The organism is Neobacillus niacini, assembly GCF_000759675.1.
GTDB lineage: Bacteria > Bacillota > Bacilli > Bacillales > Cytobacillaceae > Neobacillus > Neobacillus niacini_A.
This window is the reverse complement of sequence record NZ_BAWM01000139.1, coordinates 115,343-173,013: the sequence shown is the minus strand read 5'-3', so window position 1 is coordinate 173,013 and position 57,671 is coordinate 115,343. Positions and strand designations below refer to the sequence as shown.

58 protein-coding genes and 2 pseudogenes (1 of these 60 cut by a window edge) are annotated in these 57,671 nt (G+C 36.8%); 21 read left to right on the top strand and 39 right to left on the bottom strand.

The genetic code is table 11. The features are described from left to right. Nucleotides 1-215 precede the first annotated feature (215 nt). Nucleotides 216-1,925 (top strand): PucR family transcriptional regulator, encoded by a 1,710-nt coding sequence (locus TR08_RS26005; protein WP_045523210.1) that lies wholly within the window; start codon nt 216-218, stop codon nt 1,923-1,925. A 45-nt stretch (nt 1,926-1,970) separates the two neighbouring features. Here the strand turns inward: TR08_RS26005 and TR08_RS26000 are convergent, their stop codons facing one another. The 3 genes from TR08_RS26000 to TR08_RS25990 form a co-directional block, all read right to left on the bottom strand. After that, nucleotides 1,971-3,191 carry an amidohydrolase family protein gene (locus tag TR08_RS26000; protein ID WP_045523209.1) on the bottom strand — a complete coding sequence of 407 codons (1,221 nt, stop codon included), beginning with the start codon at nt 3,189-3,191 and terminating at the stop codon, nt 1,971-1,973. 15 nt (nt 3,192-3,206) lie between these two features. Continuing rightward, nucleotides 3,207-4,445 (bottom strand): amidohydrolase family protein, encoded by a 1,239-nt coding sequence (locus TR08_RS25995; protein ID WP_045523208.1) that lies wholly within the window; start codon nt 4,443-4,445, stop codon nt 3,207-3,209. Nucleotides 4,446-4,515: 70 nt separating this feature from the next. Then, entirely contained in the window at nt 4,516-6,093 is a 1,578-nt protein-coding gene (locus TR08_RS25990; protein WP_045523207.1) for a glutathione ABC transporter substrate-binding protein, read from the bottom strand. A 339-nt stretch (nt 6,094-6,432) separates the two neighbouring features. Between TR08_RS25990 and TR08_RS25985 the strand changes: the two genes are divergently transcribed. The 8 genes from TR08_RS25985 (at nt 6,433) to TR08_RS32850 (ending at nt 13,309) form a co-directional block, all read left to right on the top strand. Next, complete coding sequence (locus TR08_RS25985; RefSeq protein WP_238579249.1) at nt 6,433-7,287, top strand: ABC transporter permease; 855 nt, start codon at nt 6,433-6,435, stop codon at nt 7,285-7,287. Nucleotides 7,288-7,303: 16 nt separating this feature from the next. Then, nucleotides 7,304-8,224, top strand: a complete 921-nt coding sequence (gene nikB / locus TR08_RS25980) for a nickel ABC transporter permease (protein WP_045523205.1) — start codon at nt 7,304-7,306, stop codon at nt 8,222-8,224. A gap of 16 nt (nt 8,225-8,240) precedes the next feature. Further along, on the top strand, nt 8,241-9,260 hold the full coding sequence (locus TR08_RS25975; RefSeq protein ID WP_045523204.1) for an ABC transporter ATP-binding protein: 1,020 nt from the start codon (nt 8,241-8,243) through the stop codon (nt 9,258-9,260). Continuing rightward, a complete protein-coding gene (locus tag TR08_RS25970; RefSeq protein ID WP_045523203.1) occupies nt 9,260-10,252 on the top strand; it encodes an ABC transporter ATP-binding protein in 993 nt (330 codons plus the stop codon). Before TR08_RS25975 ends, TR08_RS25970 begins: the two co-directional genes overlap by 1 nt. A 100-nt stretch (nt 10,253-10,352) precedes the next feature. Then, entirely contained in the window at nt 10,353-11,102 is a 750-nt protein-coding gene (locus tag TR08_RS25965) for a sensor histidine kinase (protein ID WP_045523202.1), read from the top strand. Nucleotides 11,103-11,120: 18 nt separating this feature from the next. Next, nucleotides 11,121-11,813, top strand: coding sequence for a response regulator transcription factor (locus TR08_RS25960; RefSeq protein ID WP_045523200.1), 693 nt, complete (start codon nt 11,121-11,123; stop codon nt 11,811-11,813). Continuing rightward, nucleotides 11,810-13,123 (top strand): sodium:solute symporter family transporter, encoded by a 1,314-nt coding sequence (locus TR08_RS25955; RefSeq protein ID WP_045523198.1) that lies wholly within the window; start codon nt 11,810-11,812, stop codon nt 13,121-13,123. Before TR08_RS25960 ends, TR08_RS25955 begins: the two co-directional genes overlap by 4 nt. A 12-nt stretch (nt 13,124-13,135) precedes the next feature. Further along, on the top strand, nt 13,136-13,309 hold the full coding sequence (locus TR08_RS32850) for a hypothetical protein (protein ID WP_193747850.1): 174 nt from the start codon (nt 13,136-13,138) through the stop codon (nt 13,307-13,309). 68 nt (nt 13,310-13,377) lie between these two features. On the opposite strand, the gene TR08_RS25950 is transcribed toward TR08_RS32850, so the two are convergent. From TR08_RS25950 to TR08_RS25940, 3 genes are all read right to left on the bottom strand, one after another. Next, nucleotides 13,378-14,949 (bottom strand): glutathione ABC transporter substrate-binding protein, encoded by a 1,572-nt coding sequence (locus TR08_RS25950; protein WP_045523196.1) that lies wholly within the window; start codon nt 14,947-14,949, stop codon nt 13,378-13,380. A 190-nt stretch (nt 14,950-15,139) separates the two neighbouring features. Continuing rightward, complete coding sequence (locus TR08_RS25945; protein ID WP_045523194.1) at nt 15,140-16,363, bottom strand: amidohydrolase; 1,224 nt, start codon at nt 16,361-16,363, stop codon at nt 15,140-15,142. Between the two features lie 4 nt (nt 16,364-16,367). Then, on the bottom strand, nt 16,368-17,843 hold the full coding sequence (locus TR08_RS25940) for an amidohydrolase family protein (protein WP_045523192.1): 1,476 nt from the start codon (nt 17,841-17,843) through the stop codon (nt 16,368-16,370). A gap of 197 nt (nt 17,844-18,040) precedes the next feature. Here TR08_RS25940 and TR08_RS25935 point away from each other — a divergent pair, with 197 nt between their 5' ends. Then, nucleotides 18,041-18,745 carry a response regulator transcription factor gene (locus TR08_RS25935; protein WP_045523190.1) on the top strand — a complete coding sequence of 235 codons (705 nt, stop codon included), beginning with the start codon at nt 18,041-18,043 and terminating at the stop codon, nt 18,743-18,745. Between the two features lie 62 nt (nt 18,746-18,807). On the opposite strand, the gene arcC is transcribed toward TR08_RS25935, so the two are convergent. The 3 genes from arcC to TR08_RS33445 all read right to left on the bottom strand — a co-directional run bounded on the left by arcC (nt 18,808) and on the right by TR08_RS33445 (nt 22,613). Next, entirely contained in the window at nt 18,808-19,785 is a 978-nt protein-coding gene (gene arcC, locus TR08_RS25930) for a carbamate kinase (protein WP_045523189.1), read from the bottom strand. Beyond that, nucleotides 19,785-20,963: a tetratricopeptide repeat protein gene (locus TR08_RS25925; RefSeq protein ID WP_052427638.1), complete on the bottom strand. Its 1,179-nt coding sequence runs from the start codon at nt 20,961-20,963 to the stop codon at nt 19,785-19,787. The genes arcC and TR08_RS25925 overlap by 1 nt, the downstream gene beginning before the upstream one ends. 102 nt (nt 20,964-21,065) lie before the next feature. After that, nucleotides 21,066-22,613, bottom strand: a complete 1,548-nt coding sequence (locus TR08_RS33445) for a hypothetical protein (protein ID WP_045523186.1) — start codon at nt 22,611-22,613, stop codon at nt 21,066-21,068. Nucleotides 22,614-23,017: 404 nt separating this feature from the next. Here TR08_RS33445 and TR08_RS25915 point away from each other — a divergent pair, with 404 nt between their 5' ends. Then, nucleotides 23,018-23,887 (top strand): alpha/beta hydrolase, encoded by an 870-nt coding sequence (locus tag TR08_RS25915; protein ID WP_045523184.1) that lies wholly within the window; start codon nt 23,018-23,020, stop codon nt 23,885-23,887. 102 nt (nt 23,888-23,989) lie between these two features. On the opposite strand, the gene TR08_RS25910 is transcribed toward TR08_RS25915, so the two are convergent. The 4 genes from TR08_RS25910 to TR08_RS25895 form a co-directional block, all read right to left on the bottom strand. Beyond that, entirely contained in the window at nt 23,990-25,417 is a 1,428-nt protein-coding gene (locus TR08_RS25910) for a DUF1116 domain-containing protein (protein ID WP_045523181.1), read from the bottom strand. Between the two features lie 2 nt (nt 25,418-25,419). Beyond that, nucleotides 25,420-26,967 (bottom strand): acyl-CoA synthetase FdrA, encoded by a 1,548-nt coding sequence (gene fdrA / locus TR08_RS25905; protein ID WP_045523179.1) that lies wholly within the window; start codon nt 26,965-26,967, stop codon nt 25,420-25,422. Then, a complete protein-coding gene (locus TR08_RS25900; protein ID WP_045523177.1) occupies nt 26,961-27,848 on the bottom strand; it encodes a DUF2877 domain-containing protein in 888 nt (295 codons plus the stop codon). The genes fdrA and TR08_RS25900 overlap by 7 nt, the downstream gene beginning before the upstream one ends. Nucleotides 27,849-28,364: 516 nt before the next feature. After that, nucleotides 28,365-29,585: an amidohydrolase gene (locus TR08_RS25895; protein ID WP_238579248.1), complete on the bottom strand. Its 1,221-nt coding sequence runs from the start codon at nt 29,583-29,585 to the stop codon at nt 28,365-28,367. 800 nt (nt 29,586-30,385) lie between these two features. On the opposite strand from TR08_RS25895, the gene TR08_RS25890 reads away from it, so the two are divergent. Then, entirely contained in the window at nt 30,386-31,462 is a 1,077-nt protein-coding gene (locus TR08_RS25890) for a putative glycoside hydrolase (protein WP_045523173.1), read from the top strand. Nucleotides 31,463-31,507: 45 nt separating this feature from the next. Here the strand turns inward: TR08_RS25890 and TR08_RS25885 are convergent. The 3 genes and pseudogenes from TR08_RS25885 to TR08_RS25880 form a co-directional block, all read right to left on the bottom strand. Continuing rightward, nucleotides 31,508-31,882, bottom strand: a pseudogene (locus TR08_RS25885) (SpoVR family protein); the annotation flags it as partial. A gap of 226 nt (nt 31,883-32,108) precedes the next feature. After that, complete coding sequence (locus TR08_RS32845; RefSeq protein ID WP_193747849.1) at nt 32,109-32,258, bottom strand: hypothetical protein; 150 nt, start codon at nt 32,256-32,258, stop codon at nt 32,109-32,111. Nucleotides 32,259-32,299: 41 nt separating this feature from the next. Beyond that, the gene (locus tag TR08_RS25880) at nt 32,300-32,530 is read right to left on the bottom strand and encodes a hypothetical protein (RefSeq protein ID WP_045523170.1); all 231 of its coding nucleotides are present in this window, start codon (nt 32,528-32,530) and stop codon (nt 32,300-32,302) included. 402 nt (nt 32,531-32,932) lie between these two features. Here TR08_RS25880 and TR08_RS33740 point away from each other — a divergent pair, with 402 nt between their 5' ends. Beyond that, nucleotides 32,933-33,067: a hypothetical protein gene (locus tag TR08_RS33740; protein ID WP_274521055.1), complete on the top strand. Its 135-nt coding sequence runs from the start codon at nt 32,933-32,935 to the stop codon at nt 33,065-33,067. Nucleotides 33,068-33,219: 152 nt separating this feature from the next. After that, a pseudogene (locus TR08_RS31510) lies at nt 33,220-33,816 on the top strand (cation diffusion facilitator family transporter); the annotation flags it as partial. 185 nt (nt 33,817-34,001) lie between these two features. Here TR08_RS31510 and TR08_RS32230 read toward each other — a convergent pair. From TR08_RS32230 to TR08_RS25850, 5 genes are all read right to left on the bottom strand, one after another. Further along, nucleotides 34,002-34,178, bottom strand: coding sequence for a histidine kinase (locus tag TR08_RS32230; RefSeq protein ID WP_152597527.1), 177 nt, complete (start codon nt 34,176-34,178; stop codon nt 34,002-34,004). 474 nt (nt 34,179-34,652) lie between these two features. Next, entirely contained in the window at nt 34,653-35,375 is a 723-nt protein-coding gene (gene prsW / locus TR08_RS25865; protein ID WP_045523167.1) for a glutamic-type intramembrane protease PrsW, read from the bottom strand. A 161-nt stretch (nt 35,376-35,536) separates the two neighbouring features. Next, nucleotides 35,537-35,740, bottom strand: a complete 204-nt coding sequence (locus tag TR08_RS25860) for a hypothetical protein (RefSeq protein ID WP_045523165.1) — start codon at nt 35,738-35,740, stop codon at nt 35,537-35,539. 18 nt (nt 35,741-35,758) lie between these two features. Then, nucleotides 35,759-37,168, bottom strand: coding sequence for a SpoVR family protein (locus TR08_RS25855; RefSeq protein ID WP_045523163.1), 1,410 nt, complete (start codon nt 37,166-37,168; stop codon nt 35,759-35,761). An 88-nt stretch (nt 37,169-37,256) separates the two neighbouring features. After that, entirely contained in the window at nt 37,257-38,243 is a 987-nt protein-coding gene (locus TR08_RS25850) for a M14 family zinc carboxypeptidase (protein WP_045523161.1), read from the bottom strand. Nucleotides 38,244-38,393: 150 nt separating this feature from the next. Between TR08_RS25850 and TR08_RS25845 the strand changes: the two genes are divergently transcribed. Beyond that, nucleotides 38,394-38,648: a YhdB family protein gene (locus TR08_RS25845; RefSeq protein ID WP_045523160.1), complete on the top strand. Its 255-nt coding sequence runs from the start codon at nt 38,394-38,396 to the stop codon at nt 38,646-38,648. Between the two features lie 109 nt (nt 38,649-38,757). Here TR08_RS25845 and TR08_RS25840 read toward each other — a convergent pair whose 3' ends face one another. From TR08_RS25840 to TR08_RS25830, 3 genes are all read right to left on the bottom strand, one after another. After that, complete coding sequence (locus TR08_RS25840) at nt 38,758-39,480, bottom strand: SDR family oxidoreductase (RefSeq protein ID WP_045523159.1); 723 nt, start codon at nt 39,478-39,480, stop codon at nt 38,758-38,760. Between the two features lie 45 nt (nt 39,481-39,525). Then, a complete protein-coding gene (locus TR08_RS25835; RefSeq protein WP_045523158.1) occupies nt 39,526-41,268 on the bottom strand; it encodes a phospho-sugar mutase in 1,743 nt (580 codons plus the stop codon). 148 nt (nt 41,269-41,416) lie between these two features. Continuing rightward, a complete protein-coding gene (locus tag TR08_RS25830) occupies nt 41,417-41,803 on the bottom strand; it encodes a YhcU family protein (RefSeq protein WP_045523154.1) in 387 nt (128 codons plus the stop codon). 132 nt (nt 41,804-41,935) lie between these two features. Here TR08_RS25830 and TR08_RS25825 point away from each other — a divergent pair, with 132 nt between their 5' ends. Then, the gene (locus TR08_RS25825) at nt 41,936-42,853 is read left to right on the top strand and encodes an RluA family pseudouridine synthase (protein ID WP_045523152.1); all 918 of its coding nucleotides are present in this window, start codon (nt 41,936-41,938) and stop codon (nt 42,851-42,853) included. A gap of 40 nt (nt 42,854-42,893) precedes the next feature. Here the strand turns inward: TR08_RS25825 and TR08_RS25820 are convergent, their stop codons facing one another. Beyond that, nucleotides 42,894-43,148, bottom strand: a complete 255-nt coding sequence (locus tag TR08_RS25820; RefSeq protein ID WP_045523150.1) for a GlsB/YeaQ/YmgE family stress response membrane protein — start codon at nt 43,146-43,148, stop codon at nt 42,894-42,896. A gap of 321 nt (nt 43,149-43,469) precedes the next feature. Here TR08_RS25820 and TR08_RS25815 point away from each other — a divergent pair, with 321 nt between their 5' ends. From TR08_RS25815 to TR08_RS25805, 3 genes are all read left to right on the top strand, one after another. Next, entirely contained in the window at nt 43,470-44,084 is a 615-nt protein-coding gene (locus tag TR08_RS25815; protein WP_045523148.1) for a DUF47 domain-containing protein, read from the top strand. Between the two features lie 11 nt (nt 44,085-44,095). Next, nucleotides 44,096-45,088: an inorganic phosphate transporter gene (locus TR08_RS25810; RefSeq protein WP_045523147.1), complete on the top strand. Its 993-nt coding sequence runs from the start codon at nt 44,096-44,098 to the stop codon at nt 45,086-45,088. Nucleotides 45,089-45,199: 111 nt separating this feature from the next. Then, the gene (locus TR08_RS25805; RefSeq protein ID WP_045523145.1) at nt 45,200-45,775 is read left to right on the top strand and encodes a YitT family protein; all 576 of its coding nucleotides are present in this window, start codon (nt 45,200-45,202) and stop codon (nt 45,773-45,775) included. A gap of 35 nt (nt 45,776-45,810) precedes the next feature. Here TR08_RS25805 and proC read toward each other — a convergent pair whose 3' ends face one another. The 6 genes from proC to TR08_RS25780 all read right to left on the bottom strand — a co-directional run bounded on the left by proC (nt 45,811) and on the right by TR08_RS25780 (nt 49,288). Further along, nucleotides 45,811-46,611, bottom strand: coding sequence for a pyrroline-5-carboxylate reductase (proC, locus tag TR08_RS25800; RefSeq protein ID WP_045523144.1), 801 nt, complete (start codon nt 46,609-46,611; stop codon nt 45,811-45,813). Next, nucleotides 46,608-46,772: a hypothetical protein gene (locus TR08_RS32840; protein ID WP_193747848.1), complete on the bottom strand. Its 165-nt coding sequence runs from the start codon at nt 46,770-46,772 to the stop codon at nt 46,608-46,610. The genes proC and TR08_RS32840 overlap by 4 nt, the downstream gene beginning before the upstream one ends. A gap of 169 nt (nt 46,773-46,941) precedes the next feature. Next, nucleotides 46,942-47,337 (bottom strand): cytidine deaminase, encoded by a 396-nt coding sequence (locus tag TR08_RS25795; protein ID WP_045523142.1) that lies wholly within the window; start codon nt 47,335-47,337, stop codon nt 46,942-46,944. A 26-nt stretch (nt 47,338-47,363) separates the two neighbouring features. Next, nucleotides 47,364-47,534, bottom strand: a complete 171-nt coding sequence (locus tag TR08_RS25790) for a XapX domain-containing protein (protein ID WP_045523226.1) — start codon at nt 47,532-47,534, stop codon at nt 47,364-47,366. Between the two features lie 22 nt (nt 47,535-47,556). Beyond that, on the bottom strand, nt 47,557-48,231 hold the full coding sequence (deoC, locus tag TR08_RS25785; RefSeq protein ID WP_045523140.1) for a deoxyribose-phosphate aldolase: 675 nt from the start codon (nt 48,229-48,231) through the stop codon (nt 47,557-47,559). A 112-nt stretch (nt 48,232-48,343) separates the two neighbouring features. Continuing rightward, nucleotides 48,344-49,288: a sugar-binding transcriptional regulator gene (locus TR08_RS25780; RefSeq protein WP_045523138.1), complete on the bottom strand. Its 945-nt coding sequence runs from the start codon at nt 49,286-49,288 to the stop codon at nt 48,344-48,346. A 272-nt stretch (nt 49,289-49,560) separates the two neighbouring features. Between TR08_RS25780 and TR08_RS25775 the strand changes: the two genes are divergently transcribed. Next, entirely contained in the window at nt 49,561-51,735 is a 2,175-nt protein-coding gene (locus TR08_RS25775) for an MMPL family transporter (protein WP_045523136.1), read from the top strand. A gap of 148 nt (nt 51,736-51,883) precedes the next feature. Here TR08_RS25775 and TR08_RS25770 read toward each other — a convergent pair whose 3' ends face one another. The 7 genes from TR08_RS25770 to TR08_RS25740 form a co-directional block, all read right to left on the bottom strand. Next, the gene (locus TR08_RS25770; protein WP_045523135.1) at nt 51,884-52,225 is read right to left on the bottom strand and encodes a cupin domain-containing protein; all 342 of its coding nucleotides are present in this window, start codon (nt 52,223-52,225) and stop codon (nt 51,884-51,886) included. A 151-nt stretch (nt 52,226-52,376) separates the two neighbouring features. Further along, nucleotides 52,377-52,922, bottom strand: coding sequence for a 2-oxoacid:acceptor oxidoreductase family protein (locus TR08_RS25765; protein ID WP_045523132.1), 546 nt, complete (start codon nt 52,920-52,922; stop codon nt 52,377-52,379). A 2-nt stretch (nt 52,923-52,924) separates the two neighbouring features. After that, nucleotides 52,925-53,677 (bottom strand): thiamine pyrophosphate-dependent enzyme, encoded by a 753-nt coding sequence (locus tag TR08_RS25760; protein WP_045523131.1) that lies wholly within the window; start codon nt 53,675-53,677, stop codon nt 52,925-52,927. Next, the gene (locus tag TR08_RS25755) at nt 53,674-54,738 is read right to left on the bottom strand and encodes a 3-methyl-2-oxobutanoate dehydrogenase subunit VorB (RefSeq protein ID WP_045523129.1); all 1,065 of its coding nucleotides are present in this window, start codon (nt 54,736-54,738) and stop codon (nt 53,674-53,676) included. The genes TR08_RS25760 and TR08_RS25755 overlap by 4 nt, the downstream gene beginning before the upstream one ends. Nucleotides 54,739-54,756: 18 nt before the next feature. Beyond that, complete coding sequence (locus tag TR08_RS25750) at nt 54,757-54,987, bottom strand: 4Fe-4S dicluster domain-containing protein (RefSeq protein ID WP_045523127.1); 231 nt, start codon at nt 54,985-54,987, stop codon at nt 54,757-54,759. Nucleotides 54,988-55,000: 13 nt separating this feature from the next. After that, nucleotides 55,001-55,678 carry a hypothetical protein gene (locus TR08_RS25745; RefSeq protein WP_045523125.1) on the bottom strand — a complete coding sequence of 226 codons (678 nt, stop codon included), beginning with the start codon at nt 55,676-55,678 and terminating at the stop codon, nt 55,001-55,003. Nucleotides 55,679-55,818: 140 nt separating this feature from the next. Continuing rightward, nucleotides 55,819-56,139, bottom strand: a complete 321-nt coding sequence (locus TR08_RS25740) for a hypothetical protein (protein WP_045523123.1) — start codon at nt 56,137-56,139, stop codon at nt 55,819-55,821. A 201-nt stretch (nt 56,140-56,340) separates the two neighbouring features. Between TR08_RS25740 and TR08_RS25735 the strand changes: the two genes are divergently transcribed. Beyond that, nucleotides 56,341-57,462 carry a metallophosphoesterase gene (locus tag TR08_RS25735; protein WP_052427635.1) on the top strand — a complete coding sequence of 374 codons (1,122 nt, stop codon included), beginning with the start codon at nt 56,341-56,343 and terminating at the stop codon, nt 57,460-57,462. Nucleotides 57,463-57,527: 65 nt separating this feature from the next. Here the strand turns inward: TR08_RS25735 and fabF are convergent, their stop codons facing one another. Next, on the bottom strand, nt 57,528-57,671 hold the final stretch of the coding sequence (gene fabF, locus TR08_RS25730; protein ID WP_045523121.1) for a beta-ketoacyl-ACP synthase II. The gene runs 1,098 nt beyond the window's last position; only the last 144 of its 1,242 coding nucleotides appear in the window; its start codon lies beyond the right edge, outside the window; it ends in the stop codon at nt 57,528-57,530.

Genomic DNA, 57,671 nt, shown 5'->3' with positions numbered 1-57,671 from the left:
GTGTGAATTGTTTGAAACAACTACTTCACGATAGGTTATAATACCTCTTAATCCATTATTCTAGTAATAGGCTATTCGGAAGCATGCTTGTTGCTATATATATTTTAGTTCTTATCCCTATATATGTCATTGTTTATCTGAACCAAAAAACTTGAATTCATTTGAGCATGTTGTACAATGAATGGTGATGAATGATAACGGAGGATGTGAAAAGATTGTTGACCGTTAAGGACCTTTTTGAAATTAAAGCCATTGATGGATTAAAAATAGTAGCAGGGGAAAAAGGAATTAATAATGAGATAACAATTGTAAATATTATTGAAAATCCTGAGGCATTTGACTGGCTGTCACCAAATGAACTGCTTTTATCAACAGGATATATATTTAAAGATAATGAAGAATTACAAAATCGAATCATTCAGGAGCTTTCTGAAATTAACTGTGCCGGACTAGTTATTAAAATGAAAAGATACTTTGATAAACTCCCACAGAACATGATTGACCAAGCAAACAAGCTTGGATTACCTTTATTGGAGTTACCATTTGAATATACATTATCAAAGGTCATCTCGATTATTAATGAAAAAGCTTCGGGAAGATACGATTTATTAAATAGAAAAACCCTAGACATACATAATTTATTTTTTAGAATTACACTTGAAGGCGGCGGAATTGATAGAATTTTATCGATGTTATCTGAGACGATTAATAATCCGATTATCTTTGTAAATGAAGATTGGAAGCTAGTGGACTTTATAGAACATACAGAGAATAAAGTTCCGCTTTCATACTGTCTTGATTTGGTGAAAAATAGAACCGCATTTCCAAAAGAATTCATTGACACTATTCCAAAAAATGTTAGTGAAATAAAAAAAACGATTAAACGAATTTATTATTTAGAAGGCATGGAAATAAATTGCAGAATCCTGCCTGTTGCGGCAGCAAGCTTTATTTATGGATATATAATTGTATGGCAAACAATAAGGGAACTGACTGAATTTGACTTCATAATTTTAGAGCAGGCATCGACGAACATTGCACTTGAAAGGATAAAAGCCAAGGAAATAGAGGAAGTGAAATTAAAAATCAGACAGGACTTTTTCGATGATTTGCTAACTGGAAAAATAACCTCTAGCGAAACCATCCATACGCTAAGTGAAATGCATGGACTTCATTCAAATTATATGTATTACTGTATTGTGATTAATATAGAATCAGAGGAGTTCCAGCAGTATGAGGATATGGTGGCTAGAAGGGTTAGCTTGGAGAATAAAGCTAGAAAATGTGTGGAACTAATTTATGATTTCGCTAATAAAGCTGACGGGGAAGTTACCTGCATTCATCGAAACAATCGAATCATCATCTTAATTGGACAGCATGAAAACCGACCAGCAGTTTCTGTTTATGAAGCAAAACAATATACTAATAATCTATACAGTATACTGAATAAGCAAATAAGCAATACCACCTTCTTAATCGGAATTGGCAGACAGTACGAAACAATTCGTTCTCTTCATAAAAGCTTTTCCGAAGCAAATGAATCGATAAGATTGATGCAAAAATTTGAAGACAGTGGCGGAGTATCCCATTTTGAAGATCATTCTATCTATCACTTCCTAGATTCCAATATTAAAGATATGGAATTAGAAGAATTTTTTGTGAAACGGCTCGGAAAGGTTTATGAACAGGATCAGTTACATGGAACAAGCTACATTATTACACTGGAAAATTATTTTCAGAATAACCTTAATATCAGTGAAACAGCAAAAGCGATGTTCTTGCATCGGAACACACTTATCTATAGAATTGAGAAAATCAAAGAAATATTAAATTCTGATCTAAAGAATTCAGAGGAACTGCTTCAAATCCAATTAGCATTAAAGATCTTTAGGCTGTTAAATAAGAAACTTCGCATAGAATCCTAAGGCTAAACAAAGCCCCGTTAATTAATAACTAACGGGGCTTTTGATTTACAATTGTCCTGATACTACTTTTCCTTTAAAAATAACAGCCTCGCGCTTTGGTGTTCTAGCTACTGCTTCTGCTGAACAGGATGCATTAACAAGAACTAGACTTGCTTCATCTCCCGGAAGCGGCCAGGCAACTTCACCATCCTTATTTAAAGGTGTTGGACCACCTGTCGCCCATTTTAAAGACTGTGCTAATGAGCGTTCATCACTTTTCCGAAAAAGTTCACCGTAGCGTGTTACCTTTTCTAATACATCACCTGTACCAAATGGTCCCCATGAATCATAAAAACCATCGCAGCCTAAGTAAACATTTACTCCTTTTTGATCTAACAAATCGATCGGCGGAAGTGTCCTAGTAATAGGGATCGTAGACATAATTGACATACCTGCTTTGCTTAATTTATCTGCGATTTCTTCCTGTTGTGGTACTGGCACCTCCCCTAAACTAAATGCGTGACTGACTGCAGCCCGATTGTGCCATTTTGCCTCTTCCACCATTTCTACAAATTTATCAACAGTATAATAGCCGACATGACCATTATCATGTAAATGAATATCAATATCAGCATCAAATTCTGTCGCAAGGTTCATTACTTCATAGAGTGATTTTTCTATATTACGGTCAATTCCAGCTGGATCCAGCCCACCGACAAGTTGAGCTCCTGATCTCATAGCTTCCTTCATCAATGGAATCACATTTTCTCTTAAGAGACCATGCTGAGGAAATGCAACAATTTCATAGGTTAGTTTATCAGAGTAATCCTCAAGCGCTGCTTTAACACCCTCCAGGTTTTTCAATCCGATATATGGATCGATATTTACATGTGTTCGAATATGAGTCGACCCATGAGAAAGAAGTAACTCAATCATCGCACTAGCACGCTGTTTGGCTGTTGGAGCTAATTCCTCAAGCTCCCTTGCTTCTAAACGTAAACGATCTTCCAAATTTTTTGCTGGTATAGGAGCTTTCCAATCAAGTGAAAGATACGTTTTATCTAAATGATTGTGCATTTCTTTAAATGTAGGTACAGCTAGTAACCCTTTTCCATCATAAGTCGTTTCACCTTGTGGAATGGCAAAGCTAATACTCCTTTTCTCTACTATTTTACCATCCTGGATTTTCAAATGAAAAAGCTCAGTTTTGGTTTCATAAACCCCTTTTTCATCCTGTATATATCCCGTTTCTAATCTTACATTTGTTAACCAATATGGAGTGGTCATTCGTTCTTTCCTCCTTTATACCTGCACCGGATTTGATTCTGTTAACTTACCTTCAACCTTTTTCCCTCTGAAAAATAATGATTCAACGGAGGCTCTTCTTGCTACTGCTTCTGCTGAGCAGGATGCATTTACGAGCATCATCGTTGCTTCATCACCAACCTTTGGCCAGACGCGCTCTCCCTTTTCATTTAGCGGTGTAACTCCTCCTGTACCATATTTTAAAGTTGTTGATAGGGAATATTCATCTGACAACCGGAATCGTTCTGCAAGAGTTCCTAACTTTTGAATGGTATTACCAGTGCCAAAAGGTGACCAATGATCCGTGATACTATCATGTCCAACGGATACTGAAATACCTAACTTATCAAGAGTTGGAATCGGAATCGTTGCCCGGTTAACTGGTACCGTTGTCGTCACATCAATCTCTTGATCCTTTAATAAAGCTGCCATTTCAAGAAGCGCTTCACCTTGAAGATCACCTAATGCCATTCCATGGCTAATGGTAGCCCTGCCTTTAAGGCCAGCTTCCTTCGTATAATGTGCCATTCTCTCAAAAGTAAATGCCCCTAATGTGTTGGGATCATGCAGATGTAGATCGACGCCTTTATTGTTTTCAACTGCAATTTCAAAGATTGTATCTAAAGATTTTTCGATATTGCGATCAACGGTTGCTGGGTCAACTCCACCAACTAGGGTTGCTCCATTCTTCATTGCATCACGAATCAGTTGTACAGAAGCACTCTTTAACAATCCATGCTGCGGGAAAGCAACGATTTCATATGTAAGAACATCCTCGTATTTTTTCAAGGCGTTCACCGTTGCCTCTAGATTTTTCAGACCAATCACGGGGTCCACATTACAATGGGTGCGAATATGGGTATGGCCATTTTTCAAATACATTTCAATCATTTTCTCAGCACGCTCTTGGGCGGTAGGTAAAAGTTTTGGCAGCAATTCTTTTTCTTCTTCTAATCTTGTAAAAATACCATTTGTAATTGGAGTACAAGCCTTCCAAGGTCCGCCGTAGTAGGTTTTATCGATATGAATATGCATATCTCGTAAAGACGGGAGAAGAAGTTGATTTTTTGCATCAATCTTCTTCTCATCAGATTTCGGTAATAAATTAGTGATTTCTGCAATTTTTCCATCTACAATTTTCAAGTGGCATATTTCTGTTTCAGTACTGGAAATACGTTCGTTTTCGATTATGAAGCCTTTTTCCAAACGGACATTTGTCAGCCAAAAAGTAGTCATTCCTATTCCTCCTATTTAAAAAAATTAGGAAAAGTACTTTTTTACAAAGTACTTTTCCTCTTTGTTACCTTTACTTAATTACTACATCATCAATCATGAGATAGTTTGCAGCATTCAGCCAAAAACCGCTGACGTTTTTACTATGAGCGGCTAAATGCTCGTAGTTACGAATTGGAATATAAACGGCGTCGTCCATTTCGATTTGCATAACTTCTTCATATAGCTTTAAACGTTTTGCTTCATTTGTTTCTTGACGTGCCGCTTCAATCTTTTCATCTACCTCTGGATTACTATAGTAGAAATGGTTACCTGCAGGACCCTGTGATGCAGTGTGGAATAAATTATACTGGTTATAGTCACCGTCACCAGTTGCATTTCCCCAACCGTTGATTACCAATTCATGTTCACCATTATTGATCATTTCAATAAATGCACCGTATTCCATTACTTGAATTTCTACATTTACGCCAATCCCTTTTAATTGAGATTGGATTACTTCTGCCATGTTGATTCGTTCTTTTCGATCACTTGTTAATAATTTAATTTCTAAACCATTCTCATAACCGGCTTCTTTTAACAATTGCTTTGCTTCATTCAAATCATACTCATAAGGCTGAACTTTGTCGCTATATCCTAATACTTTAGGACTCATTGCAACATTTGCAAGGGTTCCAACATTATTATAAACACCCTTAATGATGGCTTCTCTTTCAATTGCATGGCTGATTGCTTTACGGACTTTTACATCATCAAACGGCTTTTTCTTTGTATTAAATCCAAGGAATTCAACAGCTAGTCCTTCTGTACGATAGAGGCCCATCGTATCTGATGCTTCAATCCGTTCAATTTCAGTAACGGGAACTTGGTCATTAATGTGTGCTTCCCCTGTTTCAATCATCGCAAGACGGGTTGCATCCTCAGGGACTACTTTAAATACTACACGATCAATATTAGGCTTCTTGCCCCAGTAATTTTCATTTTTCTTTAATGAGATTTCTTGACCGCTCTTCCAAGCTTCAAATACAAATGGTCCTGTTCCAACTGGATGCTCAGCCAGTTTTTCAGGATTTTCAGCTAAAGCTTTTGGACTGATGATGCTTCCTTCCTGACTTGCCAAAATCGATAAAAGTGGTGCATAAGGGTAGGCAAGTAATAATTGTACAGTGTAATCATCTATTACTTTTACTTCTGTGATCATTTCAAATTTCGTACGCTGCGGTGAGCCTGTATTTGGATCTAATAAACGATCAAATGTTGCTTTAACTGCCTCTGCGTTAAATGGTGTTCCATCATGGAATTTTACATCATCTCTTAATTTAAATTCCCAAGTTGTATCATTTACTACTGTCCACTCTTTTGCGAGAAGCGGTTGAATTTTAAAATCTTTATCTGGAACCACAAGTCCCTGATAAACCTTTTGGTAAGTAATATTCGCTGAAGGAATATCTGTAATAAAATGTGGATCTAGCTTGGTTGCATCAGAAAGTCGAACAACAGTTAACGTTCCACCCTCTTTTGTTTCTTCTTTGCTGCTTGCTGCTTCATTAGAAGAATTTGATTTTGTCGAACATGCTTGAGCTACTATTAGCATTAATCCCACTAATACTAATAAAATGCCATTTTTTATGGATCGTTTCTTTCTCTCCATTTTAACCTCTCCTTTGTTGTATATTTATAAGATTCTGAATTTAAAAGGAAAAATGATTTCACAATTCCTTTGAAATCCTTATCTGCATTATAGAAGATGATTCACCGGAATATTTACAGAATATTTACAATAATTTTAACTATTTTGACAAATAATTTAAAAAATATTTACTTTCCTATTAATTTTGATAATTTTGTACATATCACAAAAAAAATAATAGTTTCTGAAAGGAGGATTATAACAGCTAGAAATGACATCATTCTTTCAAATAAAAATTAAGGAGGGTTTTACATGACATTAGAAGCAAAAACAGAACAACCAGTTGTAATTACTCAAACAATGAATCAACCTAAAGAATCAAAAATAAAAGATTTCTTATCTATTTTAACAATGAATAAAGCGGCAATGGTTGGTGCAATCATCATTCTTTTCTATGTTTTTGTCGCACTCTTCGCACCACTACTTGCTCCATATGATCCATACGAAATTAATTTAGAAAATAAATTAATACCTCCCTCAGCAGATCACTGGATGGGTACAGATGATAAAGGAAGAGATATTTTAAGCCGGATCCTTTATGGTTCCAGACTTTCGATGGGAATTGGTATAACCGCCGTAATCTTTGGTGCCTTTTTTGGAATTATTCTTGGACTTATCGCTGGCTATTATGGAAAATGGATCGATTCGACCATTATGAGAATCATGGATATTCTCTTGGCATTCCCTGGAATCCTACTTGCTTTAGCCATCATTAGTGCACTTGGGCCTGGTTTAATCAATGTAACGATCGCTGTCGGCGCATACTCTATTCCATTATTTGCTCGGATTGTCCGCGGTTCAACCTTAGAAGTGAAACGACTCGAATATATTGACGCTATCCGCTCACTGGGAGCGAATGATTTAACAATTATTTTTAAACATATTTTTCCGAATATTCTTTCACCAATTATTGTGCAAGGAACACTAAGACTTGCTACCGTCATTCTTTCAGCAGCAGGATTATCATTCCTTGGTCTGGGAGCCCAGCCTCCATCTCCAGAATGGGGAACGATGTTAAGCAGCGGGAGGGATTTCTTATTCTCCGCACCTTATATCGCTATTTTTCCAGGGCTGGCTATTTCTATACTAGTTTTAGGTTTTAATATTTTTGGAGATGGATTACGCGATGCTTTTGATCCAAGAATGAAGAAATAGAGGAGGTTTATATAAGATGTTGATGTTTATATTACGCCGGTTAATGCAAACGATCCCGGTCATTATAGGGGTAACTTTTGTCGTATTCTTTATTATGCAGCTAGTTCCAGGTGATCCAGCAGTATTGTTAGCTGGTGAAGGAGCTTCAAAGGAAACCATAGAAGCCATACGGGAGCAATTAGGTTTAAATAGACCATTATTGGTTCAATATTTCGATTACTTAATCAGCGTTTTTCGTGGAGATTTTGGAGTTTCACTTAAGAATAGTCAGCCTGTTCTAGATGAAATATTAGTGAGATTACCTATTACAATTGAGCTTGCCTTTTTCAGTATTCTTATAACAATTGTTTTAGGAATGGCAGCTGGTATTATTTCTGCGATTAAGCCTTATTCTCTAAAAGATACAATGGTTATGATCGTAGCTCTATTAGGTATTTCATTACCAAGCTTTTGGTTTGGATTAATGTTAATGTATTTCTTCTCAGTTAAGCTGCAAATCCTTCCTGTTGCCGGTTGGGATAGCTTCCTTCATGTTATCCTTCCTTCTCTGACATTAGGTGCGGGCGGGGCGGCCATTGTTGCCCGCATGACGAGATCAAGTATGCTTGAAGTTATTCGTCAGGATTATATCCGAACGGCTCGTGCAAAAGGGGTACGTGAAAGTTTGATTATTTATAAACACGGATTACGTAATGCATTAATTCCAGTTATTACAGTAGTTGGATTACAATTTGGCGCTTTGCTTGGCGGGACGGTTCTAGTTGAATCAATCTTCGCTATTAATGGACTAGGAAGAATGATTGTTGATTCGATTAGAATGCGTGATTTACCAATGGTTCAAGGTGGGGTATTAGTTGCCTCACTTGTTTTCGTAGTAGTGAATTTGATAGTCGATGTGCTTTATCGATTCTTTAATAAACGGATTGAATTAAATTAACAGGTGGTGAATGACTATGCCGGAGAAAAACAAACCGATTTTAGAAGTAAAAGGATTAAAAACGCATTTCTCTACAAAGCGCGGAGTAAGTAAGGCGGTTGATGGCATCGATTTTAGTTTGTATAAAGGAGAAACCTTAGGAATTGTCGGTGAATCCGGGTGTGGAAAAAGTATAACATCTCTTTCCATTCTGCGGTTAATCCCCTCCCCTCCTGGTAAAATAGCGGGCGGTCAGGTCCTTTTTAAAGGTAGAGATTTAGTACAGATATCTGAAGATGAAATGAGAAAAGTCCGTGGAAACGAGATCTCGATGATTTTTCAAGAACCGATGACATCATTAAATCCTGTTTTACCAGTTGGGGAACAAATTGCTGAAGCGTTACGATTGCATCAAAAAATGGGACGTAAAGCCGCATGGGAAAAGGCAGTTGAAATGCTAAAGCTTGTTGGTATCCCTTCCCCGGAAAAAAGAGCAAAACAAGAGCCTTTCCAACTAAGCGGCGGAATGCGGCAGCGTGTCATGATTGCGATGGCACTTGCATGTAACCCTGAGGTATTAATTGCAGACGAACCAACAACAGCATTGGATGTTACCATTCAAGCTCAAATACTAGAGTTAATTAAAGACCTACAAAATAAACTGGGTATGGGCGTCATTATGATTACCCATGATTTAGGAGTAGTTGCCGAAACTTGTGATACTGTAGCGGTCATGTATGCTGGAAATATTATTGAACATGCACCAACAGAGAAGATCTTTGCTAATCCAAGACATCCTTACACACAAGGTTTACTAGATTCACTGCCAAAAATTCATGAAGATCAGGAAGAATTACAAACGATTGAAGGCAGTGTTCCTAGTCCCTACAATATGCCTGCTGGCTGCCGCTTTGCTTCAAGATGCACTCATCAGCAACCGATTTGTCATCAACAGCAGCCAGAGCTTATTGAGCAGAATGATGGTGTAAAGGTTCGCTGCTGGATGTATACAGATCAATGGACAGAAAAAATTGTAAAAGAGGAGGCTGTAAAATAATGCAGGCTGCAGCAGATAAGAAAGTCTTATTAGAAGTAGAACATTTAAAGCAATATTTTCCTGTTAAAACAGACTCCCTTTTTAAGCCAAAAGCCTATGTACAAGCAGTAGACGACATCTCCTTCAAGCTATATGAAGGAGAGACCTTAAGTATTGTAGGTGAATCTGGCTGCGGAAAATCCACAACAGGTCGTGCGATTTTAAGACTTGATGAACCTACAGACGGTAAGGTTTATTATTCAGGAACAGACATTTTGGGATTAAATAAAAAAGAAATGAGAAAGCTTAGAGGGGATTTACAGGTTATATTTCAGGATCCTTTTGCTTCTCTTAACCCGAGGCAAACCGTTAAGCAAATTTTAAATGAAGCCATGGCCATCCAAGATGTAGTGGAAAAGTCAAAAAGAATGGATCGAATGCTTGAACTACTTGGCTATGTCGGGCTTCCGCCAGAGGCTCTTGACCGCTACCCTCATGAATTCAGCGGCGGCCAGCGCCAACGGATTGGGATTGCCAGAGCCCTTGCAGTAAATCCAAAATTAATTATATGTGATGAAGCTGTTTCGGCCTTGGATGTATCCATCCAGGCACAGATCCTAAATCTATTGAAGAAACTGCAAAAGCAGTTTGGACTAACCTTTTTATTTATCTCTCACGATCTTAGTGTGGTAAGACATATTTCTGATCGGGTCATGGTTATGTATCTAGGGAAAGTCGTTGAGATCGCAGATAAAAAAGATTTATTTGATACACCGCTGCATCCGTATACACGGGCTTTGTTATCATCGATTCCTGTACCAAACCCGGAATTAAAACGGGAGCGTATTATCTTAAGAGGAGACGTCCCCTCCCCTATTAATCCGCCAAACGGCTGCCGATTCCATACCCGCTGTCCATTTGCAACGGAGAAATGTAAAACGGATGAACCAGCTTTAAGGGAATTTGATCCGAACCATTTCGTCAGCTGTCATTATGCAGAAAAATTTATGTAAAAATATTTTCTAATTATTAAAAATTAAGATAAAATATTATATTAAAAAAGGGAGAAGCAAAAGCCTCCCTTTTTCTTCATCTAAAAGGAGAATATCAGTTATGTTAACAGTTGAAGCTTTCTCCCTAAATATCATGATTGCAGCCCTTGCACCTTTACTAGGCGCTTTTACATTGCTTTTTTTATTTATTTTTGAAAAGCGAATTGACCTGCTGGAAAAACAAACACGGGAAATTGCTTTAGAAAGAGAGCTGCAAACTGCACTTTACAATCAATTGAATCAAGAGATTCAGCCTCATTTCTTTTTTAACACATTAAATTCAATATTAAGCTTAGCAAGACTGGATCGAAAAACAGAATTAATCCGATCGATTGAAACTCTTTCAAAGCTGCTAAAATTTAAGTATCAAACAAATAACACTTTTATTACCATCAATGAGGAAATAGCCTATGTCAATTATTATTTAGAAATACAAAAAATCAGGTTCCGGGACAGACTTCATTATGAATTTTCAATCGATCCAAATGTAAACCAGGCCATTACCATTCCGTTTATTGTTCAAACGTTTGTCGAAAATGCTTTTAAACATTCATTTGAAAAATATATGGGTGAAGCATTTTTAAAAATAATCATTGAAAAAAAGGAAAGAGAAATTCAAATCACAGTATGGAACACTGCGAGTGAAGGTCGTGAGGAACTGTCAGAGGATCGAGGACTCGGTTTAGAAAACATTACAAAAAGGCTGGAGTTATTATTCCCTGATGGTAAAACATCTGTACAACTAATCAACTCGGACAACGGGACAAGTGTATTAGCTATTTTTCCATTGATACTGAAATCTGAAATCTAAGGAAGGTGAACATTTTTAATGAATATCCTGCTAGTTGATGATGAACCGCTAGAATTAGAGCAGCTCGAATATTTAATCCATAATAAATTTCCAAACTGGAAGATTTTCAAAGCTCAAGATGCGTCAATTGCACTCCAAATCGTTAAGCAGCATGACATCTTTCTCGCTTTTCTAGATATTCAGATCCCTGGAAAGACTGGATTGGATTTAGCTAAAGAACTAACACAATCTTATACGATCGACATTATCATGGTTACTGCTTATCAAAATTTCGAATATGCTCAAACTTCGATAAGACTTGGCGTAGTTGATTACATAACCAAACCAATCATTGAGGATGAATTAATGAATGTATTAAGCAGGTATGAAAGATTAGGGCGATACACAGAGCAAATAGTAAATGCTATTAACATTATCCACGCAGAATATAGTGAAAAATTAACATTGAATTATTTAGCTTCAAAAATTCATATTAACCCGGCTTATTTAAGCAGAAAATTTCATGAGGAAGTTGGAATGGGCTTTTCCGAGTATTTAAACGAGTTTCGCTTAAAGGAAGCTCAGAAAATGCTCATTGAGTATCCTGATTTAAGTATTAGTACGGTTTCTGAAAGATGCGGTTTTAACAGCCAGCATTATTTCAGCCAAATTTTCAGAAAAATGACAGGGCAATCACCAAGGGATTTTCGCTTAAGGGAGACATTCCATTGAAAAAAAATGATTATCAGTTATATATCAGTGGTGCCATAAAACTCGGAGTAAGCTTTGGAGTTGTTAGTTTATTGGCTCGCTGGGTGACAGGAAATACAATCCTTTCCTCTCCGGAAACCTTGGTCAAATACGGTCTTATCGGTGGAATTGGATACTCACTAGTTGGGGCATTAACCTCTATTTTATTCGGATTTTTGGCAAAAAAAATTCATGAGAATTATCCTGGTCAGCATACGATTGGAGATGTTTTAAGACAAAAATTAACACCAAGCGGATATTGGTTTATGATTACAATACTTTTCCTTACAAGCTTTCATTCCTTATTTGTCCAAGCAATGGGAGCTGGAATTCTTATCCATATGATTTTTCCGATTCCTAATTTTATTGGGTTATTGCTATTTTTAACTTTTTGTTTTTTTATCGGAGGAGTCGGCGGGATGCAGCGCCTTCACCAAGTGGCTGGTGTTAATGTCACTCTTATTTTTGCAGCAGTCATTATTATCCCCGTCTACTTTTATATTCAAGAAGGGGTTTATCCTGTTTATGACGGAATTAAGCTATATCATCCTTATTTATTGTATATAAAGAACACGGATGCCATTTGGTTTATTTTCACAGCAGTCTTTGTCTTTTTTGGTCAAATTTTGATTGACCGTGCTACATGGCAAAGAATATTTATCATTCAAAAAGAAAAGGTTCAAATAACCTTTACCTTAACAGGATTAATTTGGGCAACCATCCCGTTGGCCCTATCTTCCATGTTAATGATTACGATTTTTGGCAGAAGCTTTGAAAATATTTATTCACTATTCTCTGAATTAGTCAACAAAATCCAATCAACAGTACTAATCGTCCTATTTGTTGTCTTTATTTTTAGTTCAATCGCTTCAGCCCTCAGTGCAGAATTGCACGCCGCTGCTAGCCTTTTTGTAAAAAATATAATGGAAATGTTTTTTACTCTAACAAACGCTGAGAAATGGAAATACACTTATATTTTTTCAGGGGCAGTATGTGTATGTTTACTTGTAGTTGTCAGCATACTTACCCCAAATCCCTTAACATTATTATTTTTCACTGGGAATATTTATGCGGCGATGATCAGTCCAATTTTATATATCATTCTCAGTAGAGGTGTTCTTCCATTCATAGTCCCCTTCTCATCCTTCATTGGAACCATTGGAGGCTATATTTTTGTAACGAGGACGGAAGACTTTAAAGGAATTTGGTTTAGCTTTGCTATTTCAACAGTTCTTTGTTTAATGGTCTTAATCTATAAAACAATAACAAAAAATAATAGTAAGGTAATATAGAGGGGCGTTTATTTGGGACAAAACCCTGCACTAATCGAAAATCAAACTAATTATAGCCCAGATTTATTACCGACTCCATCTGAGGCTAGTACGTGGAAGATAGGTCAATTTTTCTCAATCTGGATAGGATCTGTTCATAACGTTCTTTCCTATGTAACGATTGGCGGATTCTTTAAGCGTGATTAGAGAATAACAAAAGAGGCTGGATCTACGTGGTCATTTAATGCCCTTTGCGTACCAGCCTCTTTTGTTACTTATTGTTTTTTTATCGATACATCATTGATTTCTAAATATCCTGACGGACTAATGGAAAAACCATCTACGATTTTGCTGACTGCTGCCAGATTCTCAATTACGCGGACTGGAATATATACCGCATCTTCCATTTCCAATTCCTGTGCCTTGCTATAAAGCTCCATTCGTTTTTCTTGATCTTGCTCACTGCGGGCAGTTTCTATTAGACTGTCAATCTCTTTATTGCTATAAAAGAAGTAGTTTCCAGCCGACCCATGCGAACTTGTATGGAAAAGGTTATATTGATTATAGTCAGCGTCGCCAGTAGCATTTCTCCAGCTGCTGATAAACATTTCAAAATTACCTTTATTTCCTTGCTCAACAAACGTCCCATACTCCAACACTTGAATATTTAATTTAATGCCAATTCCTTTTAATTGGGATTGAAGTACTTCCGCCATATTTATTCTTTCTTTGCTGTCCATTGTAATTAGTGTCGTTTCAAAACCATCTGGATAGCCTGCTTCAGCAAGCAACTTTTTTGCTTCATTTAAGTTATATCCATATGCTTTCATATTCGGGTGATATCCGAAAACTTTGGAGCCTAATAATGAATTTGCTTTTTTTCCGACATTGTTATATACACCTTTGATGATAGAATCCATTTCTACAGCATGAGCTATAGCTTTACGAACTCGGACATCATCAAATGGTTTCTTCAGTACATTGAAGCCTATGAACTCCGTTCCAAATCCTTCACTACGATAAACTTCAGTCGATTGAGAAGCTTCAACCGTGTCCATCATTGTTACCGACAGCGGTTCAGCAATATGTGCTTCTCCTGTTTCAATCATGGAGATTCTTGTTGTTTCTTCCGGTACCACCTTAAAGACAACGTTATCAACTTTAGCTTTTTCTCCCCAATATTCTTTGTTTTTATTTAATTTAATTTCCTGACCAGGAGTCCATGATTCAAAAACAAATGGACCTGTACCATTTGGTTCATTAATTATTTTCCCGCCATACTCTTCAATCGATTTTGGGCTGATAATACCCCCTTCATGACTCGCAAGGATTGAAAGTAAAGGTGAGAAAGGTTCACTTAAAATAAATTGAACGGTATAGTCATCGACTACTTTCACTTCATTCACCATACTTAATACCACTGCTCTTGGTGAACCTACCTTAGGGTCTAGCAGTCTATCAAACGTTGCTTTTACCGCATTAGCATTAAAGGGAGTTCCATCATGAAATTCGACGTCGTCTCTAAGCTTAAATTCCCAAGTTGTATCATTTACCTGCTCCCACGACTTGGCTAACAAAGGCTTTATTTCTGCATTTTCATCTCGTCCTACCAGCCCCTCGTAAATTTTTCCATGGGTTATACTTGCCGCATTGATAGTCGACATAAACTGCTGGTCTAAATTTTCAGCGTCTGACAATCGAACAATCACCAATGTACCTCCATCCTTGGAAGCATCTTCCTTGGAATTCACTTTTGTGCTGACGTTGTTATTTGTCGAACAACCGGTAATAACAAACAGCAGCAACATAACCTGAAATAATCTACCTATCCCTCTCTTTACTTTCATAGACTCCAACCCCCTGTTTTTGTTTAAAACCGCTAGGTCTTTATCTAATTATAAAAATATTCAGACTATTTTTTCTCTAAAATCTTTACCTGTTTTTTAACTATATCTACTTCTTTTAGAGAAAAAAGTATTTATTAATTCTAATTAAAAAAAGAGAATGAATTAACATCCTCTTTTAGATTTACTATATTTATTTCATTGATCCGGAAACTAGATTACCTTTGTAAAAAACTGCTTTACGAGTGGATCTTCTTGCAATAATTTCTGCAGAACAGCTTGCATCTACCAAAATTATATTTGCGGTATCTCCAGGTTTCGGCCAAACTTGGTTCCCCTCTCTGTCTAATGGAGTGATACCACCCGTGATATATTTAAGAGATTGCGCGAGTGAAACCTCATCCGTCCATCTGTAACGCTCAAGAAGGCGCCCAGCTCTTTCAAGAACATCACCGTTACCTGTTGGCCACCAAGAATCATAAATATTATCATTCCCGATAGCGACCTCTACTCCACATTCCGTAAGTAAGTTAACGGGCGGAATGGCCCTGCCGCCTGGAAGGCTGGTCACAATCGATATTCCTGCATCTTTTAGAATCTGTGCCAATTCAATCGCTTCTTCTTTTGAAACATCTCCAAGGCCAAAGGCATGACTGACGGCTACTCTTCCTTCCCATCCAGCCTGCTTTGTTAAATAAGCAAGTCGCTTCATCGTAAATGTTCCTAAGTGCCCTGGATCATGTAAATGCAAATCAATATCTGCATTACCTTCAACTGCCAACTCCATAAGCTGAACTAATGATGCTTCGATATTATTATCTACCGAGGCAGGATCAACCGCACCGACAATTCCTGCACCATTTCTTACTGCTTCTCTAATAAGTTGCACCGTACCTGGACGCAGCAAACCATGCTGTGCAAATGCCACAATTTCTGAACTTACTTTATTCGAATAAGTATCAAGGGCACGCCTGACACCTTCTAAATTTTGCAATTTCACTTCTGGATATATGTCCACATGGGTTCTCACGTGAGTGGAACCATAAGATAATAATATTTCAAGCAAAGCTTCTGCCCGATTCTGTGTGCTTGATAGTATGGAAGCTAGAATATTTTTTTCAATTTCACAGCGTTCAATCACACCTTTTGCTGGAATACAAGCTCTCCAATCCTCACCCATATAGGTTTTATCAAGATGAACATGCTTTTCGATAAAAGACGGAATTAAAAGCAGCCCGTTTGCATCTATAACAGGTAAATCGTCAGTGACAGCATCCTTTGAGTAATCCACTTCTGTAATCCTGCCATCTGAAATGAATAGATTAGCAAGCTTTGTAATCGTACCAACTACTCTATCATTTTCTTTTTTATATCCAACTTCTAAACGTACATTCTTTAACCAATAACTTTCATTCATACGATCACCTTTCTATTGAATCAACAATCTTAAAGGAAGGATTAAACAATTCCTTCTCTGAGAGCTGCTGATAATCTCTTTCTAAATAACCGTTTCTCATTTTATTAAAATATTTTTGCCCTTTGTTTTTGATTTCTTCTAAATCAAGACTAGGAATTTGTCGATCTTTCATTACAACGCTACCATTAATGATGGATAATTTAACATCTCTTCCACTTCCGCTGACAATCATAGTGCGGATAGGATCATCTAGGACACCAATGTGGTATCCATCTAAATCAATCGCAATGATATCAGCTTTTGCTCCTACAGCAATACGCCCCAAGTCTTTCCGGCCTAGGAAGTCGGCACCACCAATTGTTGCAGCCCGAAATAAATCTGCATAGGTTGAGTCTACTACATCTTTTTCGATTAGGCGTGACAGCATGCTGCCTGTTCGAATGTTTTGAAACATATCTGGAGGAAATGTATCAGTTCCAAGCGCTAAGTTGATTCCAGTCCTTTTGTATTTGGCAAACGAATTCAAAGCAGACCCATGTCTTCCAATAATCAACGGACAATGTATAACCGTTGTATTTGTTTCTTTAAGAAGTGCTAAATCATCTCCATCACCCGCTTGTGCTTCACAATATCCAGCAATGAAGTGAGCGTGAGGAATTCCGGTTTTTGGACCTAAAAAGCCGAGATTATACAAATAACGAATTGGGGTTACCCCATGTTCTTCTAAGATTGTGTGATATTCAAAGTTTCCTTGAGCTGCATGAAGTTTGATTGGTACGCCTAATTGCTCACTATAATATTTAGTCTGTTTTAGGCTTTCATCCGTTTGACATTCAATTCGTTCAGGTGCAAGCACTCCTTTAACCAAGCCATTGTAAGCACCATCAAATTCTCTGACAAACTTGATAGCCCGCTTTAGTCCTGCTCTTCCAGCTTCTTCATCCCAGTAAAGCTTGATCGTTCCATCTGGCTCGACAACTCTAATCCCTGATTGATAACTTGGTCCTAAATAGATTCTTAACCCTAATTTTCCAGCATGATGGGCTGCTACAGCTAGTTCCTCATATGTTTCTGCCCATTTTTTATAAAAAACAGAGGTAATCGGCATAGCGGTAGTAACGCCATGAAGTATCAATTGAGAATATGCGTAGAGTGATTTAAAAGCTTCTTCTTCCGCCGTCATGATTTCATGATGTCCGTTTTCAACATAACGCTCCGACCAAAGCAAGTTTTTGTTTCTGTCGCTGCTTACTTCTAAATGTAAAATATCGTGATCAATATCACCCAATGCATTTAAATCGATAAATCCAGGACTAATAACGGAGTTACCTGCATCAATTTCTTCATCAACTTCTCCAGAATAATCTTTACCCACATAAATAATGGTGTCATTTTCATAAACAACTTCTGCATTTTCTAAAATGACATGATCATAACCATCATAGCCAATTACATATCTTCCCTTAAGCTTGGTTTTCAACAATATTTCTCCCTTCCTCGTTGCAAAATTATTCCTTACTCAAATTATAAAAAAATAGTTCCATTGACATTTTCAGAATTATTACTCTTTTTTAAAATATATCTACTTCTTTTCTCAATCATATTTACTTCAAATATTCTTTTATATAAATTAAACGAAAGACCAGCAGGAGAATCTTTGCAGAGGGGCAAATAGAAATGAATGTTTTATTACTTGATGATGAACCATTAGAACTGGAACAATTAGAATATTTGCTGCATACTGAATTTCCTTTATGGAAGTTTTTCAAGGCTGCCGATGCTATTCAAGCACAGTCCATCATTCTAAATCATGAGATTCATTTGGCTTTTTTAGATATTAATCTTCCAGGAAAATCTGGTCTTGAATTTGGAGAAGAACTTAGGCAATGCAATAAAGATGTGGATATAATTATGATTACAGCCTGTCAGGATTTTAGCTATGCTCAGCAATCTCTAAGAATCGGGGTTATAGATTATTTAACGAAGCCAGTGATTGAGGAGGTATTAGTAAAGATTCTATCCAAGTATAAAGAAAATCCCTTTTCTCAAAATTATTCCAGCTTAATTCAAAGTTCTCTTAAAGTCATCCACCAAAAGTTTGCTGAAAAGATCTCACTTTCAGCAATCGCAAATGAGGTGCATACTAACCCTACCTACTTAAGTCGGAAATTTCACGAAGAAGTAGGTGTTTCTTTTTCGGAGTATTTAATTCAGTATCGTACCCATGTGGCGAAACGGTTTTTAATAACTAACCCAAATTGGACCATATCGGATATTGCAGAAAACTCTGGATTTAGCAGCCAAAACTATTTTAGTACTTTATTTCGAAAAATAGAGGGAATTTCGCCAACAGATTTTCGGGAGAAAGAAAAAAGTAAATAACAATATTAAAAACAAAGTCCGGCACAGTTTTCCTTAGTGCCGGACTTTCGAATTATCACTTATTATTGCATACAATGTGCTGTATTTAGCTGTTTGACAATGTGAGTACCTTGTTTTTCATTAATTGCATCTTTTAAACTTTCTGGGTTTGTAATAACTACTCTCTTTCCACCCTTTTCCAAGAAGCTTAGGCTAGCCTCAATTTTTGGCAGCATACTGCCCGGTGGGAAGTGGTTTTCAAGAACATATTGTTTAGTTTCTTCTACTGTAATCTTTTCTAGGGCCAGTTGATTTGGTTTTCCAAAATTAATGCATACTCTTGGAACACCAGTTGTAATGATTAATGTCTCAGCATTGACCTGTTCCGCTAAAAGACTGGTGGCAAAATCTTTATCAATTACCGCATCAACACCTAAATATGAATTATCTCCTGTTTTTACAACTGGAATGCCGCCTCCGCCAACTGCAATCACAACGTAACCAGCATCTACCAATGAATTAATCGCTTCTTTTTCAACAATATCAATTGGTTTAGGTGATGGAACCACTCTACGATAACCACGTCCGGAATCTTCTACAAAAATCCACTCAGGATGTTCCAATTTCATCTCTTCTGCTTGTTCTAAAGTAAAGAATGAACCAACCGGTTTTGTTGGATCTTTGAAATTTGGATCATTAATGTCAACTTCAACTTGGGTAATGATCGTTGCAACTTTTTTATTTATACCTCTTTTAGTAAATTCGTTTGTTAATGCTTGTTGAATTTGGTAACCAATACCACCCTGTGTATCTGCAACACAATTGACAAGCGGCACATCAGGCATATTAGCAATTTCGTTTGCAATTTCGGACCTTCTAAGCCCAAAACCAACTTGTGGACCATTTCCATGTGTCACAACCACATTGTAGCCCTCTTGAACCATATCAGCGATATTTACAGCCGTTTCACTAACGGCTTCGTATTGATCTTGAACAGAGTCACGTCCATTGTCTCGGACTAGAGAATTCCCACCAATCGCAACAATAACCAATTTCTTCATCATTTTACCTCCTGTGATTCTAATTGTTTTTTTAATAATGCAAGTGATTGATTTTTATGCAATTGATATAATGGATTTGTTGGGTCGATGGCAATCGCATTTTCAATGGCCACAATCGCTGCTTCATGTCTTCCAAGGGATCTCAAACTGTTTGCCTTATGGAATGAAAAATCATATCTGTGTGGCTGAAGCGCTAATAGATTATCCATTTCGTTTACAGCTTCCTCGTGTCGACCTAGTTCTCTTAGATAATTTGTTTTATGGTACCGGTAAAAGGTTTCATTAGGGTCTAATTCACATGCTTTATCATATTCAGCAAGCGCTTCTTCAGGTCTATTCATCAATCTTAAGCAATTAGCCGTATAGAAATAAAAATCAAGATCATTAGGATTAAGCACTAACGCCTTTTTATATTCTTCGAGTGCTTCATCATAGCGCTTTAGTTCTTGTAGTGAATAGCCTTTGTAGAAATAAAAATCTAGATTATTTCTATCCGTCTCGAGAGCTTGATTCATTTCAGAAATTACTTCTTCATACTTATCATCCAAATATAAAGCTTTTGCATTTTTTATATTGTCATTTTGTTCAATGAAATCATTAGTAAGAATCTTTTCTACCTTATCATGCTTCAATTCTTTGGCATGCTGTAGTGCTGACTTCCCATCCCTGTCTGGCATATTTACATCTGCACCAGCTTTTACAAGTAATTCAATCATCATAGAATATAAGCGTCCGCCGTTACCTAAAATGACTGCCTCTAATAGACCGCTCCAACCTAAATTATTGGCATGATTGACAGGGATACCAGCTTCCAAACATTTTTGTACGGTTTTAAGATAGCCTTTTTCACTAGAAGGTAATAATGCAGTACCGCCAAATCGATTTACACTTTTTAAATCTGCTCCATAATTCAGCATCACGCTTAAAACTTCATGAAAACCATTTGCACCAGAACAAATGAACGGTGTTAATTGTGTAATATCTCTTGTGTTTACATCACTGCCAGCTTGTAATAGCAGTTTAACCACGGAAAGTTGATTTTTCTGTGTAGCAGCCATCAAAGCTGTTCGGCCTTCTGCGTCTTTAAAAGCGACGTCAGCTCCGTCTTCTAATAATTGTTTTACAATTTCTATTTCCCCACGTTCACTTGCCAGGATTAGCTCCTTGTTTTGATTCATCGTAAACATTCTCCTCCTTATTCATTAATTCGTAATAAATAAATTTCACCCTCGAAAGCATGACGAGCTTTAACGATCGAAGGTGAATTCTGAAAAATTTAATTATGCTACATTTTTTCCGGTATCAGGTTTTGGCTGAGCTTTGCTACGATCCATCACATATTTGATAACAAAAATGGCAGCAATCATTAGGTAGGCAAAGAAAAATTCTACAGAAGCACCTTTAGCAAATGCGACTGTTGGAGAGTGGATAAATCCAACGACAGACAATACGGCTGCTATTGCTGCAGCGGCAGCACCACGCAACGGTTTATCGTTGATAGCAAAAATCGCTATACATCCCCATAACAAACTGGCAATCGGTGCACCATTTCCTAAATGAGTCAATCCTTCGTAATAAACCCCTTTACTTGCAAGCTTATCAATCCCAACAGTACCCGCGGCAGTTCCAGCAGCACCAAGTACATTATTTGCAAGAGTTAGAGCCCAGTTTGCAATCCATGGGAATAATGCAATAAAGATAACCGGTACTTCCATTTTAGGAGTTTCACGAACAACTTGGTTGGCCGTTACAACCCCAATATAAACAAGGATAGGAGCGATAGCATAAATCGGAATGACTGCTAACAAAAATGCTCCAATACCGAAAAGTGTAAGAATTAACATCGATAAACCCGTTGCAACCGTATAACCAATACCAGCGCCCATTGATTTCCACCCTGGGTGTCCAACATATACAGTTACTGGATATGGATTTCCAAATGCTGCACCAACACATGAAGCAAGACCATTTGTTAACATAACTTGTCTTGTTTGATATTCATCCCCTGCAGTATGAGCACTTTCAATATTCTCTAAGTCAAACACATAGTTAGAAAGACCTAGTGGAATAGCTGACGCCAAATATGGAAGGGCATGTGGCAATCCTTGCATAAAACCATCAATGTTTAATGATGGAGGATTAAATCCAAAGGATGATAGAGATTGTGAAATTGCACCAGGATCCATTAAGCCTAAAGCCCAGGCAATGCCTGCACCTACAGCAAGCAATAGAAACCCTGTTGGAATTTTTGCAAAGATCGGTGATTTACCAAACCAGTTAATAAAAATGATGATTAACACTGCAAAAGCGATCATCGGTGCTTCAAAGGCTTGTAACATCGGATTCATGGCTAATAACAATAGCCCAAGACCAGATAAACAAGATAATAATACTGTTCTAGGAATGACTCTTCTGATGGTATCACCCAATAGTGATCCCACTACTAGGATCATTGCTTCTACGAAACACCATACTAGTGCAATCCCAATGGCAAATTCATAATCTTTTGTTTGAGTATAAACTGGCAATATAACTAAAAAAGTTACCGTGAATATGGACGGTGCACTTGGTCCCGAAGGTAATGCTGTTACATCAGTCCTACCTGTTTTTTTAGCTAATCGATAAGCAAAAAAGCCATAAGCACAACTTGCGATAAATATCCCCATACCAAAAGCTGGAGCAATTTTTCCATAAACGACTGCTGATGGAATACCTACGACAAAAATTAATAATGACATCATGGTTAGTAGATTGGTTAGGTTATTGGCGAGTAAGCCGAAATAAGCAGCCAAGTCCCCTTTTTTCCAAAATTTAATTGTTTGATCCATTACGTTTCACCTCAAAATATGAATTAGTTTGTTGGTTGTAAAAATTGTTAGCATTATTTAATACTCTTCTACTTATATTGCCTCCTTTTGAAGCAGAGAATGGAGAATCTTGCTATTCTCTGAAAGATTTTTATAAATCTAAAAGAGAAATAATAACTTTTGGTAACCCCTTACATCTTACATTTTAGTCGGTAAACCTTTCTGGGTCATTGGCTACCAAAACCAAAAAGAAAGGTATTCATTTAGGCAGGTTATACAATAATTTTTGTACAAAGTATGTCCTATCTTTAGCAATGGCAGGTAATTGTTTTGTTGCATTATTAGATGATTTTTTTTAGTATTAACTGAAACAATTATTTTAGTAAAATATGAAATAACATTCAAAGATAGGACGTGAAAAAAAAGTGAAGAAAACCGTTATTTATAAAGAAGATGAAAATTTCTCAATTATCGGAGATTTTTATGGGACTAACCAAGAAAATGCTCCTGTCGTCGTCTATATTCATGGTGGCGGGTTAATTTGGGGAACAAGAGAAGAAATAAGTGAAGAAATGATCAAACTTTACACCAACAATGGATTTTCACTATTTTCAATTGACTATAGGCTGGCTCCTGCAACAAAACTGCCGGAAATTCTTAAGGATATTGAAGATGCAATCCTTTGGATTCAATTAGAAGGACCAAAACAATTTTCAATAGACCCAGAGAAAATTGCAGTTGTAGGAAGTTCTGCCGGTGGTTTTTTAGCTCTTACTACTGGAACATTTACTCATAAGCCCCGTGCAATTGTTTCCTTTTACGGATACGGAGATCTTGTTGGGAGCTGGGCTGCAAGTCCAAGTAAATATTATTGTCAGAAGGACATTGTTTCTAAGGAACTCGCATACAAACTTAACACAGATCAAATAATAACTGAGGCATCAGTAGAAGAACGGTTTCTATTTTATGTTTATGCGCGACAGAATGGAGTTTGGATCGAAGAAATTACAGGTATTAATCTTTTAAATAATAAAGAAGCTCTCTATCAATTTTGCCCCAATCGCAATGTTACAAAGGAATTTCCACCAACTTTACTATTACACGGAACGAAGGATACGGATGTTCCATACGAACAGTCAGTATTTATGAGAGCTGCCATAATTAAACAATCGGTTGAAGCAAGACTTATTACGATACCAAATGGTGAGCATGTATTTGATAAAAACTTCCAAGATCCGATTGTTCAAAATGCACTAAAACAAGTCGTCGATTTTTTAAAAAACCATCTAAGTTAATTAACTTTAAAGTCCTTTGTAAAACACTGTAACAGTAAAGCCCAGCATAATTAAAACATCATGCTGGACTTTTTCATTTAGTTTGAGATACCTAAACAAATATTAATTAATGTTTTCACTTAAAGCTTGCAATGCTTTTTCAAAAGCTTCAACTGGAGGATAGGTAATTCCGGCACCTATCATTCCGATTCCTGCGTCTTTATGAGCAATCGCCGTATTAATGACAGGCATAATACCTGTTTGAACAACCTTACGAACATCAATTCCTGTCGGAAGTCCCATGAAATCAAGTAATGGAATTGTGACGTTAGGATTTTCTGTTGTCGTGATTTCCTTCATTTTAGTTGAATAACCAATAGCATCCTCTACTGTACCACCGACTAATGCAACGATTGCTGGAGCTGTTGCCATTGCAAATCCGCCAAAACCATAAGTTTCTGTAATTGCACTGTCCCCGATATCAAGTCCAGAATCTTCTGGCTTGTATCCAGCAAACATTGGACCAATAACTTTTTGTGCAGGGCCAGTAAACCATGTGTTTCCAGGCAGGCCGCTAACACGGATACCGAATTCAACACCATTCCGTGCCATGGTTGTAACGACTGTACTGTTTTCAATTCCATGAGCAGCATCAAGTGCACATTTCGCCATTGCCATCCAAGTAGGACCAGAGAAGTAATCACTGCTCGCAACGAAATCAAATACTTCTTTCTTCTGTTCGATTGTATAATCAGTTTGTAAAATATACGGAGTTAAAGCTTGGATTAGTAATGTTGTACCCGCAACATTTCGGTTATGACACTCGTCTCCCATATGAAGTGCTTGCGCAAGCATTAAACGTAAGTCAATTCCATTAGGATTTAGTTTCATTGCATCACGTAAAATAGGACCGAAAACATCGCGCATCCAAATTAAACGATCAATAACACTTTGGTCATTGGCTCCCATTCGAAGGATTTTTGCTAACTGCTCACTTAAGTTTGTATAAGCAATATTGCCATAAGTTTTGTTTTCAACAATATGCATAAACATTGAAGCAGATGTGACACCTGCCATAGAACCTACACAGTTGTGTTCATGACATGGTGAAAAGGTTATTTCGCCAGATGCCGCCAATTTAGCTGCTTCTTCTACATCCTTAGCTAACCCTTCAAATACGATTGCACCAGTAATAGCGCCTCTCATAGGACCATTCATTTTATCCCAAGTAATTGGAGGTCCTGCATGGAGAATCGTTGTTTTTGTCATCCCAGGTACGCAATTTATGGCTTGATCATAACCAACTAACACTGGATGAGAATTAATAATTCTTTCAACTGCTAATTTATTTGCTGCTTCGATTTTTTCCAAGATTGCAGGATTTTCAAACTTGTCAAGTGCAGCAATTAATGCTGGGTTTCCTCTGCCCGGCGGTGTCCATTCTAAATGAATGACTTCAGAGCCTTGTTGTAATAAATCATCTTTAAAGGACTCAATTCCTACGTTAATAACATGTGGTCTGCTTTTAAATAAATCGCTAATTCTACTCATGCCTATTCTCCCTTCACAACAAATTCTCTAGCTAATAATCCAGCATTTTGCATGCTGCTCGCATGTGTTACATCTGCCGCTAATAATTTATTTATTTGCTCTTCATAATCCTGTGGATCTAATTCTGTACCAAGAACATATCCAATTACTTCTAAATGTCTTCCTTCTTGCTCAGCCTGTTGTTTCGCTTCTATGATTGCAGGCAGGAAAGCTCCAACTGGATCTTCATGTGCTCCATAACCTATAACAAAGTCCATCACAATAACACCGACCGATGGATCTTTTGCCTCCTGAATAAATCTTTCAAGACGTGTAGATGGATCAATCATTGGGTGTGGCTTTCCTTGTGTGTATTCATCATCACCAAAGTCGATGAATGTATGCTCTTGACTTGTATAACGGTCTTTTAATCGATACTCAGGATTTCTTTGAATATTGCTGTAGACATTATCAAATTTATCCATTGCTGCATGCATAGCTTCATCGCATAATGTTCCGCCACTGAAAAGTCCACGAACATATTTCTGTTCCGGAGTTAACTTTGTCCGAACTTCTTCAATAAGTGGAATGTTTAATGCACGTTTATTTAACTTGCTTTCGTCTGCTCCGGCCAATAGTACTGCTTTAAGTGCAGCTTCTTTAGACATTTTGGCAAAATGTGCGCCAGCTTCAGTAATTTTTTCTTCGTTCCCGCCAACAAACCAAACGACAACTGGTTTTTTACATGTTTTAATTTTTGCTAATACTTTTTCTTCCACACTTGGTGCAGGTGGCTTGGAAATAACGACAATGACTTTTGTCTCTTCATCGTCTTCAAGTGCCTGAATACCATCGAGCATCATGATTCCGCCAACTTCTTCTTTTAAATCTCTACCGCCTGTTCCAATCAATTGAGAGATACCGTAGCCAAATTCGTGAACGCGGACACTTACCTCTTGGCTGCCAGTTCCTGATGCTCCAACTATACCGATATTCCCTTTTCTTACTGCGTTTGCGAAGCATAGGGCTGTATTGCCGATAATCGCTGTTCCACAGTCAGGCCCCATCATTAATAAACCTTTTTCATGAGCTAATTTCTTTAATTCAATTTCATCTTCAATGCCGACATTGTCGCTAAACATCATGACATGCAAATCATTTTCAAGTGCCTTTTTCGCTTCTCTAGCTGCATATGCACCATTTACAGCAATAATGGCTAAATTTGCTTCCGGGTTACTTCCTGCAGCAGAAGAAATTGTAGAATATTTAATGTCATTTTTCCCTTTTTTACCTGAATTCTTTTTTGTAAATAAATCATTAATTTTTTCGAAAGCGGTTTCGCATAACTCGTCAGTTTCCGCTTTTACAACGATCATTAAATCACTTGCTCCCGCTGCCTCTACTTCAGGTGTCATTAAACCGACATTTTTCATTACCTCTTTATTCATTTCCGTACCCATTGCAATAATGGCTTGTTCCACTTCTTCAATTTGATTTGCTTTAGTGGAAAGCGACATTAAAGATACTGAATCGAAATATGTGTTTGGCTTAATCAAAGCTTGTACTAACATACTTTTCCTCCTGCTCTAATATTGGCCTCCATTCCGAAAATAATGCCTAAAGCTATATCTGTCCCGGATGAAGAACCTATGTTTAATAATTTATTTAAAGAGAGAAATAAGTCTTCATCATCCTCCACTAATAAGGAGTTAAGTAATGAAATAATAGACTCTCTCACTTTACCAATTGCTGCTTTTTTCAAAGTCATGTAACTAATGTCATTCGTTAAGGTTTTTGCTTTCTTTAAAACATCTTCACAAAATGATCGGTAAGGATAAAAAGGGCTGTTTTTCATATTAAAAATGGTAAATAACCCAGTTAAAAAATCATCCCCAGAAGGAGTTAACCCTGGCCCAAGACCTACAAGTGAAACCGCATGTGGCAAGGCAGATGAAATTCGATCATTTAATAATTCGTTTAAAAGTAAAAGAGTTCTTTTCTCAAGCATATTCGAGACTTCTGCGTCAAAAAGATTTTGGGTTATTACGTTTTTTTTTATTCCGCCGCCTACACCGTGAATGTTAATGTATTCCTTCATTTTCATTAAATTTAGTTTCAGGATTTCTACATTACTGGGGTATGTTGGTAAAGTACTTTCCCATTTAGCAGCTTTATCAATAGAAATAGTGTGCTTATCCCCAATATACAAGAGATTTTTTTCAACACGTACCCGATCATTGACTTCAATGTCCATTGGCTTCATATTATCAACATCAATAATTAAAGTATTAGGGCCATTATCAAGTTTGCTGCATGCAATTGTATATAAGTCGCCATTTTCGAAACATTCAATATTAAATGTCCGATTAAATGTACTATGCACAAAACCAGTGAATATTGAGTTTTTAATACCCTTTATAAAATCTGTATCACCAGAGATTGCATTTATCACGAATAACACCCCATAAATCTAGAATCATGCAGTCAAATAAACTTTTGAGCAGATCGAACCTCCTTTTAAAAAGAAAGTTTGTAAGGATTAATATAAAATTTGTACAGGCTGGGACGTAAATTAGTGTGTTCTGTCCTACGATTCCAATACAACGTTTACGGTTATGATTGGATGGTTAAAAATTAAGGAAATGAATTTAGTTCAAATACAAAACTCACCTTAGTCTATGGAAGCGCTGTACAATTTTTATTTAACTATAATGCTTACATGATTATTTTAGTTATTATATATAGCACCGTCATCGTTTAACGAATCCAAAAAGCCTTGCATTCAATTGTGCAAATTGTACAATTGATTGTGTTTAAATTATGTCTAAAGGTTGCTTCAGATTTCATGCTTCACTTCCATAAAAAAAAAGATGTAAGAATTCTCCTACATCTCCTCTGAAATTATTTGGTTACTTTTGCTTATAGGTTGAAATTATACATGATTTTACGACCATACCACGAATTTGGTTTAATTAACAGCTTCAAGGGAGCCTGATGCTAGAACGCCTTTATGCAGAACGGCGGCCCGCTTTGGCAGACGGGCAACTGTTTCGGCAGAACAGCTTGCTGGAACGAGGACTACATCTGCTGCGTCTCCTACCTTCGGCCATATTTGCTTACCGGACTCGTCTAAAGGTGTAATGCCTCCAGTAGCTAGGGAAAGGGCACGGGACAGAGTGTATTCATGTTTCCAGCCATAAAGCTGTGCGGCAAGATGAGCTTTCTGCAATGTATCTCCAATTCCGAATGGATCCCAATGATCTGTAATGCTGTCATTACCCAATAGGACCTTTACCCCTTTCTGCTGAAGAAGCGGAATCGGCATAACACCCTTTCCAATTGGAACAGATGATGCAATCGATATTCCTAGAGAGGCGAGGCGGTTTGCCATTTCCTCATCAGCTCCAGCCGATAACGATGCAAGGGAGAACGCATGGCTGACCGTCACTTTGCCCTGCAGTCCAGCTTGTTCGGTTAAATCTGCCAAAAGTTTAATTGCTTTGATTCCAGTTTCTCCGCCTTCATGGAGGTGAATATCGATACCTGCTTTATAGTCGAACGCAATTTGGACCATCGTATTCAACGATTTTTCCATATTCCCATCAACTAAGGTTGGATCTAGCCCGCCAACATGGGTAACTCCAAGCTGCATCGCTTCGCGAATCAGTCCTTCTACATTTGAACGAAGCAAACCATGTTGAGGAAAGGCGACGATTTCATGTGAAATTTTATCAGAGTAATTCGCTAATGCTTTTTTCAGGTTCTCAAGATTTTTTAACCCCACGACCTGATCGATGTTACAATGGCTTCGAGCGTACGTTGAACCGTAACTTAGTATCAGCTCAATTAATTTCTCTGCACGTTCCTGAGCGGTTGGCAGCAGCTCCGGCAGCAGTTTCTCCTCTAAGGCAATCATATCAAAAATCCCATTTTTTCTCATATGGGCAGCCCTCCAAGGACCGCCATAATAGGTTTTATCCAAATGTATATGCATATCTCTAAAGGAAGGAAGTAATAGCATACCTTTGGCGTCATAACAATCTAAATTTTTATTGTATGTAGCTTTAGTATCTAGTATTCTGGTAATCTTACCATTGGTAATTTGGAGGTTTCGTAAAACCGTTTCTGTCGAAACAACTAGACCATTTTCATATTTATAACCGCTTTCTAAACGTACATTCAGAAGCATATAGTGGCTATTTTTCCCCGGTTTTTTTGTATTTACTCCAGCCTCGGCATTCGCGATGGTCTCTTCTGGTAAAAATAAACCCATCGTGCCTGTGACGCCAAGAACAGCTGAGGCGCCTCCGATTTTTCCTGCATTACTAAGAAACTTTCTGCGTGAAAATCCTTCATATCCCTTAACCAACTAAAATTCCTCCTCATGAAATAAATTAAGCAAAAAAGTAATTGACAACCCTTACAGAAATTCATTCTAGGTATATTTTCCAATATTTACATGATATTTTTGAATCAAAAAAAATATTTTTTCGCCTAGATATTCCGCACTATAGTCTGTGAATAAATTGTGTAATTATAGTTTGAAATATCTAAAAATTAATTATTAATGGAGAAACTGCCATACATACCATAAACTCGTTTATTCATAATTTTTTCACAAATATTTGTACGAAATGACTAAGTGTTCAGAATTTTTTTTAGTTAGTATATCCAAAGACTTCTATAATTTCCCTCCTAAAGTAGTCATATAGGGTCCTAAATAAAGAGCAAAAAAAATAGGAAGGGAGGGAAAAGAAAAAAGTAGGTAAAAATACCCACACGATAATATTATTGATTCGAATCTGTCGCCCCAATCTACTATTCCTCAAAGTGCTATAAAGCAAGTAATGTAAATTAAATAAGATAAGATGAGAAAATCTATAGTCTGTTTTCGCAATGATTGTTGCTTTTGAATTTACGAAAAGAGCATTTTATAAAAATACTACAATTGCACAACCTAATAGGAATAAATAACAAAGGAGAGAGTTTATGCGAAAATACCTACTACTCATTTTTGTATTTCTTCTATCTAGCAGTATTACCTGCAGTAACCCGGTTTTTGCTTTAACTCATATTCAGGAACCGATTAGAGGTATTTATGTTAATGCCCCAAATACGAAAAAACCTCATTTTGATCAATTACTTTCACTTGTAAACAATACTGATTTAAATGCAATGGTCATTGATATTAAAGATGATCACGGCTACCTAACCTTCATTCCTTCAAAAATATCACCATATTACTCTGTGAGCCGTCCATACATTAATAATCCTTCTTCTCTAATGAAAACATTAAAGGTAAATAACATTTACCCTATCGCAAGAATTGTCGTCTTTAAAGACAATGCATTAGCTGCTAGAAGCCCAAGCCTATCCTTTATGACAGCTAACAAATTATGGAAAAATCCACGAGGAGATTCCTTTACCAACCCTTTTCTTAAAGAGGTATGGGATTATAATATTGGTATGGCACAAGAAGCAGTTAAGTTAGGATTTAAAGAAATTCAATTTGATTATGTAAGATTCCCTGAAAAGTTTGAAAAAGTAGAGGAACAGCTTATCTACGATAAATCAACGTTTCATGCAAATCGAGCTACTGCTGTAAGCGAGTTTGTAAAATATGCTAAAGAAAAACTAACTCCATACAATGTTAAGGTTTCTGTTGATATCTTCGGGAACGCTACTGTCATCCCTGAAGCTAGTGGAATTGGACAGAATTTTACACATATTGCTGAAAACGTAGATGTTATTTCTGCTATGATTTATCCTAGCCATTGGACTGCAATATTCGGCATTCAAAAACCGGATTTATATCCCTATCGCCTTGTTGAGGGCTATGCAAAGGTTGAAAAGGAACGTTTAAGTAAGCTAACAAATCCCCCAACATCGCGGCCTTGGCTTCAAGATTTTACTGCGTCTTGGCTTGGAAAGGGTAACTATAAGGAATATGGAAAGACAGAAGTCGAAGACCAAATCCGCGCTTTACATTCACAGGGAATCAATGAATTTCTATTATGGAATGCAACTAATAACTATACTCCAAACGTTGATTATACACCTTATTAAGTACGTTAGAAGGCAGCTATTGCATTCAATAGCTGCCTAAATGATTTACATATACTTTCTATGAACGCCTTTTCCATCATAGGAAAACAACATTCTACGATCTTCAATCATGGTTTCAATGTGAACCGGTCTTCCCCATAATTGTTGAATATAAGGCAAAACCTTTTCAAGATATTTCACATCAAGCTCTACATCCTTATACCAATGCTTCAGATATAATTCACCGTTCTTCAAATAGTCACCGTCATTGACAGTAATGTATGGGAAACCTCCATTTACGCGCATATTAACCAACTGATCACGGACATGTTCCCATTGTTTATCAACTATTTTATAATCTCTTCCCTGTTTTTGAAAAAGATACATGTCTTCTCTCATTACAAGGTCTTTGTTTAAATAATTGCGTAAAAACGATATGTCCAATCGGAGCTAAGATTGAACTGGTCCAAATTGGATGATAGAAACCTGCAATTAATATCCCAATTGTGGTGACTGGGGCAGTTGGTGGTTCACTAGTGGAATTTGTTTAATTGATATAAAAAAAAAATGATTTCCGAGTTAAGTAAAAAGTACCATAATGTTCAATTAAAGCAAGGATATCTCAATTCGAGGTATCCTTGCTTTAATTTATTGATGTAAACTTTCCTTATGAATTATTTTTAAGGTTTGTTTGTTCCTTAAGTCCCTTTTCAGGGATATCTCCTTCATCCACACGGTCATTTTCCAAATTTTTCCTAACACTTATTTTGTACTTTCCTTCTTGGTATGTATCAACTCTCCATGATTTATCACTCATTCAAATTTTCCTTTCATAATGTATTATTTAAACTCAATTAACTAAACAATTTCCTGATTCCATCTTAACAAATCTGTCTTCATGGCTCTAATTTGTCTGCAAATCAGTATGGCTTTTCTTAGCACTTTCAAATTATCCGTATTTGTTTTTCTTCGAAAAAATATCTCAGGAACCCCAGAGTTAAATGGATTGGGTTGATTTTGTTCTTCCCTTGATATATGGTTACGGTTCTTCTTTGTTACAATCGTAATGAATTTACTTCCTCCTAGCAATTATCCTTCCCTCATTTTTTCTTTTTACCTAAAAAGGAAAACAACGAACAAATCTTTCTAGACCATAATACGCCCTAAAAATGGCAAATGACGAATTACTAAAACACAAAGTCAAAATTCATAAACCAATTAGCGATGATTTGTTTGTGCAGTACAATTTTACATTAAGGAGAACGGAGGCTTTAAAGAAGGGAATTTCCGTTATTGAAAAAGTGCAATAAAGCATAGGTTAAGGCAACGTCTAAATCAATATATATTGTTATCGGTGCAATCATCCTCTATTAAAAATCCATTAATAAAAAATTGCGGCTCAATTTCTGCATGATTTCCCTTCAATGTATATTGTGTAAAGAGTCAACAGTAGAGATAATAGTTCTCAAAAAATGTAATTGGAGGTTTTACGTGATTGATTTGTTAGAAGCAAAGTTGATAATTTCAAGAATCAGAACACAATTACTTGACCTAGTAGGCTCTTTAATTGCTGATCATCCAGCTGGAAAAAGATTTTGCAATAGAGAATACCCTAAAAATTATTGAGTACATTGATAATAACGATATACCAATAAAAGATATTAATGAGCACCTTTATAACCCAAAGTAAGCAGTATTAAAGCCGTTTTGCATTGCTATTGGTATATAAAAAGGTAAAACTCGCAGCAGTAATGGCGGGTTTTCTTCATTAAGGACTTATTATGATGGGTGTTGGTATTCAGGTTACATTCCAATCATTTTCAAGTATTTTCAATAGAGTAGAAGAGTCTCCAGATTTAATGGCTGCTTGGACAGGACTCTTTTGTGCATTAGTTATGTATTTTGTTTATCGTTACAATAAAAAACTTGCAAGTGAAATTAACAGCCAATCTGTCATGGCGGCTGCAAAGGATAACCTATCTGACGCTTGGGTCAGTGTAGGTACTTTCATTGGAATTATCGGTGCTCAATTTGGTCTTCCCTGGTTAGACCCTATTACAGCTATAAACGTTGGTCTTATTATTTGTAAGACCGCATGGGACATTTTCCGTGATGCGTCTCACCATCTCACTGATGGATTTGACCTGAAGGAATTAGATTCTTAGAAAACAACCATCATTAATTGTTATGGAGTTAAAGGCGTAAAAGATATTAGAGCTAGAAATTACGGTAACAACGTGGTTGTTGATATTGTAATCCTTGTCAATTCGAAATTAGATGTGAAAGATGCTCATGATATTGCCTCTATGGTTGAGGATAAATTAATTAAAGAGCATAGTGTCTATGATGTTGTGGTTCATGTAGAACCAAATTAAATTAATGTTAGTGAGGGAACAAAAAAAGAGCTCATCCTCAAATTTTAAAGGGAAGTGTATTGAGGTGCCTCCTTTTTTGTTGGCAATTTACGGGAACCGATATAAATAAAAATGACCGTGGCTCTCATGTGAGCAACGGCTTAATCTTGATAAGATTATATACATATCCATATGGACATGCAGAATTATTTTTTATCTTCCCTAAATAAAAAATATGATATTAATCCTGATAAGGCACTAGCACCAGCAGAAATAATGATTCTCGTTTGAAAATCGATTTCCATAAAGTTTTTCTCAAGCATCCACATCGCCGAAACCATTACAATGAGCATTGCTAAAATTGTCAAAGTTAACCTTTTCATCATTTTCCCCTTTCCCTTCTGAAACGGGGGATTCCTTTTTTAATCTTATTCTTTAGGCAGTTGTCTTTCTTCAAGTTTCTTAAGGTCTTGGTCAGACTTTTTCTTAAAGAAATACATAACCCCTAAGGATAATAAAGATAATACTAGATATGCTAGGATAGTTGGTACAAAAGCCATAAACTGATCCCAATAGTATACTGCAACTTTATATCCCCCTTCTCATAAAACACTACATTAAGCAAAATTGTACCACATTGATTAGAAATGTCCATCTAATCAACGCAATAGCCAGCTCATACAAAAAAGATTCGACTAGGTGTCGAATCTTTTAATAAAGGGGGTCATTAAAATAAAGTTTGTAGTGTCCTAGCTACAAACTTTATTTTACGCCCTAATTATTACCGTTCTATGAATAATTTCTTAAAATATAATGAAATCTTAAAATAGAAAATGCTAAAACCGTAAAAATAATAACTATCTACTTAAAGGAAAGTATAATCTCATTCCAGATTTTAATTCCGTTCCATGTTGAATAAAGTAGTTCTTTTGGAAATGATTATAACTTGAAATTTCCGCCAATTGTACTTTTCTCATACCTAACCACCATAAGAACACCATATAAGGAGGTAACGACAGCCAAGATCCTTGGTTTAACAATAAATAATTAAATATCCCATGTAATAAAGCTGGAAGTATCATAGAACAAAGGAACCAGGGCAATTTCGAATCTTTTGTAAACTTGGCTTTGCTAATATAGTACCCCATAATAACTCCAAACAAGGCATGGCTTGAAACAGGCAGTAATGCTCGTGTAAGAGCGTATTCCATCCCATTATTCATTAAATACATAATATTTTCGGCAGTTGCAAATCCCAAAGATACAGAGGTTCCATAGACAATGCCATCAAAAGGCTCATCAAATTCCACATTCCTGTATGCAAAGATGAATAAAATGGACCATTTAAAAAATTCTTCTACCAAACCCGATGAAAAAATTGCATAAATTGAATCATATTTAACAACATTTTCTGCTTTAAGTACATATTCAATAAATGCTATCGGAAATATAAGCAACGCACCAGAAATAAACGTAAAAAGTACCATTAATACAGGTTCTGGTTCATACTTATCTTTTAAATAAAAGTAACATAATAAAGCTAATCCAGGGGCAATTCCTGCAAGTAGAATCTCTAACATTTCCAACCCCCTATGACATTTATAATATTAAATATACTTTAAAAATAACCCAAATAGACTGGAATTGAAAATTCGGGCATAGAAAAATCCCCTTGTAAGACAGTATAGCCTATCTGCCTGCACAAAAGGGATAGTTTCGCTTCATGTTCCAATTGTAATATCTAATCAATCACATTTGTTTTCATATCATCCATACAACCGACTGTTTCAGCTGCGGTATGTTCATCTGTAATGATCTGTTGATTATCCATTCCTAAAGCACATGCGTCTTCTTCTTGTTGCTTTGTGTTTTGCTCTGTCGCAAAGGAACTTGCTAATACAGCTCCTACTCCTCCAAAAAGACAAAGAAAAAGAATAATTACCAAAGAAATTTTTTTAATAATTTATAAATACTTTCTATGAACGCCTTTTCCATCATAGGAAAACAACATTCTTCGATCTTCAATCATGGTTTCAATGTGAACCGGCCTTCCCCATAATTGTTGAATATAAGGCAAAACCTTTTCAAGATATTTCACATCAAGCTCTACATCCTCATACCAATGCTTCAGATATAATTCACCGTTCTTCAAATAGTCACCGTCATTGACAGTAATGTATGGGAAACCTCCATTTACGCGCATATTAACCAACTGATCACGGACATGTTCCCATTGTTTATCAACTATTTTATAATCTCTTCCCTGTTTTTGAAAAAGATACATGTCTTCTCTCATTACAAGGTCTTTGTTTAAATAATTGCGTAAAAACGATATGTCTGATTCAACTTCACGAACTTCAAACATCTTTTCCCGACCAGAGCCTGGCGTAACTCCTCTTTTTATCATATCTTCTGTTGGATTATCATATCGTTCTTCAATATCCTCAAATATTTTAATGCCAAGATAGTATGGGTTTATTCCTGTTTTTGATGGCTGTACGACCCCAGCATTTAATTTTGCAAACTCAATTGCTTCCCCACTGGTTAAGTCCATCTCTCTGATGATTCGCTGGTGCCAATAGGAAGCCCAGCCTTCATTCATAATTTTCGTTTCAAGCTGTGGCCAAAAATACAGCATTTCTTCACGCATCATGGTTAAAATATCTCGCTGCCAATCAGTTAGCTCTCTGCTATACGTTTCTATAAATAATAATAAGTCCTTTTCAGGTCTAGGTGGAAATTGTTTTTTTCTAGGCTGAGTCGGCTGCTTTTTGTCCTTATCATCTAACTTCCATAAATCGTCATATGGAGTGACGGATTGCTGGGTCTCTTCTTCCATATCATCTTCCAATGACCATGCAAGTTTTGGTCTCATTAATGAAGGATCAATATGTTCATCAATAGCCAGCACCGCATCTAGGAACATCTCGACTTCCTTTTTGCCGAATTGAATCTCATAAAGCCGGATTCTTTCTGCTGTTGCTGCCATGCTTTCAACCATATCCCGCTTGGTATTTTGGAAACGGACATTATTCTTAAAGAAATCACAATGAGCAAGTACGTGTGCAACGATTAATTTATTTTGTATAAGCGAATTAGAATCTAATAAGAAGGCATAACAAGGATTTGAATTGATAACCAGTTCATAAATTTTACTTAATCCTAAATCATAATGAAGCTTCATCTTATGAAACTGCTTCCCAAAGCTCCAATGTGAAAATCTGGTCGGCATACCATAAGCACCAAAAGTGTAAATGATTTCTGCTGGGCAAATTTCATATCGCATAGGATAAAAATCTAAGCCAAAGCCTCGGGCAATTTCGGTTATTTCACTAATTGCGTATTCAAGAGCTTTGCGATCGTCCCCATTCATTGCCATTCCCCCTTTTCCTCTTACCACAATGTATGAAGTAATTCTGGGAATGATGAAACAAGATGTAAAAAACAACAAGTCCATCTGCTTATTTTCGCTTTTTCAAGTCCTTTGCTTCTTCTGCCAAGGTTAGTCCCACATATTTATTACTATCCCACTCGGTCTCAAAGACCGACAGAGGCGGGGATGTTTCTCCAACAAGCGGGCTTATTTCAATTGTCAATGCTGGGCGATGATATTTGATTATAAACCAATCGGTAAACCCACCTCCAATAGCATGTTTAGGTGGATTTCCAAGCTTATATCCGGTTAATTTTGATATTTTTTTAGCAATACGTTTATCTCGACGAAGATGTTTGCCATTTTGATATTTCCAAAAAACCTCTCTTCCTGCCGAATGGTATGCAACCGCTATCTCAGGATTTATTTCACGAATGAATTTTGTTAATACCTGTACTTCTTTTGCTTGCAACGGCTTCTCACCTTTATAAAATTGGTAAAAAGGGGTATTAGGTTGATTATTTAGCTCTTTCCATCCCGCAGGATATTGTCTATTTAGATCCAGTCCAATTCCATTTGCTTTCCAACGTTCAAAATTGTCTATTCCATCATTCATAATTAACAGATGGTTTTTTTTTGTATTTGAAAACTGATTTAGTTCATTTTGCTGAATAGTAACACCATCTGGATTGAGCATTGGAATAAACCAGATGGAAACATCGTTTAATATATCTGTTGACATCGATTCAAATTTAGATTGTTCCTGATAAGCATATGCATATCCCTCGAGTTTCTTCATTAAAAGCATACTGGTTATCCATTCACGTCCATGATGTGCCCCAATTAAAACGATATTGTGCTTTCCACTTCCAAGCTTAATGGCATAAATTGCCCTTCCAAAATGGGTCTTCCCAATACTTTTTACTTCTACTGCCTTATGTTTATACTGGATTTTCGTAATATCCCGCTTCAGTATTTCGTACGAATAAGGACGGTTTGTCTCAACAATTTTTGCATTTGATACAATTTCAAATTGTAAAAATAAAAACAACAAAATACATACTAGTTTCTTCATAAAACCTCCTTTTTGAAACCAAAACCTTACTTGTTATACAGGTAAATGTTGAAAATCGCGTTATATCGGCTTGTCCAACATTTTCTGTGAAATTTCTCTGCAAAATATCATAAAATAACTTCAACTCCTAGTAAGGAGGAGACAAAACAAATGAATAAAATGGATTATGATCGAGCTTTGTATTATACACATCGATCTGAATGGGATAATTTGCTGATACTCATGGTACGAACTAAAGATCAATTTTTATCAAAGAGGATAGAGCAATTCCTGCATGCTTACCACTTTGAACGTGACTATTCAGTAATTGAAAACAAACTATATTCGCTCCTTCGTTACATCGACCATGCTAACGAAACCATTGAACCTGATAATAATGAGTTACCGATGTATAGTCTTTCCTGAAATAACAAGTGGATACTATTTTTGTTGAGAAATTTTTACCAAACCGGATTAAAGAATTCCACCAAAAAAACGGCTTCCGGGAAGGAAGCCGTTTTAAATGGGTGTTATATTAAGCAATTGGATATTGCTGGACAAGAGGATGAAGGACAATCTCATCAATGAGCATATACTTAGGTGCTGAAGCCATATATACGACTGCATTTGCAATATCTTCCACTTTAAGCCAATCTTGTTTTTCAGGTAGTCCTTGTTTAGATTCAGCAAAATAGGTATCAACCATTCCTGGATTGATGGTGCCCACCCTAATACCATAATCACGTACTTCTTGTGCTACAGAACCAGAAAAACCTTGTACAGCATATTTAGTAGCTGTATAGGCTGCACCGTTTGGAATGGTATATCTAGCTACATCAGATGAAATGGTAATAATGGTACCCGATTTCCGCTCTTTCATATGTGGAAGGACAGCCTTTGTAGCAAGGAACACCCCTTGTACATTTACTTCAAACACCCTTTTCCATTCTTCAAGCGTGACTTCCTCTGTTAATTTAAAGAATCCAACACCTGCATTATTAACCAGCATGTCTACATGACCATATTCTTCAATCGTTTTCTTGACCACTTGCTGCAAGTCTTCTTCCTTTGAAACATCAGCTTGAATCGGCAGTACATGTGAAAAACCTTTACTCTTTAGCTCATCGGCCGTTTCTGAAATTTGTGCCGAACTACCTATTATCGCCAATTTCATTCCTTGGTCAGCAAGTTTTACTGCAATTTCTTTGCCGATTCCTCTTGAAGCCCCGGTAACAATAGCAATTTGATTCCTTAGCATGTTTTTTCTTTCCTTTCATGTTAAATCTAAGATGTCATGAAGATTTTAGTTCTCTGTTACCATTTTGATTTTTTCGTCAACCAGTTCCATAAAATTCTTTTCAATTTCAAGTAACTTACTTCTGCTTTCATCCAAGCTTTTACTATTTACACCAAAATAGAATTTTACTTTTGGTTCCGTACCAGATGGTCTCAAACAAACCCATGAGCCATCAGTGAAGGTATATTTTAATACATTAGATTTTGGTAAGTCAATTTTCTCTTCACCATTAGATGTTTGTCGAATACCTGTTAGGTAATCTTCAGAAATGGAAATCGTTAAGTCACCAAGCTGCTTAATTGGTTCGGATCGGAAAGAAGCTAAGATGCGCTGAATCTGTTCCGCACCTTCTTTACCCTTTAAAGTTAACGATCTAAGACCTTCTTGATAATAACCATACTTTTCAAATACTTGCAGTAATCCTTCATAAAGCGACAAGCCCTGTTTTTTATAAAAAGCACACACTTCTACCGCTAAAAGTGCAGCTTGAACCGCATCCTTATCACGGGCAAAGTCTCCAATTAAATAACCATAGCTTTCCTCATACCCAAATAAGAAAGTATACTCTCCAGTGGACTCATACCCCTTAATCTTTTCAGCAATAAATTTAAAGCCAGTAAGCACATCAAAAGTGTCTAATTTGTAATCTTGGGCGATTTTTCTACCAATTTCTGATGTGACAATCGTTTTAAGCACAACTCCATTTGCAGGAAGAGTCCCTTTGCTTTGCTTTTGTGAAAGTATGTAATCTAATAAGAGTGCTCCTGTTTGGTTCCCCGTTAAAACGACATACTCTCCTTCATGGTTACGAACAGCAATTCCTAAACGGTCTGCATCTGGATCTGTTGCGATTAACAGGTCGGCTCCAACTTTTTTTCCATCCCTTATGGCTAATTCAAATGCTGCATGTTCCTCAGGATTTGGACTTTTTACTGTTGAAAATTCAGGATCTGGCAGCTCCTGTTCCTTTACAACGGTTACGTTCGTATAACCCAAGGCAGCCAAGGCTTGGCGAACAGGTTTATTAGCTGTTCCATGCAATGGTGTAAATACAATCTTTACATCTGTTTCTTTTGAAATGGATGGATTTTCAGAAATGGTTGTTAATTTTTCTATATAAGCTTGATCAATCTCTGCACCAATTGTGTTAATTAATCCAAGGGCTCTAAGATTTTCTTCAGAGTCTACCTCTATCAACAATTCATTTTCTATTTCGTTAACCTTCGCAATTACCTCGTCTGCTGCGTCAGGTGGCAACTGACCTCCGTCAGAACCATATACTTTATATCCATTGTATTCTGGCGGGTTATGGCTTGCTGTAATGACAATACCGGAAAAGGCGTTTAAATACCTCAAGGCAAATGATAGTTCAGGAGTTGGTCTTAACTCATCGAACACGTAAGTTTTTATCCCTTTTGTTGCAAGTGTTTTGGCAGCCTCCATACAAAACTCTGGAGATTTATGTCGTGAATCGTAGGCAATCACTACTCCTCTTTGCTTTGCCTCACTACCTTGTTCGTCTATGTATGCAGCTAATCCAGCAGATGCTTTACGAACCGTATATAGATTCATTCGATTGGTTCCTACACCAATCTCCCCTCGCATCCCGCCAGTACCAAACTCAAGATTTTTATAAAAAACTTCTTCTAATTGTTTTTCATCATTTTTTATTTCCTCAAGCTGCAGCTTTAACTCTTCATTTAGGTTAGAGTAGTCAATCCACCTTTTTGCATTTTCTTTCCAATCCATAATGTTATCCTCCTCGTTAGTTCCATCATGTTATTGTTTGAATTTCCCAATACACTTACACCTTCTATTTATTTTATATTGTATCTCTGTTAGTTCCAAGGATAATTAATAAAAAAATGTCTGCATTTGCAGACATTTTTTCCTGATTTTAAACTAATAGTTCATTTGCAGCCTTGATATATATACTAAACACACTGTTTTTCATATTTTTTGCTTCAACGAATTGTTCAAACTCAAACGGAAAGAAAAGACCAAACTCTTGTAGAGTGGTAACATTTTTATTAAATAATGCAGCATATTGATCTTCGAGAGTTGTAAATTCAAGTATTGATATTACCGTTTGCATACTGGTCATTACTTGAAAAGCATCCTTTAAAGTATTAAAGTCATCTGGAGTATGCAATACTTTTAATTGTTCAAACTCACTAATTTCTTTATCCGTAAAATAGAGTGGAAAAACAGTTGAATAGATATACCTCACAAGTCCACAAATTTCTTCTTCCTGACCTGGTGTCGAGGCAAAAACAATTTTCACTTGTAACCCACCTTTGCGATAACAATAATCTATCGTAATATATACATAAGAATAGCATAGGTGAGGGCGATTTTTCGGTGGTAATTATAACCACGACCTATTATAGAGAATCTCAAGATATGAGGAGTTAAGATGCTTAAACACACGCGAAAAGGCAATTGGATGGAAATTAATACACCAAAAAGATGGGCAGGTAAGACCATTGAGGATATCTTTCGAAAGGATTGGGAGGTCCCAAAGAAACTTACTCACATATTCCGTATGGAAAACAAAATTTTAGTAAATGGCAATAAAGCTAGTTGGAGCTCCCCACTTAATTTAGGAGATAAGGTGCTCATTAAATTATTTGAAGAAGAGTCACTGAATAACACACATGCTTTCTTCTATGATGTACAAGTTTTATTTGAAGACGATCATGTGATCGTTTTTAATAAACCGCCTTTTATGAACACCCACCCAAATGACGATACGGATAAAGACACCCTGCTAAATGCCGCTCAATTCTATTTACAATCAAAAGGTGAAAAGGCTACTATACGGCAGGTACATCGTTTAGACAGGGATACCACAGGTGCTATTCTCTTTGCTAAACATGCATTAGCCGGTGCGATTTTAGACAGAATGCTCGAGAAACATGAAATTAAACGGACCTATATTGCAATCGTTCAAGGTCATTTAAGGAAGAAGAAAGGAACCATACATGAGCCAATAGGACGGGACCGGCACCATCCAACTAGGAGACGTGTTTCTCCAACTGGACAAGAAGCAATTACTCACTACCAGCTTATTAAAGAAGAAAACAGTAACTCATATGTAAAATGCTTGCTTGAAACAGGGAGAACGCATCAAATACGTGTACATTTAAGTCACATTGGGCACCCATTACTTGGAGATATATTATATGGAGGGAAACCAATACTCAAGAGGCAGGCACTCCACGCTGCAAAATTAGAATGCATTCATCCCATCACTGGAGAAGAAATCATTTGCTATGCTCCATTTATTGATAACCCTCCTATATTTCGGAGTATTGACATTTACACCATTTGAGAAAAATTAAGAGGTCTCCCATTTGGGAGGCCTCTATTTATTAGTCAGCTTTTCTAAATGCTCTCATTACAAGTGATAATAGGAAGACGAGAACAACCGATCCGATAATAGCAGGGATAATCGCAAAATCGGCTACATTGGGTCCCCAATCTCCTAATATTAAAGTACCGAGCCATGCACCAACAAACCCAGCAATTATATTTCCAATAATACCACCTGGAATATTTCTACCTACAATAAGTCCAGCTAACCAGCCAATAACTCCACCGACGATTAATGCCCAAAGGAAACTCATTCTGAACACTCCTTTTTTTGTATACTTTCGTTTTATAACACGGTTTTTTACTAATAAACATTACTGCCGTGTACCATTAAAGTACCCATTTTATTAATTTACATACAAAGGAATATACTCAGTTCAATAATATACATAATAATATTTGTTCGGGAAACATTAAAAGACGAATAAAGCAAACTCGATATGAAAATGTTCAGAATATTCTTTTGTTAAGTTTTTGTAAATTAGGTAAACTTTTTATGTTTTTTTTGTATTTTTTCGATAAAATGTTGAACGTTGGTCTAAAATCTTTTTACATAATTTTAGGGGGATAAAAAAATGGCAAAAAAAGTTGATAAATTTTCTGCTCTATTAAGTAATATTTCTTCTAACTTAAAGGAAGGCGCAAATTACTTTGCTGATTATAAATTAAAAAATGTAAGTGATTTGAAAATTTTCTCAGAAAAGATGAAAGAAATTGAAACAAAGGGTGATTCCTTTGTTCATGAAGTAATTAAACAATTAAATGATGCATTTATCACTCCTATTGAACGTGAAGATATTCTCCATCTAGCAAACAGCATGGATGACGTACTGGACGGTCTAGAAGCGACAGCTGCATTATTTGAAATGTATTCAATCACACAGGCAGATGATTTTATGATCCAATTTGTTGATGCGATAAAATCCAGTGTTCATGAAATTGATAAAGCGATTTTACTTTTATCCAATAAAAAGCTCCCACAAATGAGAGAACACGCAATAAAAATAAAAGATTATGAATCTAAATGCGATAATATCCTTCGTCAGTCGATTAAGCATTTATTTACAGTCGAAAAAGATCCAATAAGAATTATTCAGTTTAAGGAAATTTATGAAAATCTTGAGGATATTGCTGATAGCTGCCAGTCCGTTGCGAATACACTTGAAGCCATTATCATGAAAAATGCATAAGGAGCAAACAAATGGAAATATTAATTATTTTAGTTGTCATTGGTGCCCTTGCATTTGACTTTATTAATGGGTTCCATGATACGGCTAACTCGATTGCAACCTCTGTTTCTACAAAGGCACTAAGACCACGTCAGGCCATTCTGTTAGCTGCTATTATGAATTTTGTTGGAGCAATGACGTTTACAGGTGTAGCTAAATCCATTTCTAAGGATATTGTCGATCCTTTTACACTTGAAAATGGATCCGTGGTTATTCTAGCCGCACTAATATCAGCTATTTTTTGGAACTTATTAACTTGGTATTTTGGAATCCCAAGTAGTTCTTCGCACGCAATCATTGGTTCAATTGCAGGAGCAGCGCTTGCTTCAGCCGGTTTTGGTGCACTTAACTACGGTGGTTTCTTGAAAATCATCCAAGCTCTAATTCTTTCACCAATATTAGCCTTCGCCGTCGGATTTATTGTTTACAGTATTTTTAAAGTGGTGTTTAAGAATGCAAATTTAGCGAAGACCAATCGAAATTTTCGTTATATGCAAATCGCCACTGCAGCCCTACAGTCATACTCACATGGAACGAATGATGCACAAAAGGCAATGGGGATTATCACGATGGCTTTAATTGCTAATGGTTATCTTGGAGCTAATGCTGAAGTTCCATTTTGGGTACAATTCTCCTGTGCGCTGGCAATGGGATTAGGTACATCTGTTGGAGGATGGAAAATTATTAAAACCGTTGGTGGTAAGATTATGAAAATTCGACCAATTAACGGGGTAGCGGCAGATTTGACTGGTGCAGCTGTTATATTTGGGGCAACTTTCTTACATGTTCCTGTTAGTACTACACATGTCATTTCTTCTGGTATTTTAGGGGTTGGTGCTTCACACCGCCTAAAGGGCGTAAAATGGGACACTGCTCAAAGAATGCTAATTACTTGGGTTATTACACTTCCTATTTCAGCAGGAATTGCAGCAATATGTTATTTTATTTTAAATCTTTTCTTTTAAAACATAGATTAAAGAGGATGATTTGTTCATCCTCTTTTTTTAATTTCAACACTTCTAAATAAAAATCATTTTCATACTTTTTATGTAGGGACAAGTTTGGAGTGATTTTAATTGAAACAAAAAATTATTGCTATTCTGATTGGCAGCTTATTATTAAGCCTTGGTGTTAATGGGTTTCTAGTGCCCTATCATCTGCTTGATGGCGGCGTGATCGGTTTAGGGTTAATCATTCACTATTTTTACGGTTGGCCAACAGGCCTTAATATGATTGTTTTAAGTCTTCCTCTCTACATCTTGGCATGGTTTTTTGAAAGACGTTATTTTTATTACAGTCTGCATGGACTTATTATCTCTTCTTTTTGCATTGACTTACTTTCATTTATAAGTGGAAAAATACAGCTTGGAATTTTTCCTAGTACAATAATTGGCGGTATTCTTGTAGGAGTGGGTATCGGTTTAATGCTCCGTTATGAAACAAGTACAGGTGGGACTGATTTACTAGCCCAGATTATAACTAAATTTACTTCTGTTAATATAGGCATTATTATATTTTTGATTGATGGTCTTGTCATTACTAGCGGGATTCAAGTGGTGGGAATAGAAAAATTCTTTTACTCACTACTAACCATTATTTGTGTGGGCTTAATGACTTCTTTAACTGTAATTAATAGACCAGAAACATATTAATGTAAAAGAAAGAACCTGCAACAAAGTCGCAGGTTCTATAATGACTTTACTTTTTCAGTACAGCTTTCCATTGCAGCTAATACGGAACCGCGAAATTGCTTCTTTTCAAGTTCAGCTACTGCTTCTATCGTTGCCCCTCCTGGCGTGCACACATTATCTTTAAGTTCTCCTGGATGACTATCGGTTTCTAATACCATTTTAGCAGCGCCAAGAACTGCCTGTGCTGCCAAACGATATGCTTTATCCCTTGGAATTCCCTGCTTGACACCTCCGTCAGCCATAGCTTCTATCAACATATAAACATAGGCCGGAGATGATCCACTTATAGCTGGCACTGCATCCATTAATTTTTCATCAAGCCTCTCTGTTTTACCAAACGTATGAAAAAGACGTTCAACTTCCAATACCTCTTCCTCGCTAAGTCTCTCATTTGAACAAATAGCACTCATCCCCTCGCCAACCAACGAAGGAGTGTTGGGCATTGTCCGAACCGCCTTTACACTAAAACCAAATTCCTTTTCGATATCAGCCAATGTAATTCCAGCCGCAATGGTAATAATAGTACATTCATGATTAATGTCATTTTTTATCTCATCAATTACCTTTGCATGTTGGTCTGGTTTTACTGCTAGGATTAGAATGTTTGCAAACTTTGCAACTTCTCGATTATCATTGGTCGTAAGTATTTGGTAATTAGATTTGACCTTTTCAATTGTTCCTTCTGTTTTAGCGCTTACGATAATGTTTTCTTTTGGAATCATCCTTGATTTAAGAATTCCCTCTATCATCGCTTGAGCCATTTTCCCCGCACCGATAAATCCGATCTTTTTACTCAATCCACTACACCTGCTTTATCTTTTTCAATTTTTGTCTTTCCGTATGTTTCTTTAATAATATCATACGATTTTATTAACCTTTCATAAAATAATGGCTGATTCCACTCATCCCAAGAATAAATAATTACATCTTTTTGTTGGAGTATGTTATTTGTAAACATTATCAATTATCGAAATAAACAAATTTTTCTTCATTACCACTCTCATTCTTCCTCATTCATATTCATTTTCGATATCGTATTTGGGAGCTATCTGCTCTTTTTTTTAATTATGCCCTTTTTAATAAAATGCATGAAAAAAGAGACAGGATTGTCATCCTGTCTCAACTTTTTATTTTAAATCTTCTGGAGAAAATGCACCTGGAAGAAGGTCTTTCACTAGGATTCTTTGAATGTCACCCTTTAAATTCGTAAGGATAACCTCCATCTCAGAATCACAAAGCTCAGATATTACCTGCCGGCAGGCACCACAAGGTGGAACTGGCCGATTAGTATCAGCCACCACTATTAGTGAATCGAACTGAGTAACACCTTCAGAGTAAGCCTTAAATAAAGCGGTTCTTTCTGCACAGTTCGTCATTCCATATGATGCATTTTCAATATTACATCCATGAAATACTTTCCCGTCTTTAGCTAAAAGAACAGCTCCAACCTGAAATTTCGAATAAGGCACATAGGCAAACTCTCGTGCTTTGACTGCTTCTGCCATTAGCTGTTTTTCATCCATTATGTTCACACTCCGCAATCGTCATTTTATCCTTGGAAGAACTTTACCATCCAACCAGCAACCACGCCGCCAAAATACACACCAAAGACGCCGACTACTGCTGAAAATACTGGCGGAGCAGGTAATGGAAGCTTCATAAATTTAAAAATGATTCCAACAATTAATCCAGCAAGCAATGCTAATAATACTTCTTTCATTTCTTTTCCCTCAAATCGTAAATTAATAATTACTTTGAGAAATTTCACCTTTACTAATAGACACTCCAGAACTTGCACCGATACGAGTAGCTCCTGCTTCGATCATTGCAAGTGCATCCTCACGGCTGCGAACGCCTCCAGAAGCTTTTACACCAATTTCAGGTCCAACTGTTTCTCGCATTAAACGGATATCTTCAACTGTAGCCCCGCCCGTAGAAAATCCTGTTGAGGTTTTTACAAAATCTGCTCCAGCCTTCACTGAAAGTTCACACGCTCTTACTTTTTCTTCTTTCGTTAAAAGACAAGTCTCAATTATAACCTTTGTTAAAGCTTTACCTTTCGCTGCCTCAACAACTGCTTTGATATCTCTTTCAACTAAATCATCTTGATTATCCTTAAGTGCCGCAATGTTGATCACCATATCGATTTCATTTGCTCCATTTTCAATCGCATTTTTTGTTTCAAATGCTTTTGTTTCTGGTGTAGATGCTCCTAAAGGAAATCCAATTACAGTACATACTTTTACTTCTGGGGTATCTTTAAGCATATCTGCTGATATTTTTACCCAAGTTGGATTGACACATACGGAAGCGAAAGAATATTTCTTAGCTTCTTCTACTAACTTCACGATTTCATCCCTGGTCGCATCCGCTTTTAATAATGTATGGTCAATCATTCTATTAACACTTTGAGTCATTTTGTACATCCTCCCTGTTTTAGACAAGCAAAAAATTCATTGTTTATATTCACAATGTAACTATAACAAAAGGATTGAACATTTGTAAATGCATTTTTGAACAAATGTAAAATCATTGTGTTTTATCGAGTAAAAATTTTGCGGTGAATTGATCGGTTATTAAAACATTGGCATAATTCCCCTTTAATGCGCCATAAATCCCCTCAATTTTATTAGGACCGCCTGCAACAAGTATGGAATGTTCCTTTTTTCGTAAGTCCTCTAGTTTAACTCCCAATGTTCTTTCATTTAGGCTTTCATGACAAACTTCGCCATCTTTATCAAAGAAACGAGAACAAATATCGCCAACTGCTTTTTCATTTAATGCTTTTTGGTCACTCTCAGTAAAATAGCCCATTTGAAATAATAAGGATTCTTTCTTGATGGAACCAATTGTAAACAGTGCTATGTTAGCCTTTTTACCCAGTTCAAGAATTTTTTTTATATGGCGATCAGCTTCCATTGCCTGCTTTACAACAACATGGTCAACAATCGCCGGCAAAGGAAGATTAAGAGGTGTTGTATTGTACGCCTTACCAAAAAGATACAAGATTTCTGAAGCGTAATTATTGGTTTCAGCATGACTGACGCCGCCTTTTAGCTGCACAACCTTTACATCTTTGACAAATTTCTGTTTTAGCTTCACTGCAATGTGGTATAGCGTTGTTCCCCATGTTACCCCGATAATGTCTTGATCTTTTACTATTTCATGGAGATACAATGCTGCTTTTTCCCCAAGATAATTTTTAATGATATGATTTTCAAATTGCGGAATAGGTGCGACAATTGCTCTTTTTAAATTGAACTTTTTTTCTAACTGAGCGGCTAAGTTTTCAACATCCTCAGTTGGGTCCATGATATTTATTTGGACGATTCCCTCGCTTTTTGCTTGTTGTAATAAACGGGACACTGTGGGGCGCGAAACACCCAATATCTTGGCAATTTCGTTTTGATTATGATCCAATAAATAATATAATTTTGCTGCTTCAATCACTTTACTTAGTTTCTCTCGGTCCACTGTTCATCACCTTCTATCCTGACTTTTTTATTATTATAGCAAGATATGATGTTTAATCCATAACTTTTTTACATTTGTAAAATATTAATTGAACATTATTTTATATTTAATCTCTTCCTCTATGTTTGTATTTTCATTATTAATTGTGGGAATGATTCTTATCATATTTAATGTATCCATTTCATTTGCCATGAAATAGTCAACCATTACTCTTTGTGAGTTCTGCTATACTGTGGTAAGGGAATAATTCCCTATTAAGAGGAGGTCTCAAAATGGAGAAACTTGGAGGAATTATATACCAATATCGAAAATGGGTACTTGCCCTTTGGATACTGATTATTGGAATATCAGGAGTTTTCGCATTAAAATTACCTTCTGTACTTAGCGGAAACGGCTTTGAATATAATGGTGAATACAATGAAACAAGAAAACTGCTTGAAAGAGACTTTGGTCAAGCAAAATCTTCTATCATACTTGTCTTCCATAGAGAAAGCACTGTTAGTGAACATGAATGGAATCAGTTTATCCAAGCAACCTTTGAGAATCTAAAAGAATTCAATGGTGCCAAACATATCACCACTCCATTTGAAAGAGATGGGATGATAAAAGATGAATATGCATATGGGCTTTTATCCTTTGATAAAAAAGCAGAAGACTTAAGCAATGAAATTGATCAATTGAACAAGATCCTAAAAAATACAAAAGGATTAAGCGTTACTATGACTGGTGAGCCTATTATTGTTCAAGATCTTAATATCGCCAGCCAAGAGGATTTAGCCAAAGCTGAAATGATAGGACTGCCTATTGCTTTGATTGTCTTGGTCCTTGCTTTTGGAGGGTTAATTGCAGCCTCCATACCGATTGTAATCGGGGTTGTTTCAATTTTAACTACAATGGGTGCTGTATTCTTTTTTAGTTATAGTACCGATTTGACCATATTTATTCTAAATATTGTTCCTATGATAGGACTCGCGCTAAGCATTGACTTTGCCTTATTATTAATAAACCGCTACAAAGAAGAATTACATACTAAATCCATTCAGGAAGCTATTGAAATTAGCGTAGCAACCGCTGGACGTTCCATTATATTTTCAGGACTTTGTGTTTTTATTGGCTTATCCGCTCTATGGTTGATACAAATTGATATATTTCAGAATGTTGCTCTTGGTGGTATGGTAGTCGTATTTATTTCTGCCTTTTGTGCCTTGACCTTTCTTCCAGCCTTCCTAGCCGTTATTGGAACTAGAATTAACAAATTTAGCATCCTTCGGATAACTGATACGAAAACAAGTATTTGGTATAGGTTTGCAAAGTTTGTCATGAGGCGCCCGGTTCTGATGGCAGGGGCAGCCCTAGCCATACTCCTTGCCGGTCTTGTTCCTGTTGCTCAGATGACTATGTCTATCCCAGGGACAGAATCACTTCCTGCAAAATATCCATCAAGGGTAGCATTTGAAGCCTTCGAGGAGAATTTTATCCCTAAAGATAAACGGAATGAAAAGAAAGTAACAGTCGTGATTGAAACAAAAGGAGATGTTTTAGAAACAAGTAATCTTGAGAAGGTAAGCAGCTTTCTTGAAAAGCTTTCAAAGGATAAACTTGTTGATACTGTGGATTCTCCATTTTCCGCGACAGGTATTCAGGATGAGGAAATATTATCTCAACTGCTTCGGTTTGGACAAAATGAACAAACCACACCCATACTTGACTATTTTGTTAGAGACAATAAAATGCTGATTGAAGTTTATTTAAAAACTACTGACCATTCTGCTGAAGCTAGAGAATGGATTCGTGATTGGTCCAGCAGGGAAATGGGCTTGACAACCCATTTTGGAGGAACGATAAAGTTTGAGCAAGAAATCTTTGATGAGATATTTAAGAAGGCTCCTTATGGATTGTTATTAATTATTGTCTCAACCTTCTTCATTCTAATGGCCGCTTTTCGTTCCATCCTAATTCCATTAAAGGCGATTTTAATGAATATATTAAGCCTTAGCTGTACATTCGGAATTGTCGTCTGGATTTTCCAGCAGGGGCATTTAGGAGTAGAGCCTGCGGATATTGCCCTAATTTTACCCGTTTTTGTATTCACTCTCGTCTTTGGACTATCAATGGATTACGAAGTGTTTTTGATTTCGAGGATTCAGGAGTTTTATTTAAAAACAGGTGATAATACAGAAGCTACGATATCCGGTTTAACATATACAAGTAAAATTATTACTTCCGCAGCTGCAATTATGATTGTTGTAACAGGTGCCTTTGCCTTTACAGGCGTAATGCCTATCAAGCAGTTAGGTGTCGGCATCGCGATTGCTATCTTCATTGATGCCACAATCGTCAGGATGGTTCTTGTTCCTGCATTGATGAAGTTATTTGGAGACTGGAACTGGTGGTTCTTTGGATATAAAAATAAAGGTCAAAAAAAGCATGGAAAGCAGCCAGCCTAAAATCACACCTGGTTCCGATACGGCTGCAATTTGGAATACTAATGAAGGACAAATCGTTCCAAGATTGCTTACGAAATGTCCTTCATAACACAAGATTGCAAAGGGAACCCGTTACTAAAATCAGTTGGCTTTCCTTTTGTAATTCTAGTTATATATTTTTTGCGTATTGTTCGCTTGGTATTTTACTTAATACTACATATAAGCTTACGGGTTCACTGCCTGTGTTGTTAAAGGCCAGCTCTTCTTCCCCTCCTACATGTACCAAATCTGCTTCAGATACCACTGATTCCTGAGCATCAATGATGAATGTACCGCTTCCTGTTACTACATAAAGATATACCTCTGTACCTGGGTGCTTATGGACTGGGAGCTGTTGTCCAGGTAAGAAATTCAATACAAATGCTGTAGTTTCACCTTTTTTGTAGATGATTCTTTTCGTAAATCTTTCTTCACTGAACTCCTGGTAGGCTTTAATTGAATTTATCTCCATCCTAAATTCCCTCCTAGTGTTTATACTAATATCCTAACTGAAAATCATTTTCAATTAAGTGAAGCATATCACTTGTAGTTATTTCTCACAATTACATGAAACAAACAGAAAGAAAAAGCCGACTCAACATTTGTCGGTCGGCTAATTTTACTTAATGCGTTACGGAAATCATTGAAGTACCCTTATTTAGTGCTTGTTTGTTGACTTCAATCAAATGGTGCTTATCTTCTGACAAGACTTTTTTCAAAGAATGGATAACAGATTCACATGAAACGACTCTTGTAAGTTCTATAAAAGCTCCCAACAAAATCATATTCGCGACCCGTACATTCCCCATATCATTTGCAATATCTGTAGCAGTTAATTCGATCACCTTGATATCACTTCGCTTTGAAACTCTTGCGACTAATGATGAATTGATAATCAATAATCCTCCTGGACTTACAAGCGGCTCGAATTTGTCAAAGGAAGGGTTATTTAGAACAATCGCTGTTGAAGGATATGTAACCAGCGGTGACCCTACTTGTTCATCGCTGACTACTACCGCACAATTAGCTGTACCTCCTCGTTGTTCTGGACCATAAGATGGTAGCCAAGAGACAGCTTTACCTTCAAACATCCCGGCATAGGCAATCAACTGTCCCATGGACATAACTCCCTGTCCACCGAATCCCGCAATGATAGTTTCTTCCAACATCGTTAATTCCCTCCCTCTTTATTCTTATAAACTCCGAGAGGATAAACAGGGAGCATGTTTTCTTTCACCCAATCAAGTGACTCATTTGGATCTAATCCCCAGTTTGTTGGACAGGTAGATAATATTTCTATCATCGAAAAGCCAAGACCTTTTTTCTGAGTTTCAAATGCTGTTCGAATAGCTCGTTTTGTTTTTTGAATATGTGGAACATCATGTGTAGAAACCCTCTCAATATAGGCGGTTCCATCTAGAGTTGCCAGCATTTCACAGACTTTTATCGGCGAGCCCTGAATACTTTCATCGCGTCCAAAGGGTGTAGTAGCTGTTTTTTGTCCAATCAAGGTAGTCGGTGCCATCTGTCCGCCTGTCATTCCATAGATCGCATTATTTACGAAGATGACCGTAATTTTTTCCCCTCTGGCAGCTGCATGAATAACTTCACTAATTCCAATGGAGGCAAGGTCTCCATCTCCCTGATAAGTGAAAACAAATCTGTCAGGCAATACCCTCTTCACACCTGTAGCGACGGCTGGTGCACGACCGTGTGCTGCTTGTGTCATATCACAATTAAAGTATTCATACGATAAAACCGAACACCCTACAGAGGCAACCCCAATCGTATCTTCTAAAATATCCATTTCTTCCAAAACCTCACCGACAAGCCGGTGGATGACACCATGTGTACAGCCAGGACAATAATGAGTAGGGTTATCGGTCAAACCGTTCGTTTTTTTAAAAACTGTTTTCATCGTCATACCGAAATTCCCCCTGTTACAGTCAGTATCTTTTGATAAATTTCTTCCTGTGTTGGTACCACTCCGCCTGTCCGTCCGTAAAAGTCCACATCTGCATGGCCGTTAACAGCTAATCTTACATCTTCCACCATCTGCCCGGCACTCATTTCTACGGAAATATATCCTTTTACTCGATCTCTCGTTTCTAAAAACGGTTTTTCAGGGAATGGCCACAGCGAAATCGGACGGATTAATCCTACTTTTAAACCTTGCTGTCTTGCTTTATTAATGGCATTCATCGTAAGTCGAGCAACCGTTCCAAAAGCAACCATAATATAGTCAGCATCATCCGTTTTATAGGTTTCGTAGCGAACCTCGTTTTCTTTTATTCTTGCAAACTTGTTTTGCAATGCTTCGTTACGAGTTTCTAGCGCTTCTGCATTAAGCTCAAGCGAGGTGATAATCTTAGGCTGACCGTCTCCGCGGGTTCCGGTAGTTGCCCAATTCTTTTCTGGAAGTTCAGATTCAGTCCGCTCACCAAACTCTACTGGCTCCATCATTTGCCCAAGCATTCCATCCCCCATAAGAATGACAGGTGTCCGGTAGCGGTCTGCGATGTCAAATGCTTCACTTGTTAATTCGACTATTTCTTGTAAAGAGGCGGGTGCTAACACAGGGATATTATAGTCCCCATGACCACCGCCTTTTGTTACCTGGAAGTAATCAGACTGTGCAGGCTGGATATTTCCTAACCCCGGACCGCCACGTACAACGTTTACTACAACTGCTGGAAGCTCTGAACCTACTAAATAGGAAATCCCCTCTTGTTTTAAACTGAATCCTGGGCTTGAGGATGAAGTCATTACCCTTACTCCTGTCCCAGCAGCACCATAAACCATATTGATCGCAGCGATTTCACTTTCTGCCTGCAGGAATAATCCGCCAACCTCTGGAAGTCTTCTCGCCATGTATGCTACAAGCTCACTTTGAGGTGTAATCGGGTAGCCAAAAAAGTATTTACAGCCTGCCTGGACCGCTGCTTCCGCGATGACTTCATTACCCTTCATTAATACTTTTCCCATACATAAGCCCCTTTCAAATTAAACAGTTTCCAATACCTTTACTTGTCTGTACACCGAAACGACCGAATCCGGGCATATTTGTGCACATTTTGCACAACTAATGCAATTGTCCTGATCGATTACAGCTGCTGGACGATAGCCTTTTCCATTTAAATAGTCTGCTAGAAAAATAACATTTGTTGGACATACCTGAACACAAAGCCCGCAAGATTTACAATTATCCTCTTTAAAGACAACGTTCTTCTCCACCTGAATTCAACTCCTATCCTTCCCAAGGTAATTTCATAAAGCGTTTGATAAACATTACCGGATGACTTTTGGCAAAATACGTAGCATCTTTTTCTAAATCAACAGAGATAGTTGTATATAGTAGTGGTATCGAAAGCATGTCAGAAAGACTGCTGCTTAATTCATAACCGTTATGTATATCTTCCATGCTCGTTTCAAACCCAATGTTGGAATTGTTAATAATGCCCGTTACCTTTAACCGAGCAGCTTTTTCAATTTGTTCAATCGTATCCCTCGCTCCTTCTAGCGTGCTAACATATGGACGGTTTGCATTTAAGACAAATAAAAGCTCAGGTTCTAATTCCTTCCACTCATGATAATATTGCCCCAATGCTTTTGCTCCGTCTTTGTCACCACCTGCGTCTATAATCACTCTGTAGCGATTATCATGTAAAACTCGGTAGATTTCACCTGATACAATTGGTAAATCAGAGGTTGCCAAGCGGTTAGTTGGAGCGATTAATTCTATATTCTGTTGTTGAAAAAGATCGGAAACATCTCTTGACCGAAAGTAGGGGTTAATTATATCTAAATCGTTAATAGCTGTTTTCTCATGTATCTTTTTTTCATTCAATGCAAGATTTATAGCAACCTCTGTCTTTCCACTTCCAAAGTGACCTGTTAGGATTGTAATTCTATTATTTCTTTCCATACGAACGAACACCTCCTTACAGAGATTCCTGTAAGCGTTTACACTATAATACTTTCCTTTATTATAAAGTAACTTATCACAAACCTGCGTTGACCAATGTCACAGGAGAGCAAAGAAAAAAGAAGTTCAATGAACTTCTTTTATGACATAAATGAAATAATAACTTTTTGAGGAACATCGATCTCATTTTCATTTTTTGTTTTCAGACGTCCACACGAAGGCATTTCAAATGAGAAGTCCTCCACCTTTGAAGGAATAATACCTTCTTGCTTTAATTGTTCAAACACGAGCTGCATCCCATCTTCAGTCGGAAGGGTTTCTTCCGATCCCTCCACTTGAAAACACTCAACACAGGTTTCAATAATATTTTCAGAAATTTGTTCCTCTGCAAATACTAATTTTGCTCCGGCAATCTTCTCTACTTCCATATTTTCCAACTCAATGATTGTTGTAATATTCATATATCAGAACCTCCACGATTTGTCTCTTTTATTATAAGTAATCTCCCTAAAAGATTTTTTTGAAACACTCTTTATTCACTTTTTATTCATATGTTTTTGACAATTTTTTGTCACATTTAAGAATCTTTTTAAATGTATCAACGGATACAAATTGCCAAATAATAACACATAATAAGAAGTTTAGAGGAGGCTGACATATTTATGAACAATAAAAAGTTATTCCTTTTACTCTTCATTAGCACGATTATATGGTCTCAATTCCCATCTATGATGTTTGCAGAAGAAAACAGCACAGTGAACAACAATGGAATAATCAATTTGCGAATCCTTGAGACGACTGACCTCCATGCTGCTTTAGTAAATTATGATTATTATCAGACTAAAACGGACAATAATATTGGGCTTGTAAAAACAGCAAGTCTTATTCATCAAGCAAGAAGCGAAGTAGTCAATTCCTTATTGTTTGATGATGGGGATCATTTAAAAGGGAATCCGCTAGGTGAATACTTAGTAAGAATACGAGGGATTCAAAAGGGGAAAACACATCCAGTTTACCGTGCTTTTAATTATTTAAAGTATGATGCGATAACAATTGGAAATCATGAATTTAATTATGGTCTAAAGTTTTTAAACACTGTTCTTAAGGGAGTGAAAATGCCAGTTGTAAATGCAAATGTTTATTCCGTTAAAAGGAATAAACCATATTTCAAACCTTATGTTATTTTAAAGAGAAGTGTTGTTGATAAGCAAGGTCTTGAACATCAATTGAATATTGGTGTAATTGGATTTTTGCCTCCGCAAATTATGAGATGGGACAAGGCAAATTTAGAGGGAAAAGTGATTGCTCGACCAATTGTTGAAACAGCAAGGGAATTCGTGCCTATTATGAAGAGAGAAGGTGCTGATATTATTATCGCACTCGCTCATACTGGAATAGACAGTGAACCCTATCATCCTGAAACGGAAAATGCAGTTTATTACCTTAGTGAGATTCCAGAAATTGATGCGATCTTAGCTGGACACTCTCATAGCGTATTTCCAGGACCCACCTATAAAGATTTACCTATGGTAAACATTGACGAAGGAAAAATCAAAGGAAAACCTGTTGTAATGGCAGGTGCCTTTGGCAGCCGTCTTGGTATTATTGATCTTGAGCTTGAGGTTAAAGATGGAAAGTGGAAAGTGTTAAACAGTACATCATTTACTAGATCGATTGCAGATGAATATGGAAATCCTCTTGTGAAGACTGATAAAAAATTATTTAGGCTAATTAAACCAGAACACCAGGAAACCGTCGATTTCTTAAAAAAACTTGGTTTATAGCAATATAAATCAATGAAAAATAAGCAGAAGCATAATAAAAATTATGCTTCTGCCGCTTGCTAGTTTTATTCGGTGAATTTTTTAAAAATCAAAGTGGCATTATGACCGCCAAATCCTAATGAGTTGGATAAAACCACTTGAACATCCTTCATCTTTGCCTCGTTGGGGACATAATCTAAATCCAGTTGTTCATCAGGGGTTTGATAATT

Bases quoted from the DNA above. Each gene is read 5' to 3' on its own strand.
- TR08_RS25810 (WP_045523147.1), top strand. From the start codon at position 44,096: ATGGAAATATTAATTATTTTAGTTGTCATTGGTGCCCTTGCATTTGAC.
- TR08_RS25835 (WP_045523158.1), bottom strand. From the start codon at position 41,268: ATGGATTGGAAAGAAAATGCAAAAAGGTGGATTGACTACTCTAACCTA.
- TR08_RS25840 (WP_045523159.1), bottom strand. From the start codon at position 39,480: ATGCTAAGGAATCAAATTGCTATTGTTACCGGGGCTTCAAGAGGAATC.
- TR08_RS25975 (WP_045523204.1), top strand. From the start codon at position 8,241: ATGCCGGAGAAAAACAAACCGATTTTAGAAGTAAAAGGATTAAAAACG.
- TR08_RS25815 (WP_045523148.1), top strand. From the start codon at position 43,470: ATGGCAAAAAAAGTTGATAAATTTTCTGCTCTATTAAGTAATATTTCT.
- TR08_RS25775 (WP_045523136.1), top strand. From the start codon at position 49,561: ATGGAGAAACTTGGAGGAATTATATACCAATATCGAAAATGGGTACTT.
- TR08_RS25790 (WP_045523226.1), bottom strand. From the start codon at position 47,534: ATGAAAGAAGTATTATTAGCATTGCTTGCTGGATTAATTGTTGGAATC.
- fdrA (WP_045523179.1), bottom strand. From the start codon at position 26,967: ATGTTAGTACAAGCTTTGATTAAGCCAAACACATATTTCGATTCAGTA.
- TR08_RS25770 (WP_045523135.1), bottom strand. From the start codon at position 52,225: ATGGAGATAAATTCAATTAAAGCCTACCAGGAGTTCAGTGAAGAAAGA.
- TR08_RS25945 (WP_045523194.1), bottom strand. From the start codon at position 16,363: ATGAATGAAAGTTATTGGTTAAAGAATGTACGTTTAGAAGTTGGATAT.
- TR08_RS32840 (WP_193747848.1), bottom strand. From the start codon at position 46,772: ATGTTTACAAATAACATACTCCAACAAAAAGATGTAATTATTTATTCT.
- TR08_RS25995 (WP_045523208.1), bottom strand. From the start codon at position 4,445: ATGACTACTTTTTGGCTGACAAATGTCCGTTTGGAAAAAGGCTTCATA.
- TR08_RS25950 (WP_045523196.1), bottom strand. From the start codon at position 14,949: ATGAAAGTAAAGAGAGGGATAGGTAGATTATTTCAGGTTATGTTGCTG.
- TR08_RS25845 (WP_045523160.1), top strand. From the start codon at position 38,394: ATGAATAAAATGGATTATGATCGAGCTTTGTATTATACACATCGATCT.
- TR08_RS25820 (WP_045523150.1), bottom strand. From the start codon at position 43,148: ATGAGTTTCCTTTGGGCATTAATCGTCGGTGGAGTTATTGGCTGGTTA.
- prsW (WP_045523167.1), bottom strand. From the start codon at position 35,375: ATGTTAGAGATTCTACTTGCAGGAATTGCCCCTGGATTAGCTTTATTA.
- TR08_RS25795 (WP_045523142.1), bottom strand. From the start codon at position 47,337: ATGGATGAAAAACAGCTAATGGCAGAAGCAGTCAAAGCACGAGAGTTT.
- TR08_RS25855 (WP_045523163.1), bottom strand. From the start codon at position 37,168: ATGAATGGGGACGATCGCAAAGCTCTTGAATACGCAATTAGTGAAATA.
- TR08_RS25925 (WP_052427638.1), bottom strand. From the start codon at position 20,963: ATGAATCAAAACAAGGAGCTAATCCTGGCAAGTGAACGTGGGGAAATA.
- TR08_RS25825 (WP_045523152.1), top strand. From the start codon at position 41,936: ATGCTTAAACACACGCGAAAAGGCAATTGGATGGAAATTAATACACCA.
- TR08_RS25895 (WP_238579248.1), bottom strand. From the start codon at position 29,585: ATGCTTCTGAATGTACGTTTAGAAAGCGGTTATAAATATGAAAATGGT.
- TR08_RS25890 (WP_045523173.1), top strand. From the start codon at position 30,386: ATGCGAAAATACCTACTACTCATTTTTGTATTTCTTCTATCTAGCAGT.
- TR08_RS25935 (WP_045523190.1), top strand. From the start codon at position 18,041: ATGAATGTTTTATTACTTGATGATGAACCATTAGAACTGGAACAATTA.
- deoC (WP_045523140.1), bottom strand. From the start codon at position 48,231: ATGACTCAAAGTGTTAATAGAATGATTGACCATACATTATTAAAAGCG.
- TR08_RS25755 (WP_045523129.1), bottom strand. From the start codon at position 54,738: ATGGGAAAAGTATTAATGAAGGGTAATGAAGTCATCGCGGAAGCAGCG.
- TR08_RS25745 (WP_045523125.1), bottom strand. From the start codon at position 55,678: ATGGAAAGAAATAATAGAATTACAATCCTAACAGGTCACTTTGGAAGT.
- TR08_RS25765 (WP_045523132.1), bottom strand. From the start codon at position 52,922: ATGTTGGAAGAAACTATCATTGCGGGATTCGGTGGACAGGGAGTTATG.
- TR08_RS25970 (WP_045523203.1), top strand. From the start codon at position 9,260: ATGCAGGCTGCAGCAGATAAGAAAGTCTTATTAGAAGTAGAACATTTA.
- TR08_RS25760 (WP_045523131.1), bottom strand. From the start codon at position 53,677: ATGACGATGAAAACAGTTTTTAAAAAAACGAACGGTTTGACCGATAAC.
- TR08_RS25985 (WP_238579249.1), top strand. From the start codon at position 6,433: ATGAATCAACCTAAAGAATCAAAAATAAAAGATTTCTTATCTATTTTA.
- TR08_RS25850 (WP_045523161.1), bottom strand. From the start codon at position 38,243: ATGAAGAAACTAGTATGTATTTTGTTGTTTTTATTTTTACAATTTGAA.
- TR08_RS25990 (WP_045523207.1), bottom strand. From the start codon at position 6,093: ATGGAGAGAAAGAAACGATCCATAAAAAATGGCATTTTATTAGTATTA.
- TR08_RS25910 (WP_045523181.1), bottom strand. From the start codon at position 25,417: ATGAGTAGAATTAGCGATTTATTTAAAAGCAGACCACATGTTATTAAC.
- TR08_RS32230 (WP_152597527.1), bottom strand. From the start codon at position 34,178: ATGAAAAGGTTAACTTTGACAATTTTAGCAATGCTCATTGTAATGGTT.
- TR08_RS25960 (WP_045523200.1), top strand. From the start codon at position 11,121: ATGAATATCCTGCTAGTTGATGATGAACCGCTAGAATTAGAGCAGCTC.
- TR08_RS33445 (WP_045523186.1), bottom strand. From the start codon at position 22,613: ATGGATCAAACAATTAAATTTTGGAAAAAAGGGGACTTGGCTGCTTAT.
- TR08_RS32845 (WP_193747849.1), bottom strand. From the start codon at position 32,258: ATGAGTGATAAATCATGGAGAGTTGATACATACCAAGAAGGAAAGTAC.
- TR08_RS25735 (WP_052427635.1), top strand. From the start codon at position 56,341: ATGAACAATAAAAAGTTATTCCTTTTACTCTTCATTAGCACGATTATA.
- TR08_RS26000 (WP_045523209.1), bottom strand. From the start codon at position 3,191: ATGACCACTCCATATTGGTTAACAAATGTAAGATTAGAAACGGGATAT.
- nikB (WP_045523205.1), top strand. From the start codon at position 7,304: ATGTTGATGTTTATATTACGCCGGTTAATGCAAACGATCCCGGTCATT.
- TR08_RS25740 (WP_045523123.1), bottom strand. From the start codon at position 56,139: ATGAATATTACAACAATCATTGAGTTGGAAAATATGGAAGTAGAGAAG.
- TR08_RS25965 (WP_045523202.1), top strand. From the start codon at position 10,353: ATGTTAACAGTTGAAGCTTTCTCCCTAAATATCATGATTGCAGCCCTT.
- arcC (WP_045523189.1), bottom strand. From the start codon at position 19,785: ATGAAGAAATTGGTTATTGTTGCGATTGGTGGGAATTCTCTAGTCCGA.